The 57671-nt window shown below is 48.3% G+C and carries 47 protein-coding genes (2 of these 47 only partly in view); 19 read left to right on the plus strand and 28 right to left on the minus strand.

The annotated features are described in order from the left end of the window. The 4 genes from HHL17_RS14075 to HHL17_RS14090 form a co-directional block, all read left to right on the plus strand. Nucleotides 1-115 carry the 3' portion of a DEAD/DEAH box helicase gene (locus HHL17_RS14075; RefSeq protein ID WP_169225331.1) on the plus strand. 1658 nt of this gene lie to the left of the window's left edge, so only the last 115 of its 1773 coding nucleotides appear in the window; the start codon falls outside the window, past its left edge; its stop codon occupies nt 113-115. Nucleotides 116-341: 226 nt separating this feature from the next. Beyond that, nucleotides 342-2282: a 1,4-alpha-glucan branching protein GlgB gene (gene glgB, locus HHL17_RS14080; RefSeq protein WP_169225332.1), complete on the plus strand. Its 1941-nt coding sequence runs from the start codon at nt 342-344 to the stop codon at nt 2280-2282. 302 nt (nt 2283-2584) lie between these two features. Then, a complete protein-coding gene (locus tag HHL17_RS14085; protein WP_169225333.1) occupies nt 2585-3490 on the plus strand; it encodes a DUF4382 domain-containing protein in 906 nt (301 codons plus the stop codon). 112 nt (nt 3491-3602) lie between these two features. Then, nucleotides 3603-4226, plus strand: a complete 624-nt coding sequence (locus HHL17_RS14090) for a toxin-antitoxin system YwqK family antitoxin (RefSeq protein ID WP_169225334.1) — start codon at nt 3603-3605, stop codon at nt 4224-4226. 1197 nt (nt 4227-5423) lie between these two features. Here HHL17_RS14090 and HHL17_RS14095 read toward each other — a convergent pair. From HHL17_RS14095 to HHL17_RS14105, 3 genes are all read right to left on the minus strand, one after another. Further along, nucleotides 5424-6191, minus strand: coding sequence for a hypothetical protein (locus HHL17_RS14095; protein WP_169225335.1), 768 nt, complete (start codon nt 6189-6191; stop codon nt 5424-5426). Nucleotides 6192-6521: 330 nt separating this feature from the next. Further along, complete coding sequence (locus HHL17_RS14100) at nt 6522-8924, minus strand: glycoside hydrolase family 31 protein (protein WP_169225336.1); 2403 nt, start codon at nt 8922-8924, stop codon at nt 6522-6524. 350 nt (nt 8925-9274) lie between these two features. Beyond that, entirely contained in the window at nt 9275-10363 is a 1089-nt protein-coding gene (locus tag HHL17_RS14105; RefSeq protein ID WP_169225337.1) for a beta propeller repeat protein, read from the minus strand. 145 nt (nt 10364-10508) lie between these two features. On the opposite strand from HHL17_RS14105, the gene HHL17_RS14110 reads away from it, so the two are divergent. From HHL17_RS14110 to HHL17_RS33830, 4 genes are all read left to right on the plus strand, one after another. After that, nucleotides 10509-13625 (plus strand): ligand-binding sensor domain-containing protein, encoded by a 3117-nt coding sequence (locus HHL17_RS14110; RefSeq protein ID WP_169225338.1) that lies wholly within the window; start codon nt 10509-10511, stop codon nt 13623-13625. Between the two features lie 47 nt (nt 13626-13672). Beyond that, nucleotides 13673-14341 carry a response regulator transcription factor gene (locus HHL17_RS14115; protein WP_113614132.1) on the plus strand — a complete coding sequence of 223 codons (669 nt, stop codon included), beginning with the start codon at nt 13673-13675 and terminating at the stop codon, nt 14339-14341. 88 nt (nt 14342-14429) lie between these two features. After that, complete coding sequence (locus tag HHL17_RS14120; RefSeq protein WP_169225339.1) at nt 14430-14738, plus strand: DUF493 domain-containing protein; 309 nt, start codon at nt 14430-14432, stop codon at nt 14736-14738. Nucleotides 14739-14764: 26 nt separating this feature from the next. After that, nucleotides 14765-15937 carry a glycosyltransferase gene (locus HHL17_RS33830; RefSeq protein WP_169225340.1) on the plus strand — a complete coding sequence of 391 codons (1173 nt, stop codon included), beginning with the start codon at nt 14765-14767 and terminating at the stop codon, nt 15935-15937. On the opposite strand, the gene HHL17_RS14130 is transcribed toward HHL17_RS33830, so the two are convergent. From HHL17_RS14130 to HHL17_RS14145, 4 genes are all read right to left on the minus strand, one after another. Next, entirely contained in the window at nt 15923-16999 is a 1077-nt protein-coding gene (locus HHL17_RS14130; protein WP_169225341.1) for a glycosyltransferase family 2 protein, read from the minus strand. The genes HHL17_RS33830 and HHL17_RS14130 overlap by 15 nt on opposite strands. 11 nt (nt 17000-17010) lie before the next feature. Next, nucleotides 17011-18201, minus strand: coding sequence for a glycosyltransferase (locus HHL17_RS14135; RefSeq protein WP_169225342.1), 1191 nt, complete (start codon nt 18199-18201; stop codon nt 17011-17013). Nucleotides 18202-18221: 20 nt separating this feature from the next. Next, a complete protein-coding gene (locus tag HHL17_RS14140) occupies nt 18222-19397 on the minus strand; it encodes a glycosyltransferase (RefSeq protein ID WP_169225343.1) in 1176 nt (391 codons plus the stop codon). Nucleotides 19398-19934: 537 nt separating this feature from the next. Further along, on the minus strand, nt 19935-20084 hold the full coding sequence (locus HHL17_RS14145; protein ID WP_168868903.1) for a hypothetical protein: 150 nt from the start codon (nt 20082-20084) through the stop codon (nt 19935-19937). Nucleotides 20085-20410: 326 nt separating this feature from the next. Between HHL17_RS14145 and HHL17_RS14150 the strand changes: the two genes are divergently transcribed. From HHL17_RS14150 to HHL17_RS14165, 4 genes are read left to right on the plus strand one after another with little or no spacing between them, the layout of a single operon-like run. Next, the gene (locus HHL17_RS14150; protein WP_169225344.1) at nt 20411-22318 is read left to right on the plus strand and encodes a DNA topoisomerase IV subunit B; all 1908 of its coding nucleotides are present in this window, start codon (nt 20411-20413) and stop codon (nt 22316-22318) included. Nucleotides 22319-22328: 10 nt separating this feature from the next. After that, nucleotides 22329-23222: a DUF1835 domain-containing protein gene (locus HHL17_RS14155; protein ID WP_169225345.1), complete on the plus strand. Its 894-nt coding sequence runs from the start codon at nt 22329-22331 to the stop codon at nt 23220-23222. Then, nucleotides 23219-23620: a hypothetical protein gene (locus tag HHL17_RS14160; RefSeq protein ID WP_169225346.1), complete on the plus strand. Its 402-nt coding sequence runs from the start codon at nt 23219-23221 to the stop codon at nt 23618-23620. The genes HHL17_RS14155 and HHL17_RS14160 overlap by 4 nt, the downstream gene beginning before the upstream one ends. Before the next feature lie 20 nt (nt 23621-23640). After that, complete coding sequence (locus tag HHL17_RS14165; protein WP_240975252.1) at nt 23641-26172, plus strand: DNA gyrase/topoisomerase IV subunit A; 2532 nt, start codon at nt 23641-23643, stop codon at nt 26170-26172. A gap of 151 nt (nt 26173-26323) precedes the next feature. On the opposite strand, the gene HHL17_RS14170 is transcribed toward HHL17_RS14165, so the two are convergent. From HHL17_RS14170 to HHL17_RS14210, 9 genes are read right to left on the minus strand one after another with little or no spacing between them, the layout of a single operon-like run. Then, complete coding sequence (locus HHL17_RS14170) at nt 26324-27298, minus strand: hypothetical protein (protein WP_169225348.1); 975 nt, start codon at nt 27296-27298, stop codon at nt 26324-26326. A 26-nt stretch (nt 27299-27324) separates the two neighbouring features. Then, entirely contained in the window at nt 27325-27846 is a 522-nt protein-coding gene (locus HHL17_RS14175; protein ID WP_169225349.1) for a D-glycero-alpha-D-manno-heptose-1,7-bisphosphate 7-phosphatase, read from the minus strand. Nucleotides 27847-27848: 2 nt separating this feature from the next. Beyond that, nucleotides 27849-28547, minus strand: a complete 699-nt coding sequence (locus HHL17_RS14180) for a nucleotidyltransferase family protein (protein WP_206155987.1) — start codon at nt 28545-28547, stop codon at nt 27849-27851. After that, complete coding sequence (locus HHL17_RS14185) at nt 28544-29122, minus strand: D-sedoheptulose-7-phosphate isomerase (protein WP_169225350.1); 579 nt, start codon at nt 29120-29122, stop codon at nt 28544-28546. Before HHL17_RS14185 ends, HHL17_RS14180 begins: the two co-directional genes overlap by 4 nt. A 17-nt stretch (nt 29123-29139) precedes the next feature. Next, on the minus strand, nt 29140-30165 hold the full coding sequence (locus HHL17_RS14190) for a GHMP family kinase ATP-binding protein (protein ID WP_169225351.1): 1026 nt from the start codon (nt 30163-30165) through the stop codon (nt 29140-29142). A gap of 24 nt (nt 30166-30189) precedes the next feature. Then, nucleotides 30190-31326: a glycosyltransferase gene (locus HHL17_RS14195; RefSeq protein ID WP_169225352.1), complete on the minus strand. Its 1137-nt coding sequence runs from the start codon at nt 31324-31326 to the stop codon at nt 30190-30192. Then, entirely contained in the window at nt 31326-32276 is a 951-nt protein-coding gene (locus HHL17_RS14200) for a glycosyltransferase family 2 protein (RefSeq protein WP_169225353.1), read from the minus strand. Before HHL17_RS14200 ends, HHL17_RS14195 begins: the two co-directional genes overlap by 1 nt. 15 nt (nt 32277-32291) lie before the next feature. Further along, on the minus strand, nt 32292-32828 hold the full coding sequence (locus HHL17_RS14205) for a DUF4199 domain-containing protein (protein ID WP_169225354.1): 537 nt from the start codon (nt 32826-32828) through the stop codon (nt 32292-32294). A 6-nt stretch (nt 32829-32834) separates the two neighbouring features. Then, nucleotides 32835-34100, minus strand: coding sequence for a dihydroorotase (locus HHL17_RS14210; RefSeq protein WP_169225355.1), 1266 nt, complete (start codon nt 34098-34100; stop codon nt 32835-32837). Nucleotides 34101-34263: 163 nt separating this feature from the next. Between HHL17_RS14210 and HHL17_RS14215 the strand changes: the two genes are divergently transcribed. Together HHL17_RS14215 and HHL17_RS14220 are read left to right on the plus strand one after the other, a co-directional pair. Next, nucleotides 34264-35217, plus strand: coding sequence for a hypothetical protein (locus tag HHL17_RS14215; RefSeq protein ID WP_169225356.1), 954 nt, complete (start codon nt 34264-34266; stop codon nt 35215-35217). Between the two features lie 114 nt (nt 35218-35331). After that, nucleotides 35332-37506, plus strand: a complete 2175-nt coding sequence (locus tag HHL17_RS14220) for a S9 family peptidase (protein ID WP_169225357.1) — start codon at nt 35332-35334, stop codon at nt 37504-37506. Nucleotides 37507-37587: 81 nt separating this feature from the next. On the opposite strand, the gene HHL17_RS14225 is transcribed toward HHL17_RS14220, so the two are convergent. The 4 genes from HHL17_RS14225 to HHL17_RS14240 all read right to left on the minus strand — a co-directional run bounded on the left by HHL17_RS14225 (nt 37588) and on the right by HHL17_RS14240 (nt 41438). Next, on the minus strand, nt 37588-38256 hold the full coding sequence (locus HHL17_RS14225) for a DUF1349 domain-containing protein (RefSeq protein ID WP_169225358.1): 669 nt from the start codon (nt 38254-38256) through the stop codon (nt 37588-37590). 135 nt (nt 38257-38391) lie between these two features. Next, nucleotides 38392-38832: a hypothetical protein gene (locus tag HHL17_RS14230; RefSeq protein WP_169225359.1), complete on the minus strand. Its 441-nt coding sequence runs from the start codon at nt 38830-38832 to the stop codon at nt 38392-38394. A gap of 235 nt (nt 38833-39067) precedes the next feature. Then, on the minus strand, nt 39068-40153 hold the full coding sequence (locus HHL17_RS14235; protein ID WP_169225360.1) for an SGNH/GDSL hydrolase family protein: 1086 nt from the start codon (nt 40151-40153) through the stop codon (nt 39068-39070). 259 nt (nt 40154-40412) lie between these two features. Then, nucleotides 40413-41438, minus strand: a complete 1026-nt coding sequence (locus HHL17_RS14240) for a LacI family DNA-binding transcriptional regulator (protein WP_169225361.1) — start codon at nt 41436-41438, stop codon at nt 40413-40415. A gap of 285 nt (nt 41439-41723) precedes the next feature. Between HHL17_RS14240 and HHL17_RS14245 the strand changes: the two genes are divergently transcribed. Continuing rightward, a complete protein-coding gene (locus HHL17_RS14245; RefSeq protein WP_169225362.1) occupies nt 41724-42587 on the plus strand; it encodes an OmpA/MotB family protein in 864 nt (287 codons plus the stop codon). A gap of 93 nt (nt 42588-42680) precedes the next feature. Beyond that, nucleotides 42681-43583, plus strand: a complete 903-nt coding sequence (locus tag HHL17_RS14250; RefSeq protein WP_169225363.1) for a DsbA family protein — start codon at nt 42681-42683, stop codon at nt 43581-43583. Nucleotides 43584-43587: 4 nt separating this feature from the next. On the opposite strand, the gene HHL17_RS14255 is transcribed toward HHL17_RS14250, so the two are convergent. Further along, nucleotides 43588-46290 carry a carboxypeptidase-like regulatory domain-containing protein gene (locus HHL17_RS14255; RefSeq protein WP_169225364.1) on the minus strand — a complete coding sequence of 901 codons (2703 nt, stop codon included), beginning with the start codon at nt 46288-46290 and terminating at the stop codon, nt 43588-43590. Between the two features lie 271 nt (nt 46291-46561). On the opposite strand from HHL17_RS14255, the gene HHL17_RS14260 reads away from it, so the two are divergent. Together HHL17_RS14260 and HHL17_RS14265 are read left to right on the plus strand one after the other, a co-directional pair. Then, nucleotides 46562-46996, plus strand: a complete 435-nt coding sequence (locus HHL17_RS14260; protein ID WP_169225365.1) for a DUF2867 domain-containing protein — start codon at nt 46562-46564, stop codon at nt 46994-46996. An 11-nt stretch (nt 46997-47007) separates the two neighbouring features. Continuing rightward, nucleotides 47008-47484 carry a DinB family protein gene (locus HHL17_RS14265; RefSeq protein ID WP_169225366.1) on the plus strand — a complete coding sequence of 159 codons (477 nt, stop codon included), beginning with the start codon at nt 47008-47010 and terminating at the stop codon, nt 47482-47484. 3 nt (nt 47485-47487) lie between these two features. Here HHL17_RS14265 and HHL17_RS14270 read toward each other — a convergent pair whose 3' ends face one another. The 5 genes from HHL17_RS14270 to HHL17_RS14290 are packed head-to-tail and all read right to left on the minus strand — an operon-like array spanning nt 47488 to nt 53605. Then, nucleotides 47488-48480, minus strand: a complete 993-nt coding sequence (locus HHL17_RS14270) for an L-histidine N(alpha)-methyltransferase (protein WP_169225367.1) — start codon at nt 48478-48480, stop codon at nt 47488-47490. A 23-nt stretch (nt 48481-48503) separates the two neighbouring features. After that, a complete protein-coding gene (gene egtB / locus HHL17_RS14275; RefSeq protein WP_169225368.1) occupies nt 48504-49652 on the minus strand; it encodes an ergothioneine biosynthesis protein EgtB in 1149 nt (382 codons plus the stop codon). A gap of 12 nt (nt 49653-49664) precedes the next feature. Next, nucleotides 49665-51233, minus strand: coding sequence for an ABC transporter permease/substrate-binding protein (locus tag HHL17_RS14280; RefSeq protein WP_169225369.1), 1569 nt, complete (start codon nt 51231-51233; stop codon nt 49665-49667). Further along, nucleotides 51220-52182: an ABC transporter ATP-binding protein gene (locus HHL17_RS14285; protein WP_169225370.1), complete on the minus strand. Its 963-nt coding sequence runs from the start codon at nt 52180-52182 to the stop codon at nt 51220-51222. The genes HHL17_RS14280 and HHL17_RS14285 overlap by 14 nt, the downstream gene beginning before the upstream one ends. A gap of 43 nt (nt 52183-52225) precedes the next feature. Continuing rightward, nucleotides 52226-53605, minus strand: coding sequence for a mercuric reductase (locus HHL17_RS14290; RefSeq protein WP_169225371.1), 1380 nt, complete (start codon nt 53603-53605; stop codon nt 52226-52228). A 393-nt stretch (nt 53606-53998) separates the two neighbouring features. On the opposite strand from HHL17_RS14290, the gene dusB reads away from it, so the two are divergent. Further along, nucleotides 53999-55036 (plus strand): tRNA dihydrouridine synthase DusB, encoded by a 1038-nt coding sequence (dusB, locus tag HHL17_RS14295; protein WP_169225372.1) that lies wholly within the window; start codon nt 53999-54001, stop codon nt 55034-55036. 54 nt (nt 55037-55090) lie between these two features. On the opposite strand, the gene HHL17_RS14300 is transcribed toward dusB, so the two are convergent. Then, a complete protein-coding gene (locus tag HHL17_RS14300) occupies nt 55091-56146 on the minus strand; it encodes an SDR family oxidoreductase (RefSeq protein ID WP_169225373.1) in 1056 nt (351 codons plus the stop codon). Between the two features lie 158 nt (nt 56147-56304). Beyond that, a protein-coding gene (fusA, locus tag HHL17_RS14305; RefSeq protein WP_169225374.1) for an elongation factor G crosses the window boundary here: on the minus strand, nt 56305-57671 show its 3' portion. 682 nt of this gene lie beyond the right edge of the window; 1367 of the gene's 2049 nt are visible here — the last part of the coding sequence; the start codon falls outside the window, past its right edge; the stop codon is at nt 56305-56307.

Consider the following 57671-nt stretch of genomic DNA (forward strand, 5'->3'; position numbering starts at 1 on the left):
CAACCGTGGCGAAGGTGGTCCGCGTAAAAAGACCTGGACCTCTGGTGGTCCGCGTTCCGGCGAAAAACGTGAGTTTTCCGGCGGTGGCAAACCTCCGTTTAAACGCAAATACTAAGTCGTTTTAATATTTTGATATTTGGGTATTTTGATATTTGGGCTGCCTGGTGCACCTGAATATTGAGATACCCAAATTTTTTTTGGTGTCGCAGTGGTCCGGTCGGAAAATCTCTCAAATACCCTAATTTCGCAAATTCTTAAATCTCAAATAACCAAATACTAAACGACAAAATAGCCAAATTTAGACTATCTTGTTTATCCAGACACCCAATTCACACGTTACTATGACCGGAGTTATCAATCGCCCTTTGCAGTCAGTAGAACCATTTTCACTTTTTTCCTCCGGAGATATTGCCCTGTTTCAGGCGGGGTCACATTACCGGCTATACGAAAAATTCGGTGCACACACGCTCGAGTACGAAGGCGTAGCAGGCACCTATTTTGCCGTATGGGCTCCGGACGCCGCCTTTGTGGCCGTCATGGGTGATTTTAACAACTGGGACCATTACTGTCATACCCTTTTGCCCCGGTGGGACAGTTCCGGTATCTGGGAAGGGTTTATTCCCGGTGTGGAAGCCGGTAGCCTGTACAAATACTTTATCCGCTCCAACAGCGGGGAAGAACTTTTTAAAGGTGATCCGTATGCCACCCGTTGGGAAGTGCGCCCTAAAACAGCTTCCGTGGTGCATCCGCTGGACCATACCTGGCACGACAAAAAGTGGATGCAGGGCAGGAAGAAACACAATCAGCTGAGCAGCCCTTTTGCGGTATATGAAGTGCATTTAGGGTCCTGGCGTAAGCCCGATCCTAATGACGAAGAAAGCTTTTATTCCTATGGCGAAATTGCCGCCATACTGGTGCCCTATGTAAAAGAGATGGGCTTCACGCATGTGGAGTTGATGCCGGTGATGGAACATCCGTTTGACGGCTCGTGGGGATATCAGCAAACCGGTTATTATGCCGCCACTTCCCGGTTTGGAACTCCGCAGGATTTTATGGACATGGTAGAAGCCTTTCACCAGGAAGGTATCGGGGTGATCCTCGATTGGGTGCCTTCGCATTTTCCGCATGATGCACATGGATTGTACCGGTTTGATGGTTCCCATGTATATGAATATGCAGATATGCGCAAAGGATATCATCCTGACTGGAACAGCTATATCTTTAATTATTCCCGCAGCGAAGTGCGGTCATTTCTGCTCAGCAATGCTATTTACTGGTTGGACAAATTCCATATCGATGGCTTGCGGGTAGATGCAGTGGCCTCTATGATCCACCTGGACTATTCCCGCCAACGAGGCGGCTGGGAACCCAACGAACTGGGTGGCAATGAAAACCTGGAAGCGATCAGTTTCCTCAAAAAACTGAATGAAACTATCTATGCCCTGTTCCCCGATGTGCAGACCATTGCGGAAGATTCCACGAATCATTATGGCGTGTCAAGACCTACGTTTGTAGGTGGGCTTGGCTTTGGCATGAAGTGGATGATGGGCTGGATGAATGATACGCTGGATTATTTCAAAAAAGATCCCCTTCACCGGAAATGGTATCAGAACGATCTGACCTTTAGCCTGGTGTATGCTTTCAGCGAGAATTATATGTTGCCGCTGAGCCATGATGAAGTAGTACATGGCAAATCGCCGTTGCTGTATAAAATGCCGGGCGATGACTGGCAGAAATGCGCTAACCTGCGGTTGTTGTACGGTTATATGTATACCCATCCCGGTACTAAATTATTGTTTATGGGCGGGGAGTTTGGACAGACTTCCGAATGGAACTACAAACGGGAGCTGGACTGGCATCTGCTGAAATATGCTACACATAAGGGGATACAGGATTTTGTAAAAGATATCAACCGGCTGTACCGGGAATCCACTGCTTTGTATGAATTACAGTTTGAAGGAGACGGTTTTGAGTGGATGATAGTCAATGATTATGACAATTGTGTGCTGGCTTATATGCGCAAAGGTAAAGCAGTAGGTGATGTGATGCTGGTCGTGCTGAATATGACACCGGTGCCCCGGGAACAGTACCCGGTGGGCATCCCGCTGGGAGGTTTATGGGAAGAAGTATTAAACAGTGATCATCCCCGGTATTATGGAAGCGGGGTGATAAATACCGGTCAGCTGCAGGCAGCAAAACAATTTTATAATGGCCGCGAATACACCCTGTCCCTGCGTATTCCGCCACTGGGCGTAACCATATTGAAACCCGTTACTGCATAATTGTTTGACATACATGTTATTTGAATCCGGTATCCGGCACTGTCCGGGTACCGGATTTTTCTTTTCATGTCTTTAAACCTTTTCCTTTTTGTTCCATCTATTATCATGACGTTTGAGAGACTGCAATAAGAGGAGAGATACAAGCGTTTTTGAATAGCATATAGCAATTAGTCATCGCCTGGTTAACGAATACCGAACACGCCGAAGAAGACCACTAATCAGCCGGAGTAATACCGGTCCTATCTGCTAAGTGTTATCATGCATCAGCCATAATTTTTTTATTGTATAAAAACCTACAAAGTATGAAAAGTACTCTCCTTAAGCGGGGCTTGCTGGCATTATCTATTCCATTGCTGGCCGCCATCCTGCTGTACTCCTGTAAAAAGGACCAGTCTTCATCTACAGAGCCGATTCCCCAAAATCAGCAGAAGGTTAGTTTGTTTCTTTCAGATGATCCCGGTTTGTTCGACAAGGTATTGCTCGACATCCGTAAGGTAGAGGTATTGGTAGATACCTGCGGAAAGACAGACAACGACATCTGGAATGACAGTGACCGTTGCTGGTGGGATGAAGATCATGATCATGACCGTCAGGGCCGTGACTCCTGCCTGGTATGGGATTCGCTGAGCATTCATCCGGGCGTGTATGATCTGCTGACCCTCCGGAATGGCGCTGATACTTTGCTGGCCGGTGGCCTGGTGAAGAAAGGCGTGATGAAACAGATCCGTATTACTATTGGTAGTAACAATTCCCTTGTGAAAAACAATGTGACTTATCCGGTTACTTCTGTGTCCGGCCAGTCAAAAATTATTGTAAGGATCAGGCATAATGAATGGGACGAAGTGTCTAGCGATAATCTGCAGCTGTGGCTGGATTTCGATATACAACGCTCCATTATCCGTACCTGGAACGGTAAATTCATTCTGCGTCCATACATTAACGTATTCACTATCCTGAAAATGGGCAGTCTTTCCGGCCGCGTTACGCCCTGGGATGCCTACCCTGTGATCTCCGTTTACAACAGCAACAAGGACACACTGTATGCTTTGCCCTGGAGAAGCGGTGAGTTTAAAGTGCGCGGTTTGAAAACCGGTACCTGGAATGTTTATGTGAACACATCCAATGGGTACAAAGACACTACCATTAACAATGTGACCATTGAGCGGGGTAAGGATACCAAGCTGGGAGATATTAAACTACATAAATAGTAACGCAACTAAAAAACAGCGAAGCCGGTGCACACCCCATGATGCACCGGCTTTTTTATTGTCCGGAGAAATACATGTCAGAATTATTTAACTTGTGATAAAATAACAGCATATGCGAAAAATAATAGTGGGGACATTCATCGGGCTAATGCTGGTAACAGCAGGTTATGCGCAAGGGCAGGCCGGGCAGCCTAAACAAACCAGGAACCAGAAAGATGCCCAGCAGCGTAAGCAGGGCTATTGGATAGAACAAGTGGATGAGCTGCGTGGCGAGCCCGGGTATATCTGGGAAGGAAGTTATAAAAACGGCCGCAAGGAAGGCGTCTGGAAGAAAACGTCTCTCGGTGGTAATATCATCGCTGAAGAAACCTATAAGAACAATGTGCTCGACGGTTATTGCAAATACTTTTATCCTAATGGTAAACGTGCGGAGGAAGGAGTTTATATGGCCACAGAAATAGAAGGGCAGAAAGATACCGTGATGGTGGTAGACCCTGTAAGTCAGCAGGAAACGCCGGTGGTGATTGTGCGGCAGGGTAATTCCGTGCGCAACGGCGTATGGAAGCTGTATGACGAAGATACCGGTAAAATGGCGAAGGCTTATTACAAAAGGGGAGAGCTGGTAACGCCGGAAGATATTGGTGAAGACAGTACCACTGTCGCAACGCCCCCTGCGTCACCTGCTCCTGCGACTTTGCCCCACCAGGACGCGGGCAAGCGGAAAAAGCGGAACTAAAAGGGTTGAACAAAATGAACGGGTTTTTGCACCAAAATGAAGGATAAAAGTTGTCCATTTTAGCTTTTTATTTTGTACTTTCATAAGGGAGTAAATGACGAATAAGGCTCTGGTGGCAATGTTTGCGCTATTTTATTGTGAATCCTTTAATTTGTTCGTATGAAGAACCTGATAATCAACCACGGAGATGGACCTCATGAATTGAATGGCCTGGAATCCGCTCCTGACAGAACTGAGATTTTGTTCCGCGCAATTTTTGTGTTGTTGGTTTTTTGCGCGCTGATCTCTATTTTCTTTTTGTCGATTTTTTATTGAGCTGTATATACCCGGATATTTTGACATGCAGGTATGATTGGGAACAACCTGTCACTTTCCCGACATGGTCCGCATAACAGGATATCCGGATTTTTTTGCCGCTGTTGCTAAATGGATTTTGTTTCTGAAACGCTTTGTTGACCTATGTTTCGGAGGACTAAGATTTTAAATTGCCGGAAACCTAACCACGCTATAATGCCAATTTCTTAATTCAATGTTAACGAATTCGTTCATTTTGTTCATTCTGCCTTTCGCGGCTATCTGAATTTTGTGCATAGCATTTAAGCCATTAATTTTATGGTCTCTAAAGTTGGCATAGGTTAGGAACCCGGCGGCAGATCTCTATCTGAGAGCCTTTTTCTTTTAAAACCTTCTTTCGCCAGTTGTATTGATTTTCCTTCTTTTATTTTATGCGCCCAGATAGTTGACAGCTGAAGCTGTTGCGGATAGGCGTGAACGTTGCAGACGATGAGCGTGCACGTGTTTACTGATGAGGTAACCGTGGGCGATGAATTGCATATGGGTAACCAGTTGGGAAGACCGGTACGATGACCTGCATACATGGGATCAAGTCGAAAAGTAGGGGGATGGAATAAAAACACATTGCCTGTCGACAGCAATGAGAAAGGAGTGTTTCCCTGGATATATCGCTATGGTACATACAGCACGCCTATAGTAACCCAGGGGTAAAGGTGGACTTGATGCGGGAGTGTTCTTTGGATGTATAGTTTTAATGAAATATAAAAGGAAGGATGGAGAAGATGCAGGACATGCATGTAAAGGCAGACCGTAGGTTAAGCCTGCGGATAATAGGTTGGAGTATGTAGTTCAAAGGGAGTTCTGTTTATTCATCAGTATACAGTTGCCAGGCAGGATAACGGCTTATTCCCGCTGGATGACAGGGAGCAGGAGTTGCACTGATGCAGCGGCAGGTATTTTTTCTGATAGCAGTTTTAACCGGGGGAGTTCCGGACAGATCTGTTTGTGCAGGATCTCCGGCAGGGGTTGTGGCGGCTCTGCTGCAATAATATCAGCGGCGAAGTATTTCGTGTTGCAGGAAGGAACATGCTCCTGTATACCTCTTACCTGTAGAACAACTATCAATGTTCCTTTACCCGGTACGTCCACATTACATGCTGCTCCTTTAAAATCTTCTCCGGTTTTTACTATGAGTACAGCGCTTTCTGTACCTACTACCTGGTGTGTAGCGAAATGTATACGGGCGGCGATCACTTTTATTTCCAGGCTGTTGATGCCTTTGCATGCAGGTAATGCCTGTGGCGAAATGTACAGGATGCCATCATGGGAAAGCCTGGGTGCATGGATGAGAAACCTGTCTGTTCCCGTATGCCGGTTGAACCTGAAGCCGGTAATGCTCCTGATGTTATTACCGGTGGCGGGAATGAGTGCGCTGGTTAGCCTGTTGATATGCCCGCTATCGCAACCAGCGTCCAACCTGCCGGAGAAAGCACTGCGGATGAGCGCTCCTTTTTTGCTGGCCACGCCAAATCGTTGAGCAGCCCTGCGGGTAGCTACCGTCTGCCGGACGTATGAAGGCATGCTTCGCAGGAAGTGTTTGCCATTACGCCTGTAACCGATCAGGTTGCCGAGCCTGCCGGTGAAGGTGATGATAGAAATCTGTTTTGCCATAACGAATGATACTGATGATAGCTAAAGATAGCATTATCAGCAAAAGCCATTTGATGGCTATACTGAAGATTATCCAATAGTAGGGTCTGGCTGCAGGGAAAATATTCAGGGGGAGTGCATCAGGCATTAGATATCCGTTAAAGCCGGGTGAACCAGGTTTAGAAAATTTTGAAAATACAAAACAAGAAAACAGATACACCGTTTTTCGGTCCCCAACTTTTCAACTTGATCCAGAACCAGTTAGGAAGACCGGTGTGATCGTCCTGAAAAAGAAAAACCGGTCATGGACATCCATCGGGATTCACATGACCGGCCTTGCAACAAAATATATTATGCTTTGTGGATCGTAATATTTTCGAACCCACGGTCAGCTATAAACGAAATAGTGCCGTCGGGTAAATAATTGTTGTTCGTTAAGGTCAGTGGCGTTCCGTCTATCAGTACAGTACCTGCTTTGAAAGGCAGTCCGTGCAGTATAATACGGTGATGGGTATACGCTACTTCATAGTTGACATAATATTTTTTCTTCAGCATAAATTGTTCTGCAGAAGAAACCTGTTTGAAGTTGATCACATTATACTGGCCGTTCTTGTAGCCATAGTGATCGCCGGCATCTTCATAGAGCGTGCTCTGTGTGGTTTCTTCGCCGTAATACACATGCAGCAGCATTTCGGTAACCGGTGTTTCGTACGTATGCTGCATCACAGGATATCGGGGAACGACGGTGCCAGCTTTTACAAACAGTGGCATTTCCTCCAGTGGTGTAGGTACGGTAACCTGTTGTCCGCCGTTGTATACGGTATCATTCCAGAAGTAAAACCATTTTCCTTGTGGCAGGTACACCGCTTTCTCCTTCATTCCTTCTTCACTGACATGGCTGATCAGCAGCGCGTCGCCCATCATGAATTCGTGGGTGCAGTTGTGCGTGGCAGGGTCATGTTGTGCCACGAAAGCAAGCGGGCGCAGCATGGGGGTGCCATAGGTGGCATATTGCCAGAAAGTGGTGTATAGATAAGGCAACAGTTCGTAACGCAGGGAAATGAATTTGGCCACTATTTTTTCATAGTCCGGACCAAAGCTCCATGGTTCCTGGTTGAAGCCGGTTTCATTACTGGCCGAGTGGGTACGCATCAGCGGGTGGAAAGTGCCCAGCTGTATCCAGCGGGTATAGAGCTCACCATCCGGTTCCCCGATAAAGCCGCCGATATCGCTGCCGGCGAAAGAGAGGCCGGAAACGGCAAGGCGCTGGCATTGTATGCTGGCCAGCCAGAGGTGTTCCCAGCTGGAGACATTATCGCCGGTCCATACTGATGACCAGCGTTGTGCGCCGGCGTAGCAGGAGCGGGTGATCAGGAAAGGCCGGTTAGGCAGCAGGTATTTTTTCATACCGGCAGCTGTGGCTTTGCTCATCAGGTGGCCGTATACGTTGTGGGCTTTACGGTGGCTTACTTCTTCGCCGTCGTAGTCATGCCGTACGTCTTCCGGGAAAGTGCCCATTTCAAAGACAGCCGGTTCGTTCATATCGTTCCAAACACCGCGGACGCCGGTTTCAGCAAGGCCTTTGAAGAGGCTGCTCCACCATTCCCTGACTTCGGGATTGGTGAAGTCGGGGAATACGCATTTACCTGGCCATACATCGCCCTCCATGAGCGCGCCGTCGGCCCGCTTACAGAAGTAGTTGTTTTTCACGCCTTCCTGGTAGATGCTGTAGTCCGGGTCTACTTTGATGCCGGGATCGATGATCACCACCACTTTGAAGCCTTGTGCTGTCAGGTCTTTGATGAGGCCTACAGGATCAGGGAAATATTCTTTGTTCCAGGTAAAGCAGCGGAAGCCATCCATATAGTCGATGTCGAGGTAGATGACATCACAGGGGATGCGGCGGTTTCTGAATTCTGCGGCAATTTCGCGTACCCGTTTATCCGGGTAGTAGCTCCAGCGGCATTGGTGGTAGCCGAGTGTCCAGAGGGGCGGCAGTTCCGGGGTACCGGTAATGCGGGTGTAAGAGGAGGCAACATCCAGCAGTTCGGGACCGTAGATGAAGTAGTAGTTCATTTCCCCGCCGCGGGCCCAGAAGCTGCAGGCGTCTTCCCGTTCTTTGCCGAAGTCGAAGATGGTACGGAAAGTATTGTCGAAGAAGATACCATACCCGATACCATTATGCAGCCCATAATAGAAGGGGATGTTACGGTACAGGGGATCAGTGTCTTTCTGATAACCGTAGGCATCGGTGCCGTAGTTTTCGAGGCGTTTGCCGCGAAGGTTTAGATCTGTGGGCTTATCGCCAAGACCGTAAAAACATTCGTCTTCCTGGACGAGTTTGCTACAATAAACGATTTTACCGCCTTTTTGCAGATAGTGCTGCCAGTGAAAGCCCATTTCATCCTGGTTGATCACTTTCCCGTCTTTATCGGTGATGGTGATACGCAGGTTGTCTCTGGCAATGAATACTTTCAGGACGTCGGTATATATTTCAAAAGTTTCCTCCCATTCTTTAATGCCAAAGGAGATAGGGGATTCTTCAAGTGTATCGCTGGTAGCGTAGGAAAAATCACGCTGGAAAGTGCCGTCGGCAGCGTAACGGAAACGGATGATCTTGTCGGCGATCACCCTTACTTCCAAAATAGTTTCGCTGGTGTAAAAACAAAAATAGTTTCCTTCTTTCTTCCATTCCCGGATAGCATCAGGGTAATGTTTAATACCGTATTTACTGGACGAGGTTTCAACTTGCATAGTCTCTTTTTGTGAATCACAGACAACAGCTGATGTTATTACCAGATTAATTTTGCCGGCTGTTGCATGGTCTTAAATTACATAAAAAAATCAGAGTAGTACAGACATTCGCGTTAGATGCGGATATTCCTGCGTTTACGATTTAAATCACTCGTTTGACAAAAAAGAGTGAAAATTGACTTGATTAGTTAGTAACTTCATATTGTAAATGTACTTTTTGCTTTAACCTATTTTTCCGGTGCGCCTTTCCAGGAGCACCTTTTTCATTTGAGAATTTTGTTATTTAGATATTTGATTGGCTTTATTGGCCAGAACCCTTGCCTCCACACAATAAACAAATAACCAAATATTTAAATTTCTAAATGAGCAATGGATTTGCCCGCCAAAAATAGGCGTTTTCCGTTTCTTGATTTTGCTGCGCAGTGAAATCCTTCTCCAATTTTCGTCCAGTCTTTGCCGCCGTTCACAGAAATATCCGTGCCGGAGGTGCCGGTAGTGACCAGTATCTGCGGGGTAAGCCAGGCAACAGCTGATTTGAAACCACCTGGCGCCGTGCGGGGGCTGGTCCAGGTGCGGCCGCCATCGCTGGTAAGCAGACAGTTTTGTTGACGAATAGTGTCTTTTCTGTAGTCGCCGCCGACTACGATGCCGGTACGGTTATTCAGAAATGCCACGGAAAAGGCGCCGGTGCTGGGTTGTCCCTGAAGCAGCGGCAGCGGCGTGCTGCTCCAGCGGGAGCCGGACAGCTGATGGAGGCGCGATACGGTGCCGCCGGTAACAAAGACGGTCAGCCCCTTGCGGGCGATGAGACTGGTGCCGCTGGCAGCGAAAATAGATTCTCCGGCAACAGCTTCGGGAGATTGCGCCGGTGTATCCAATTGCCAGGTATGGCCGCCGTCGTGCGTGCGGAGCACCGTAAAATGTTGCTGCAGCGGATCGCCGATGGCAATGCCTTCCTGCTCATTATAAAAAACAACGGCATCGAAGAAAATGCCGGGCGTAGCATTGAAATATACCCGCTTCCAGGACTGGCCGCCATCTTCCGTAAGGAATACATGGGCCGGCTCTCCGGCATTGATCACCACTGCTTTTTGATCGTTAAAGGCGTAGAGGGACCGCCAGTCGCAGCTATCACATGCCTTTATCTGATGCCATTCCCAGCTGTTGCCACCGTTGATGCTGCGGCCTACCATGCCACCAGTGCCGGAAGCCCATACTACGTCGTCACTCACGGCACTGAGGCCCCGTATGCTTTTCAGAGGAGGCTGCGCCTCCAACTGGCGTATTTGATAGTGCCGGTCATTTTGTGCCGATGCCCGCAGGCATATGGTTGTCAGCATCAGCAATAACAAGCTACGGGTCAGGATTTGTTTCGCGAAAATCATCGGCCTGAAAGCACCGGAAAACGAAAGTTGCGTGTAATAGAAAAGTATGGGCATTAATTATAATATTTATTTCCAATCTGTTAAACCGCAAGAAAAATACAAAATAGCTACAAAGTGTGGCGTAGAATTATATATTTGCAAAAACAGCCTAAACCAGCTTACTATCAATAACTAAATCAGCGTGCTTTATTCCCGCCACTTGAAAAGACTTTTTCACCTGAGCCTATGCGCCCTTCTGTTGGGCACCAGCATGCTATACGCGCAAGAGAAGCCGTATATTTTTGACAGCTACAGCGTAAATGACGGGCTTTCCCAAAGTACAGTCTTCGATATCACACAGGACGATCAGGGGTTTCTCTGGATTGCCACCCGTGATGGTATCAACCGTTTCGACGGATATACTTTCAACGAATACCGTTACAAGCCCAGTTCCCAGCTAAGAGCGGGAGAGGGGAAGGGAGAACTGGTACCCCGCGGCAGCAATGGTAACCGGGCGGTGATCAACCGGTTTGACCTGAAAGGATATAAAGGATACTCTTTCTACCGCGACAGCCGTCATCAGCTGTTGCTGGCCCATAACAATGGTATCAGCCTCTACGATAAATACCGTAATAATTTCCGCAGCGTATTGGTAGACACCTCTAATGTGAATGCACAGGAACGGGATGCCAACGTCAAATTCAGGATATTGGGCGAAGACCCCGCTACCCGGAGCATTTGGGTATGGCGGCCCATGAAAGGTCTCTATGTACTGGACGACAGCACTTACGCTACCCGCCGTATTATCTTGTATCCGCCTCAGTTTCAGCGAATGGGCATTATCCCTTCTGCGCTGCTGAAAGACGGTAATACCATTTGGATGAGCGGCGACGAAGGGGAACTGCTGGCCCTTGATATTAAAACGCTGCGGCTGCAAACCTACTGTCTGCCAGGTGTGGGCAAAAGCCCTATCATGCGCAACCTGAATGCGGATTCCCTGTTGATCGTCAGCGAAGGCCACATTATCGTCTTCAACAAACGCCGGAATAAATTCAGCGATCTGAGCTATGACTACCGCAATGAATGGGGGGATGCCTTTACGCCTATTGTGATGGAGATCGATCATGAAGGCAACGCCTGGATCGGTGGAACGGACGGTATTCTGATCTATAGCATCGCACGCAATGAAATTATCCGGCATATCGTGAGCTTCAATACTTTTGAAACACGCTCCTTTAACCTCGTCAGCTATCTCTACCGTGATGGCTCCGATAATATGTGGGTCGGCACTGACGGGGACGGACTGAAAAAATATTCTCCGCATAAAAAGGTGTTCAACCTGTACCGTTCTCCCTATATCTCCCATAATATGGTACAGGCCGTGTATAAACACGACGATGGTAAGCTGTATGTGGGCCTGATGCGTGACGGACTGAACATCTACGGGGATCAGGGCAAATTCCTGGAGCGTATCAGCAATGAGTTGTATCCGCATAAGTTTCCTGGCAACGATCTGGGAGCTATCTGTCGCGAAAATTTTGAGCACCTGTGGCTGCACTTTGCCGGGATGCATATCGGGTTGTTCAATGTGCAAACCAAAGGCTTCAGGGACCTGACCGCTAAGGTGGAGGCGTTGAAACTGCCACCACAGAAAGACCCGTTCCCCTTCCTGTTCAAGCGGGCCAATGGAGAGTTGTATTTTAATTATGGCCGTTACCTGTTGCGTTTTGAAGAACATGGCGGGTTTGATTATACTGTGTCTGTAGTACATGATTTCCAGGATGAAATGCTGACCACCTACTTCGAAGACCATATGGGCAATCAGTATGTGGGTACCAAGTCGGCCTTGTATATCAGGCATTTGGCAGAATCTCAATGGCGGTATGTGAAGTTGCCGGAAGGCACCACTGTAAAGGGGATCAACAAAACACCACACAAAGAACTGCTGATAGCGACCAGTAAGGGGTTGTTTGTATATGATGCTTCAGAGCGACTGAAAACACATTATAACAGCTACGACTATCCGAAACTGATCAATGATTACATGTATGGTGTGTTGCTGGATGATAAAGACCGTATCTGGGTGAGCCATAACAAAGGTGTTACACAGATCAACCCGGTAACCCGGGAAATCACCACGTTTAATCATGAAGACGGGCTGCAGTCAAACGAGTTCAACACCGGCGCCTTTTATAAGTCTATTGACGGGGAGTTGTTTTTTGGCGGTACCCGTGGCGTAAATGGTTTTTATCCGAAAGATTTCCGGAAAAACCCGTTCAATTCCAAGGTGATCATCCGCAGGATGGAAGTGCTGGACAAGCCTTATGAGTCCGATACCGCTATCTCGTTGCTGAAGCGGGTGGAGCTGCCGTACAATCAGAATACGATTGCCATAGAGTTTGTGCCGCTGGAATATACCAATCCGTTGAAAAACAAGGTGCAGTATAAGCTGGAAGGTGCGGATGAAGACTGGGTGGAAGCTGGTACGTTCAGGATGGCGCGTTATACAAACCTGCATCCGGGCAGTTATGTGTTTAAAGTAAAGGCCTCCAATAATGATGACAGCTGGAATACCACGCCTACCATGCTGGAGATACAGATCAGGATACCGTTCTGGCAATCGTTGTGGTTTAGATTTTTATTATTGTTGTTGCTGTTAGGCATTGCATATTATTTCTCCACGTTGTATCTTGATTATAAAATAAGGCATGAGAAACTGAAACTGGAGAAAGAGCAGGCAGTAGATCAAGAGCGGGCGCGTATTTCCAGTGATATGCACGATGATTTGGGGTCTGGTTTGTCCACGATCAGGCTGCTGAGTGAAATAGCCAAAAGAAAGATACCGGATACATCACAAACGAAAGAGATTGAGCGAATCAGTGAAACCGCCGGGGAGATGATCGACAAGATGAGTGAAATCATCTGGGCGATGAATTCCTCCAATGATTCCCTGGCCAATCTGATCGCGTATATGCGCAGTTTTGCTGCCGATTTCCTGGAGCATGCGCACATCTCGCATCAGTTTTTCTTCCCTGAAGTTATTCCGGACATCAAACTTAGCGGCGGTACGCGGCGGAACATTTACCTGGCCGTAAAGGAATCGTTGCATAACGTGGTAAAACATGCCAAGGCTACCGAGGTAATTATAGAAGTGAAAATGCATAAAAACATGACGATCATGATCAAAGACAATGGCAAAGGGTTTGACCAGGAGAAAGTCCGTTTGTTTGGCAATGGCTTGAAAAATATTCAGAAGCGGATGATGGCTGTGGGTGGTAATGCAGATATTACTTCCAACAATGGAACAATAGTTTTTCTCGATATCCCACTAAATTAACATACATTTGTTTTAAGTAACATTTAAGTGTTATAATTCCTATAAACATGACGGTATACTCAAAGAAGAAGTCCCAGGATAACATGGACATCATTTCTATTGCAATAGTAGAAGATAACCATGATATCCGCACGGCTATGGAATTGCTGATTAATGGTTCTGACGGTTATGCCTGTGTTGGCACCTTCAATAATGCAGAAACCGCGCTGGAGCAAATCCCTCAATTACTGCCTAACGTAGTACTGATGGATTTTAATCTCCCAGGTGGGATGAATGGTATTGAATGTATTGCCCGGTTGAAAGCAGAGTACCAGGATATGCAGTTTATGATGCTCACTGTATATGAAGATGATGACAAAATTTTCATGGCACTGGAAGCCGGTGCAAGTGGGTACATCCTCAAAAAAACCTCTCCCGGTGAGCTGTTGGAAGCCATCAGGGACTTGCATGAAGGTGGTTCACCTATGAGCTCACAGATTGCCAGAAGGGTAGTGGCCTTTTTCCAGAAACAAGCCAAACCTAATCCGGCACTGGAAGCATTGACCACCCGCGAAAAAGAAATCCTGGACCAGTTGTCCAAAGGGTTCCTCTATAAGGAAATTGCCAGCAACCTGTTTATCAGTATAGAAACAGTGAGACGGCACGTTCATAATATTTACGAGAAACTGCACGTCCGTAGCAGGACCGATGCGGTAAATAAATACTACAACCGCTAAATGCATCAGGGCTGACCAAAAAGTTGTAAAAGGCTTTTTAGGTTGGCCTTAGTTAATTTGCAGGTTGGGTAATTAATAAATACAGAAAATGGCAATTGAAGTGAACAGGGATGCCAACTTGAGCGGAGATCCATACGAGAATTTTCGGGCGTTATTGCAGCAGTCTCTGGTCTATCCTACTACGTATACTTTTAAGTTCATCGTTAAGGCAGCAGAAGAAGAAAAAATCGCTGAGCTGGAGTCGGTATTTGCCGGTGCTTCCGCGATGATCACTGCTATCAATTCATCCAACGGGAAATACAGGTCATTTACCATAAAGACACAGGTGCAGGATGAAGAAGAGGTGATCAATTATTATAAAGAGGTGTCGAAGATCGACGCTGTAATTATGTTATAAAGACCGTACGTTTTAATATTTTATAAGTGAAGCGATTATTGTTCTACTTTCCTGTGAACCCACTGGCGAAAAATGCAGGCAATGTGACCAGGGCGTTAGGTTTCCTGGAATATTTCAAGAAAAGGAACCTGGAGGTCGATTTTGTATCTGAAAAACATTGGGGCACTTTTACCGCTGAAGGAATAGCGGGATTGAAGGAAATAGGCCTCGTAAACGAGGTATACCTGCTGGAACGGAAACCGAAGAAAAAGGATCCGGTTTCCTATTTTTTTGGATATAAACTGAAGAACAAGTCATTCATCAGGAAGACCAATCCGAAAGGGGGGATTCTTAACCGGGTAACTTTACATCTGCAGCAGCAGTTCAATGATTTGCTTTCCCAAACGCATTACGATTATATTATCATCAGCTATGCTTTCTGGGCAGACCTGATCTATAAAAATCCCCTCGCTGCCAAATCTCTGACCATCATAGATACACATGACCTGGAATCTTCACTGCTGCAGCATGAAGATGGGTTTGACGTAAGTGTGGCGCTGGGCGATGAATTAAGGCGCCTGGAACTTTATGACCAGGTATGGGCTATTTCACCTGAAGAGTCTTATTTCTTTTCACAGTTCCTGGGTGATCGCGTGAAATATATTCCCATGATGTTGCCTGATCCCATACCGGTCAGCAGCAGCTCAAATCCGGAATTTGATCTGGTGTATGTAGCCAGTGATAACGCTAAAAATGTAATGTCGGCTGCCTGGTTCTTTGATGAAGTGTATCCGTTGTTGTCTCCCGGCATCAGGCTGGCGGTGGTAGGTTCCATTACTGCGCATGTGCCAAAGGACCTGCCAAATGTAACGCAGATGCCCTATGTTGAGCATCTTGAAACCATATATGTCAATGCCCGTGTAGCATTATCGCCCATGCTGGAAGGAACAGGGGTGAAAGTAAAAGTGGTGGAGGCCTTGTCACACGGTCTGCCGGTAGTATGTACGGAAAGAGGAACGGATGGCCTGCCGTTTAAAAGCAACAACGGCTGCCTGGTAGCTGAAACGCCCGGCCAGTTTGCACAATTCGTAGATCAACTTTTACAGGATACTGACTTCTATAAAAAGCAATGCGAAATGGCAAAGAACACTTTCCAGCAATGTTTCTCCACAGCGGAAGTATCCAAGCGCCTTGATACGGCATTGTCAATTACCGGATGAGGGCCTGTCGAAGGCGTATTTTTTTTCATAAGTCCTGAAGTACCGGTTTGCCAGCCACGGACTGATCCTGCTCAGGAATAAGCCGATTTGAAGAACGGGGACCCTCTTTCTATAAGTCTTATGGAGGGATGCTTTCTGCCATCCCAGGTCTGTACTGTGTTTTTGCAACAGTTTTATAAAGGCGCGGTAAGCTTCCTTTCCTGCAGTGTTGCTATACCTGTACAATTCGAAATAACCACCGTAAATGATCACACGGGCATTGTGGTAACGCATGAAATCGTTGCGGTATTCAGACCATATGCCTTTGGAACGGAGGAATGATTTCATTAGCTGGTCGGCCTGGTAAAAGAGCGCTACTTTATCTGCCCTGAAGCCGCTGTTCATGGTAGAAGCTTCTCCTTCCGTTCCCCTTTGAAGATAGTAGTACAGAAAACCGCTGATACACGCAAGCCTGGTGGCGTAATAAACCGCTTCCAGCATAAAAGGGGAGTCTTCAAAGATGCGCTGACGGAAACGGATGTTGTGGGTTTCGATCAGTGAACGTTTGTATAGCTTGCCCAGGGTAGCAGTATTAAGTGCTTCTTTTCTTACCGTGTTTTCAGCAAGAAAACAGGAGATGAGGTCTTCATGATGAAGTACGGAAGGGGCGTGTTCGAATTTGTATAGTTCTTCCAGTTTTCCATCTTGCTTTTTAACACTCTTGTAGCCAAAACAAACTATTTCTGCATTCTCCTTCAACGCCGCTTCAACTGCCCGTTCCAGGGTTACGGGGTCCATCCAGTCGTCACCATCCAGGAAGATGACGAATTCACCTGTAGCATGATCCAGCCCCTTGTTCCTGGCTGCTCCCTGCCCGGCATTTTCCTGTTGCAAGCACCTGATGTTCGGGTATTTTTCCGCTGCCGCCTGTAAGATCTCCAACGACCTGTCTGTAGAACCGTCGTTAATAAAGATCAACTCCGTATTGGAATAAGTTTGTCCAACCAGCGATTGGATGGTATTTTCCAGATATGGAGCAAGGTTGTAGACCGGGACGATTACTGTTACTAACGGAGATGGCATCCTGAAATATTTTATGGCTGGTTTACCTTTAAAGCAGCATCAATTCGTTGGTATACTTTTTCGGCTGCAAATGTTTTCCTGAATGAAGCGGCACTAAATGCACTTTGTTCAGCAAATAATGCAGGATCAGTCAGCAGGCGGATAATGTGATCTGCAAAACCAGCAGGGCTTTCCGATACGAGGCAGCCATTGTCTGTTTTTTCCGGTAGTCCGTCCAGTCCCCGTTCGTTACAAACAACAGGCTTCCCGTAGGAGAAGGCTTCCAGTACTTTTATTTTAACGCCGGTGCCAGCCAGCATAGGACATATCACCACCTTCGACGCCAGGTAATAGTCGCTCAGGTCTTCCACAAACGGAAGGTAGGTTACATTGCTGAGGCCCTGTGGAATATGCGCATTGATCTTTCCTATTATGCAGAGATGGTACGACTGCGGCAATAACGGGTACACTTTATCAAAGAACCAGACGGCTGACTTTTTATTGTTCTCATTGTCTGATGCTACATAGATAACATCGTATTTCTTTTCTGTCCGGCCATCGTCTTGCCTTGGCTCTTCCACCATAGTAGGGATGTAGAGCGTTTCTTTCTTAATGAACTGGCTGAAAAAATAATTCTCTTCACCTGAACAGGCCCATATCTGGTCGTACAGCGAAAGTCTTCTGATCTCGTCTCCCAGTGCTGCACCCACGTTTACGTTGTTATCCAGCTGGTGTTGTGAAGCCATCAGGTCATGTGTGTCCATGATGGTGCATGCGTCGCCGATTAACGGGTTGTCTTTAATCAGGTCTGCATAGTAAGCGTAGGAGATGATAATATAGTCGTATTTATTTTGTTGGAGCAGTTTGTCGAATTCCTTACGCAGATGCAGGTTCACGAGGTTAGGCAAGCCACCTTTTATAGGGTTGAGCTTACGGTTGAACAGCATGTGCGGCAACTTGTATTGAAAAAAGTAAACAAGCGGATTTTTTTTAGGAGGCTTGCGGAACCAGAACCAGGCATTTTCTACAAACCCGCTGTTTCTCACCATTTCCATTTCTTCGGGTGTTATCTTCTCCCAGTCGCCCTGGCGGGAAACCAGGTCTACTTTCATACCCCTGCTTTTAAAGTACCGGAGAAGGGTGATAGCCCGGGTTTGGGCGCCACTTTGCCGGCCGATAGGGTTATAAGGAAAGAAGTATAAAATGCGTTGCTGTTTAGACATGCTTATGGTGATTTACAAGATTAGTGTTTGTTGGCGCCGGTATAGTTAAGTGCTTTATCCAGCTTTTTGTATACGTTGGCTGCTGCGAAATTATTGCTGAACGAAGCGGCACTCAGTTCGCTCTGCGCTGTATGAAAGGCTTTATCTTCCAGCAATTTCAATATATAACCGGCAAACTCCTGTGGGTCCTGCGTTACGAGGCATCCGCAATTGTTTTTGTCCGGTAGTCCATCCATTCCTCTTTCGTTGCATACAACAGGTAATCCATATAACATGGCTTCCACCACCTTTATTTTCACACCTGTTCCTGAGAGCATAGGACATATCACCACGTTGGATTGCAGGTAATATTCGCTGAGGTCTTCTGCAAACGGGACCAGGGTGATATTTTTGTGGCCATCCGGGATAAAACGGGAGATAGAGCCGACCACACAAAGAGTTACGTGGTCAGGGACGAACGGAAATACCTGCTTGAAGAACCAGTCGGCCGCCGCAAGATTATGCGGGTTATGTGAGGCCACATAGATCAGGTCATATTTCTTTGGAACATCCTTCTTTATATTCGCCGGTTCTTCCACCATGGTCGGAATATATTTCACCTGGTTTTTCAGGAACTGGCTGAAGAAATAATTTTCTTCAGGAGAACATAACCATACCTGGTTGAACCGGGATAACCTTTTTAATTCATCACCCAATGCTATTCCCCGCTCTACGCCTTTGTCGTGCTGGTGCTGCGCTGCCAGCAGATCGTGGGTGTCGGCAATGGTAATGGCATTTCCAATACGTGGGTTATCCTTAATGAGGTCTGCCCAATAGGCATAACTGACAATGATATAATCGTACTGCTGCTGTTCCAGTATTTTATTGAACTTTTCCTGTAAATAAGGGCTTACATGGTTAGGGATCGCACCTTTTACATTGTAAAGCAGTTTAGGCAGTTTATAGGAGAAAAGATATTGGAAAAAATTTTTCTTTGCCGGCTTCCTGGGATAAAACCATGCATTCCTCACTTGTCCGCTTTCCCTGAATGCTTTTATATTTTCGTCTGACGTTACGCCCCAATAGTCGGTCAACGAAAAGAAATCAACCTCCATGCCCCGTTCCTTAAAATACTTTAGCAACGTAATTACACGGGTTTGTGCGCCACTGGTTTTCTCTATCGGATTTAAAGGAAAAGTGAAAAGGATTTTACTCATGTCAGGCTTACGATAATAAATTCGCGCAAAGCTAGAGAAAATAATGTAAATATTCTAAATGTTTGTTTTGTAGCTTGTTAGATATGTTTATTGATTTAATAAATATACTTTTCCAGTAAGTAATATTGGAGACAGGGGGGAACCGGGAGCTAATGGGCATTCATTTCAAAAGTGATCGGGGAGGTATTATTAAAACGAGGAGGGGGCGTAGAAGTTACAGGGGTATATTATTTAACATGGACAAATATCGTTCAAATAAAATTTGGAGCTGAGCTAAAAGCCCTTTTTGACTTTTAGCTCAGCCCCTTATAGTTCTTTACTTCGTTGCGTGTTTACGCAATAAGTGAGCACAGAGTACCACTGCGGCAATAAGAAGACATGCCGTTTTGAATAACAGACCAGTTTTCATAGGATGGGATTGTATGGTTAAATAATGTTTCCCTGTGTACAAAAACATGACACTCCTCTGAAGGCGATAGCCAGACTGATGCTCTTTTGTTGATAATAATGTAGGAAGACCTTGCTGTGTGTGACGAATTACCGCATCATTTGCCAGGAATCAAATTTCCGGATGAGGCGGAGGAATTTATTACCGATATTGTTTTCCTGTTCCCGGCGGATCATGTAAGTTGCAATAACTGCCGCGACCAGGGCGATTAAAACGAGAATGATAAAAAGCGTTTTCATAAGGACATAGGTTAGGATGTTTTCAATAAATGTGTCTTTAGTAAATATAATGAATTATTTAAATAAAAAATATTTTTTATAGAAATTGGTGAATAACACAATAAAAAAATCAGATAATATATCGATGTCCCTCCATCTACCCTAAAATTTAACATGATCAATACATTGATAATTAATAATCTAGACATATTGTATAACTAATACTTGGGATGATTCAATGAATCCTTTATTTTTGCCAGCAATCGGATTTTGCTAAAAGATTTAGTATCCTTGCAGCAGCTTTTTAAACCCTAGGAAAATAAATATTTAGGAAACTTTAATATAATATGGCAAACACGGATAAGACGGATAACAAAGATCTATTTGCTTCGTATACGGAAGACTCCATACGGTCACTGGACTGGCGGGAGCACATCCGCCTTCGTCCCGGTATGTACATCGGTAAGCTGGGCGATGGTTCCAGCATGGACGACGGTATCTACATCCTGCTCAAGGAGGTGACCGACAACTGCATCGACGAACATACCATGGGCTTTGGCAAGCAGGTAGACCTGAAAGTGACTGAGCACAGTGTGACCGTGCGCGACTTTGGTCGCGGCATTCCGCTGGGCAAGGTGGTAGACGTGGTGAGCAAGATCAATACCGGCGCCAAATACGACAGCAAGGCCTTCCAGAAATCTGTAGGCCTCAACGGGGTGGGTACCAAAGCGGTGAACGCCCTTTCCAGCTATTTCCGCGTACAGTCGGTGCGTGATGGCCGCATGAAAGTGGCAGAGTTTGAACGCGGCGTACTGGTGAAAGAACACAAGGAAACCGCCACTTCCGAACCCAACGGAACGCTCGTAACCTTCACGCCGGATGATACTGTTTTTAAGAACTATCGTTACATCCCTGAATTCCTCGAAAACCAGATCTGGAACTATTGTTTCCTGAATGCTGGTCTGACAGTGAGTTTCAACGGGAAAAAATACCTCTCCAAAAACGGTCTGCTGGACCTGCTGCAGCGTAAAACCAACGAGGAAGACCTGCGGTATCCCATCATCCACCTGAAAGGAGAAGACATCGAAGTGGCCATCACCCACGAAAACCAATATGGTGAGGAATACTATTCCTTCGTAAACGGTCAGCATACTACCCAGGGCGGTACGCACCTGGCGGCTTTCCGCGAGGCTTTCGTGAAAACGGTGCGTGACTTCTACAAAAAAGATTACGAAGCCACCGACATCCGGTCTTCCATCTGCGCGGCTGTCTCCGTTCGTGTACAGGAACCGGTATTTGAATCCCAGACCAAAACCAAACTGGGCTCACAGGTGGTGTTTGAAGGCGGTCCTTCTGTAAAAGCATTTGTGCTGGACTTCCTTTCCAAACACCTCGACGATTTCCTGCATCGCAATCCTGCTGTGGCCGATGCGATGAAGAAACGCATCGAGCAGAGCGAACGTGAAAGAAAAGAGCTGGCGGGTATTAAAAAACTGGCCAACGAAAGAGCGAAAAAAGCCAATCTGCATAACCGCAAACTGCGTGACTGCCGTTTTCACCTCAACGATGAATTTACCGGCAAAGAGAAAGCTGAACTGGAAACAAAACGGTTGGAAACGACCATCTTCATTACGGAAGGTGACTCCGCCAGCGGTTCCATCACCAAGTCCCGCAATGTGGAAACACAGGCGGTGTTCAGTCTGCGTGGTAAACCGCTGAACAGTTTCGGCCTCACTAAAAAGATCGTATACGAAAACGAGGAGTTTAACCTGCTCCAGCATGCACTCAATATCGAAGAAGGGTTGGAAGCACTGCGCTACAACAACATCGTGGTAGCCACCGATGCCGACGTGGACGGTATGCACATCCGCCTGCTGATACTGACTTTCTTCCTGCAGTTTTTCCCTGACCTGGTGAAAAACGGGCACGTATATATCCTGGAGACACCGTTGTTCCGCGTGCGTAACAAACAGCAGACCATCTACTGTTATTCCGAAGAAGAGAAACAGAAAGCGGTGAAAAAGCTGGGCAACAAACCAGAGATCACCCGATTTAAAGGATTGGGAGAGATTTCTCCGGACGAATTCGGCCGTTTCATTGGTGATGATATCCGCATTGAGCCGATCATCCTGTCTAAAGACATTCACATCCAGAAATTACTGGAATACTACATGGGCAAAAACACCCAGGCCAGACAGGAATTCATTATCAATAACCTGCGGTACGAAAAGGACCTGATTGAAGACGAAATATAAATAAACGAAGATGGGGCTTTTACACATTGTGTTTGGCGAGGCATCCGTGCCGGTATTAACCGAAGCCATCAGCATGGACGAAAAAATGCAGGGCGATCTGCTTTGTTTTGAAGATGATCTGTCTGTTGGCCCGTTGTTTATTCTGGACACCAAAGAAGGACAAGCCAACCGTCGCCAGTGGTGGCAGCAGCTGGCCGCTGTACCGCTGTTGCAGCAACCGGAACAGTTACCGGAACCAACCAGCCAGGAAGCTGCTGCCACACCTGCTGTGGAAGAAGCACCTGGTGATGCGGACAGGCTGAAAGCCCTGAAAACACAGCTGAAAGAAGATCAAACCCTGGAAGTATGGATATGGGCCGGTCAGAATGCCCGCGATGTATGCGGTTATTACTGGCTGGTAAGCCAGCTGTATGATTTTTCAGGCCGCATCTATATCATCTATCTGAATAACCTGCCTTTCCTGAATGAAAAAGGCGCTGTTTTTTATCCTACGCATCTGCACCAGATACTGCCCAAAGAATTCCTGAAGGCGAAAAAACTGGCCAGAGCGGTCTCCCTCGCAGAGTTTGAACTGGATGGAGAAGAATGGCATCGCCTCATGAATGAAAACGCCGGTATCCGGATGCTGGAAGGCGGTAAAAAAATCAAGGGAGAACCCACGCTGTTTTATGACAAGGAACTGCTGGCACAAACCGGTAAAGAGTTTGTCAAAGCATGGCGTGTGGTACAGCAAGTAACCGGCAAACTGAAATATCCGGTGATGGACCAATTCCTGGGATGGCGCCTGAAAGAACTGGTGAAAGAAGGCAAGGTGGAAAGCAAAGGTGACCTGAAAACGATCCGTGACTTTGAAGTGAAGCTGCCGGGAGAAGACAATAACACCGCAAATCCTGTAACGGAATGATAAAAGTAACCACCCTGTCTCTCGCTGGAGAAGACGACCGGGGAAGCAACTACCTCTGGGACTGTACCCGCACCGGAGAATTCATGCTCTGCTACCGGCATGCCGGCAGCAGCAGCGGCCAGCATTACCATACTGGTATCAGCGACAACAAAAATCCGGAGATCATGTTCCTGCTTACCGGTAAAGCACTGATACACTGGTGCCCGGTAGAAGGGGATGAAATCCGCACAATCGAAGTAGTAGCGCCCGCCCGCGTGGAAGTGCCCATCAACATATGGCACCAACTGATCGCCGAAACGGATTGTTGCTTTATAGAACTGAACTCCATGGCCGATGTACAGAAGGACAGCGTGCGCGTTTGGAGAACAGACCTTGAAAAAATGTTTATCGAAAAATAGTAAGCGTATTATACATGGATATGGAAAATATAACATCGGACGAATCGCTGCATAATATCACCCACGTGGGTGGTATGTATGAGAGTTGGTTTCTGGACTATGCATCCTATGTAATCCTGGAGCGTGCCGTACCCAGCGTGGAAGACGGGCTGAAACCCGTACAGCGCCGTATCCTCCACGCCATGAAAGAAATGGATGACGGCCGTTTTAATAAAGTGGCCAACGTGATCGGGCAAACCATGCAGTACCATCCGCATGGTGATGCTTCCATCAGCGACGCCATCGTAAATCTCGGCCAGAAAGACCTGATGATAGATACGCAGGGTAACTGGGGCGACGTTCGCACCGGTGACGATGCGGCGGCTGCAAGGTACATCGAGGCACGCCTTTCCAAGTTCGCACTGGACGTGGCTTTTAATCCCAAAACCACCACCTGGCAGCTGAGCTACGACGGCCGTAAAAACGAACCGCTGGCCCTGCCAATGAAGTTCCCGTTGCTGCTGGCACAGGGCGCTGAAGGTATCGCGGTGGGATTGTCCACCAAAATATTACCGCACAACTTCAACGAACTGATAGACGCCTCCATCAAATATCTTAAAGGAAAGAAATTTGAACTGTTCCCCGACTTCGCTACCGGCGGTATGGTAGACGTAGCCGCCTACAATGACGGCAAACGTGGTGGTAAGGTAAGGGTGCGTGCACATATCGAGGAGAAAGATAAAAAGACGCTGCTGGTCAAAGACGTGCCTTATGGCATCACTACCACCCAGCTGATGGAGTCTATCGTAAAAGCGAACGACAGCGGTAAAATCAAAATCCGCAAAGTGGTGGACAATACCGCCGCTGAAGTGGAAATTGAAGTACAGCTCGCACCTGGTATCTCTCCGGATATTACCATCGATGCTCTCTACGCATTTACCGATTGTGAAATATCCATTTCACCAAACGCCTGCGTGATCGTTGATGATAAACCAAATTTCCTGACAGCCTCCGACCTGCTGAAAGCGTCTGCTGACTTTACAAAAGAACTGCTGAGACAGGAGCTGGAAATCAGGCTGGCAGAATTACAGGATAAATGGCACTATACCTCCCTTGAAAAAATCTTCTTTGAAAAAGGAATTTACAAGGAACTGGAACAGAAGCATAAAGACTGGGAAACGGTGCTGGGTGCGATCGACAAAGGTTTCGCTCCGTACAAAAAACAACTGAAACGCGATATCACCCGCGAAGACATTGTGAAACTCACGGAGAAGCCTGTACGCCGTATCTATCGCCTCGATATCAATGAGCTGAATGAACAGATCAAAGGCCTGGAAGCGGACATCAAACAGGTGAAAAGCGATCTGCAAAATCTCGTGGAATACGCTGTGGCTTATTACGAAGGATTGCAGAAGAAATACGGTAAAGGCCGCGAACGTAAAACAGAAATCAAAACCTTTGATACCATTCAGGTTCAACAGGTGGCCATTGCTAATACCAAGATATACGTAAACCGCGCGGACGGCTTCATCGGTACTTCCCTGAAGAAAGACGAGTTTGTGGCAGACTGCTCCGATCTCGATAATATCATCGTATTCCGTCGCGATGGTAAGATGATGGTCACCAAAGTAGCCGACAAAACCTTTGTGGGCAAGGATATTATTCACGTGGACGTGTTCCGCAAAAATGATGAGCGTACTACCTACAACATGATTTATGTAGAAGGTAAAACCGGCGTAAGCTACGCCAAACGCTTCAACGTTACCGGCGTTACCCGTGACAAGGAATATGATCTGGCGCATAAAGGAGAGAAAAATTCCAAAGTGCACTATTTCACTGCCAACCCGAACGGTGAAGCAGAAGTAGTCACCATCAAGCTGAGCCCGAACTGCTCCGCCCGTAACAAGGAGTTTGACCTGTTCTTTGAAACGATTGCCATCAAAGGCCGTAGCTCTATGGGTAACCAGGTGACCAAATACCCGATCCGTGGCGTGAAATTCAAGGAAAAAGGCGTATCCACCCTGGCCGGCCAGAAAATCTGGTATGATTCAGAAACAGGCCGCCTGAATACAGAGGAGAGAGGCGTGTACATCGGCAGCTTTGAAGGAGAGGATAAAATCTTCGCGGCATTCAAAAACGGTACTTATGAGTTGACAAACTTTGAGCTCACCAACCGTTATGAATCCAACGATGTGGTGTATATCGAGAAATTCAATCCGGAAAAGATTGTAACAGCTATCTATTTTGATTCCGATAAAAAGCAGTTCAACGTAAAACGTTTCCGTATTGAAACGCAGACACTGAACAATAAATTCCTGTTCATTAAGGAAGGCAGCGGTAACTACCTGGAAATGGTCACTACCCATACACAGCCGGTGGTGTTGCTGAAAACCGGCAAGAAACGCAGCCCGGAAGAAGAAGAGATCGATCTCTCCGAATTTGTGGAAGTAACCGGCTGGAGAACAGTAGGTACACGCATCGCAGGAGATGACCTGATCAGTGCAGAGTTGTTGTCCGAAGATGAAGATCCGGACCCGAATGACGACTCACAGGTACAGGGAGAACTGTTTTAATGTAGAGATTTTTTGATTTACGATTTTTTGATTTCGTGAATCACCAGAGCGAATAAAAAAAGAAGACCGAAGCGAATATATTTGCTTCGGTCTTCTTTTTTGTTTGATCTACAAAATCAAAAAATCGTAAATCAAAAAATCCCTAAATATTTTATTGTTTCTTTTTCGTGGGTTGTTTTTTACTGGGTTCGGTCTGAAAATCTTCTGCAGACCGCGGGTTGGTCATACTCTTCTTTTTCTGGTCCAGCGGTTGAGGAACCGGAGCCCCTTTACCTAAAGGGATGGCGTCATGGAATATTTTGTTGACGTGCACCCATTTCCCGCCTTTCCATTTAAAGCCTTCATAGTCCATGTCGGATACGTAGGTGTATTTTTTTGCCGGCTCATTGGTTTCGGAAATCAGGTGATCAAACACGATCATGTCCAGTTCTTTGTTGTAGTTGAGCGTGGCAGTGCTTTCCTTTTTGTATTCGATGATAAGGCGGTTCCGGGAAGGCTTAGGCACTGAGTCTTCTGCATAGCTGAAGAAGGGGCCGCCAAAGACCGGGGTTCCGTTTTTAAAGGTGAGCATTTCCACCAGTTTTTTCTGGCTGCGGGGATTATTGGCGTCCCAGCCGAAGAGGGTGTAATACTCCTGGTTAAAGTAGTGCCGTTGTACGATGTTGTAATACAGGCAGCCATACCAGGCTTTGTTTCCGGCGATGGTGTCTGTATTGGTGATATAGTCTGATATATCAAACAGGGGGAACAGTTTCAGCTGGCCGTCCGGCGTATTCATCTGAATGGCGCCATAGTGGCGGTAAAAGCCTGTTTCCCTTTCCAGTGCCCAGGTGAAGACGCGGAAGCTGCTGTCTTGCGGATATTGTATAGACACGGTACGCAGGGAGTCGAATGGAAACCGGAAAGACCAGGGCGTTTTAAGGGCCCGTACCAGTGCCGGGATAAACTGCTCTGTAGCGGCTTCCCGGCCGGCATCGCCTTTCCCGGCGAATATTTCCCGGCTGAGCAGCTGCAGCGTGTCCTGATCTTTCCGCAGGCGTGCATAGCCGGCGGCATCAGGTCTTTGCGCCCATATACCGGTGACAGGTACAAGGAATAGCAGTGACAGTATTATTTTTTTTATCATATCTATAATACGGTTCTGGCTTTAAATTATTGTATGTCTTGTGCAAACCGCAGCAGGTCGGGATATTTTTTATCGATCAGTGGATTGGGAAAAGGTGTGTCCGGCAAGGTAGTGGCGATGAATACGGTCTGCATACCGGCGTTACGGCCAAACTGCATGTCGCTGAGGGTGTTGCCTGCCATCATGGCTTTGTTGAAATCAATTTCCGGGAAATCGTTTTTTGCCTGCATGGCCATGCCGGCGTTGGGCTTGCGGCATGGGCTGTTGCTTTCCACGTCCGGGCAGAAATAGATCTGGTCTATCCGGCCGCCTGCCAGCTGGATAGCATCCTGCATTTGTGCATGGATTTCCAGCAGACCGTCAACGGTAAGCATTCCACGTCCGATGCAGCGCTGGTTGGTCACCACAAAAATCCGTTCAAAGCGCCGGGCCAGCAGGGGCATAGCTTCCAGCACGCCCTCGCTGAAGCGGAACATGCCGGGATGAAGTACGTACCCGTCTTTTATTTCATCGTTGATAACACCGTCCCGGTCAAGAAAAAGGTACATATTTATATTTTGGAAAAATGAGCGATTGCCTTGTTATAGTCTTCCGGTATACCGATGTCGATAAAATAGGTATCGCTGGTATAGCCGTTGAGGTTACCCTGGGCGGCCTGTGGTTCGAGCACCGTTTGTTCAAAAGAGAATTTCACCGGCAGGGACAGGCTTTGGAGGAACGATGCGCTGGTCAGGTAGATGCCGCCGTTGATCAGGCCATGGTCGCAATATTGTTTTTCCCGGAACGCTTCAATTTTATTGTCGGCGTTGAGCACAATGCTGCCATAGCGGTCAAACTGCTGCATAGGTTTCAATGCCAGTGTCAGCGGGCTTGGGTTGTTACGGTTGAACCGCACCATCTGCAGCAGGTCTATGTCAAAGAAGGTATCACCATTCACGATGAACAGCTGATCGCCTTCCAGCAGCGGGAGGGCATGCAGGATGCCGCCGCCGGTGCCGAGCGGTTCCTGTTCTACGCTGAAGGATACACGTAGCGGCAAGGGTGTTTGCCGGCACCAGGTGATTACCTGTTCAGACAGGTAGCCGAGTGACAGTACTACGTGACGGATGCCTTGCTGGTGCAGGTATTGTAACAGGAAGTACAGAAAAGGTTTGTCGCCGATGGGCGCCATGCATTTAGGTTTGTCGGCTACAGCGCTGCGCAGGCGGGTGCCCAGGCCTCCGGCCAGTACGATACACTCCATACTCATTCGCCGAAGAGGTTATTTTCCACGATTTCGCAGATGATATGACCAACAGTAATATGTGCTTCCTGGATACGTGGCGTATCGGTAGAAGGGATATTGATCAGGTAGTCGCTGCCATCTTTCATTTTGCCGCCGGTGGCGCCTGTGAGGCTAACGATGGTCATGCCTTTTTCCCGCGCCACTTTCATGGCTTCGAGGATATTGGCGGAGTTGCCGGAAGTGGAAAGTCCTACCAGCACATCGCCGGCCTGTCCCATGCCGCGCAACATGCGGGCATACACGTGTTCATAGCCATAGTCGTTACCTACGGCGGTCATATATGACGTATTGCAATGCAGGGCTTCTGCATAAAGTGGTTCACGATCTTTATAGAAACGGCCGGAGAATTCAGCGGCCAGGTGTTGTGCATCAGCAGCACTGCCGCCGTTGCCGCAGAACAGTACTTTATGCCCTTGTTTCAGGCTGAGGCCGATCACCTCGGCTACCTGCTGGATAGTATGTAACAGCCTTTCATCCTGACAAATAGCTTCTTTCACAGCAATGCTTTCACGGATAGTCTGGGCGATTTTTGTTTTCATGTCGGATTGTTTTAAGATTAGATACTCCAGGTTTGAATACCATGGTGTGTGAAGGTATAACGTTTTACATCGCCACCAAAGCTGTTGAGTGCGTCTACTACTTTAAAACGGGTGTTTTTCGGGCAGTAGAAGATCATAAAGCCACCACCTCCGGCGCCGGAGATTTTGCCGCCACTGGCGCCAGCTTTACGGGCCGCTTCATAGATCTCGTCAAGCTGTGGGTTGGTGATCCCTTTCGCCATCTGTTTTTTGTATTCAAAACCGTAGTTGAGGATTTCTCCTATTTTATCGATGGAGCCGCGTAACAGGGCTTCTTTCATCATCACGGCCTGTTCCTTCAGGTGGTGCATGGCTGCGATGGAATCGTCCTTTTTGTCGGTCACGTTTTTCTGTTGTTCGGAGATGATCGTGGAGGACAGCCTGCTGGTAGATGTATAAAACAATACGAGATTGTTTTCCAGCTCATGCAGATGTACTTCCTTGATACGCAGTGGGTTAACGATCACTTTGTCATCGCCATAGAATTCCATGAAGTTGACGCCGCCGAAGGTGGCAGCATACTGGTCCTGTTTGCCACCGGCCTGCTGCAGGTCTTCCCGTTCGATGGAATAGGCGAGGTGCGCCATGTCGTATTCTCCGAGCGGCAGTTTGAGCCATTCGGCGAAGGCGCCGAGTACCGCTACCACCAGGGTGGAGGAGGTGCCGAGACCGGAGCCGGGAGGAGCGTCCACATAGGTGGTGAGCCGGAAGCCGGAAGAAGGCAGGCCACCATAGTCTTTTTGTACCCTGTTAATAACGCCTTTAAGGATATCCAGTTTGCCATCTAACGGCAATGGGTATACGGCATCGTAACTCAGTTGTTCTCTTCTGTCGGCTGATTCAAAAATAACTTTTCCTTCAGACAATGGTTCTATGGACGCGCGGGCATACAACGAGATGGTAGCGTTGAGAATGGCGCCGCCATACAGGTCGGAATACGGGCTTACATCGGTGCCGCCACCGGCCAGGCCTATACGTAATGGTGCTTTACTTCTGTATATCAATTTTTTACTTTTTTAAGCTGATGATCAGGATGCTGCTAATGTATGAATTTCCCGGGCCAGGCGCGACCAGGAATATTGTTGTTTTTCCTGTTGCAGGGCAGCGGTCATATCTGCTTCCCGGTTGTCTGTGAAATATTTTTCGATGGCAGTAGCGATGGAAGCTGGTTCAGGATCGCACTGGAAGCCTACCACACCATCGGGTACCATTTCCACGAGGCCGCCTACGCGGGTGACCACCATTGGTTTGTCAAAATGGTAAGCGATCTGTGAGATGCCACTCTGGGTGGCGCTTTTATACGGTTGTACCACCAGGTCGGCCGCACAGAAATAGTTTTTCACTGCTTCCGTAGGGATGAAGTCGGTGTGCATCAGCACCCGGTCACCCAGTTGAAGTTCCTGTAGCAGTTGCTGGTAGGGGGCGGCATCTTCATAATACTCACCGGCCACGATAGCGTGGATATCCAGCTTTTTCATGCGTTCGTCGGCCATGGCTTTCAGCAGCAGGTCGAGGCCTTTGTACTGACGGATAAAGCCGAAGAACAGGATATACCGTTTGCCTGGTTGCAGCTGTAGCCGTTGGCGGGCCTCCGCTTTGGAAACAGGTGTGCCGTAGTTGTCGTAGATCGGGTGGGGGATGAGCGAAGCTTTTTTAGTAGGCTCAAATACCCGCAAATCATCGAGCACGGACTGGCTCATAGCGATAAAAGCATCTACCGGTTTCAGGAAATATTTGGTGAATGCCACATCGCCGGGGCGTTTTTCGTGCGGTACCACATTATCCAGTACCGCGATTACTTTGGTATTGCGCCGTTTGCCCAGCCGGAGCAGTGTGCCCAGCGCCGGACCCATAACGGGCAACCAGTATTTGGTGATGATAATATCGGGTTTCATTTTCCGGATCTTACGCCCAACGATAAGCCAGTTGAGCGGATTCACGGAATTGATCAGCCGTTTTATCTTCAGGTGTTGTGGTGGAGGGTCGGTAGAGTACTGGCTTTTGCCGGGAAAGAGGAAGCCGGGGTATTGCACCGTGAACGTGAATATTTCCACATCGTCTGTCAGCTGCAGCTCTTCCGCCAGTCTTTCATTATAAGCAGCCAGCCCACCCCGGAAGGGATAGGCTGTGCCGAGTATGAGTATTTTCTTTTTAGTGTTGGCCATTAGTTGATTGATTTGTCCATTCTTGCCTCCACGAGGTAACTGTTCCTTTCGGGAGCATTACGGGTAACCAGTTCACCAATAAACCCGGTCAGGAACAACTGGGAACCGATGATCATAAAGAGCAGTGCCAGAAAGAAGATGGGTCTGTCTGTCATGTTATACTGATCATGGAAAATTTTAGCGAAGGCGAGGTAGAAGGCAATGATGAAACCAAAGAAAAAGAACAGGGTGCCTAATGCGCCGAAGAGGTGCATGGGGCGCTTGCCGAACTTACCGATGAACATGATGGAGGCCAGGTCGAGGAAACCGTTGATAAAGCGTTCCAGCCCGAATTTGCTGACGCCGTATTTACGGGCGCGGTGTTCCACCACTTTTTCACCGATGTTGCGGAAGCCGTTCCATTTTGCGATGACCGGGATGTAGCGGTGCATTTCGCCATATACTTCGATAGACTTCACCACTTTTTTGCGATATGATTTGAGGCCGCAGTTCATATCATGCAGCCTGACGCCGCTCATGCGGGTGGTGGTGTAGTTGTATAGTTTAGACGGCAGATTTTTCGTGAAAGCATTATCGTAACGTTTCTTTTTCCAGCCGCTGACCAGGTCGTATCCATCCTCCACGATCATGCGGTACAGTTCCGGGATTTCATCCGGGCTGTCCTGGAGATCGGCGTCCATGGTGATCACCACGTCGCCCTGGGCGGCATTAAAGCCTTCGTTGAGGGCGGCCGATTTTCCATAGTTGCGCTGGAACTTGATGCCTTTGATACAAGGGTTTGTCGTAGCCAGTTGCTGGATCACTTCCCAGGAGCCATCAGTGCTGCCATCGTCCACCATCCATACTTCGTAGGTGAAACGGTGTTCCTGCATCACCCGGTCAATCCAGGCGGCCAGTTCAGGAAGTGATTCTTCTTCGTTTTTTAAAGGAACGATTACGGATATGTTCATTTTAATAGAATAGTATTATGAGTGTTGTTGGTCCGGCGCTTTTTTACGCAGGATAAGCGATACTACAACGGCAACGCCAAAGAAAAATATGATATGTTTCAGGTAAAGCAAAAAGGACTTTGTAAAATTCACAGAAAAATCAGTGGTCTTGATACTGTCAATCTGCTTGGTAATTTCGTCCTGTGGTGCTTTTCCCCAACGCATGAAATGCTCGGTGTTGGCCAGTGTATAAGCTTTAAGTGCTTCCGGCAATCCTGGTTCCAGGTATTTGTACAGTACAAACTGGAATATGGCAGACAGCAGCCAGCCAATAACGAAGGTGGTGAATACTGGTTTGAGCACTGCTTTAAATCCGATATATCCTCCGTAACTTTTTTTAAGTTCTCTTCCTGCCAATGCTCCCAGAATAATAAAGAGCAGCAGCTGAGTCAGGTTATTCCACATCGAAAACAGGACGTCGTTTCCTGCTTTCCAGGCCACCACATTCAGCAAAATAAGAACAATACCGGAGATGAAACCCCATTTCACCCCGGGATTAGATGATTGTTGCATAGTGGTTTATTTGTTGATATGAAAAATAGGACCATTCACAGTAGCAATAACCCTGCCTTTCAGTGAGCTGCCAATATAAGCCGAATTTTTTGATCTGGAGGCGATATGGGCGGTAGTGAATTCCCAATCGGCTGCCGGGTCAAAGATGGTGAGGTTGGCGGCGGCGCCTTCCTGGATCACAGGTTGCGGCTGTTTGAAGATGGCGCGCGGTTTTTCCGTCAGCATAGCAATATGTTGTTCCAGCGGTAGTTGCGGCAGGTAGTGGCGGATGACGCCGAAGCTGCTTTCCAGGCCGATCATACCGTTTTTCGCATATTCAAACTCGACTGTTTTAGCGTCCCACTCCTGTGGCACGTGGTGGGTGGCAAAGCAGTCCACCGTGCCGTGTACGATAGCATCCTGAATAGCTTTTACGTCATCTGCGGTGCGCAGCGGCGGATTTACCTTCAGGTTGGAATCATAGTTTACCAGTTGCGCATCGGTGAGCGACAGGTGGTAGGGAGTAACCGAGCAGGTTACCTTGATGCCGTCGGCCTTGGCGGCGGCTATCAGTTCTATGGATTTGCGGGTGCTTACGCCGGTGATATGAATACGGGAGTCGGTGTATTTGGTCAGTTCAAGGTCACGTTGTATGATCAGCTCCTCTGCCAGTGCCGGTTTACCGGGCATGCCCAGCTGGGTGGAGTAGATGCCTTCGTGCATGAGGCCATGAGCGGAGATGCTCTGGTCGTCTGGCAACTGGATCAGCGTACCATCAAAAGCTTTGATGTATTGTAATGCTTTGAGCAGCAGGCCGGGGGATTGTACCGGTTTGAGGCCGTCAGAGAAAGCCACGGCGCCGGTTTGCTGCATCTCATACATTTCGGCGAGGCTGGAGCCTTCGAGGTTTTTGGTAACAGCGCCGATGGGCAGCACAGTGGCAGCGGCATGGCGGGTTTTGCTAAGTACGTACTCGATCTGCGGTTTGGTATGCAGGGCCGGTTGGGTGTTGGGTACTACCATCACGGTGGTGTAACCGCCTGTGGCAGCAGCTTTTACCCCGGTAGACAGGTCTTCCTTGTGTTCCAGTCCCGGATCGCAGAAATGGGCGAAAATGTCCATCCAGCCCGCAGACACGTGCAGGTTCTCCCCGGAGATAACCGTTGCCCGCGCATCTTCCAGATGGTCGCCCACCTGTTGGATGATCCCGTTCTGTATGGAAATGTCTTTTTGCTGCCCGTGAAAGGGTGAGGAAGGCGCTATCACCTTTACGTTTTTGAGTAGTATGTGCATGCTTTACGTTCTATTCAATATCAAAACCTGTCCAAAAAATACAGGGGCAAATGTAACATAAAACTATTAATTGATAAAGCCCTCCCGTAGCCCTTTTCGAGCTTTTTGTTCAGGTTGGTATGATAATTGAAAATAGAGGGTAGCAGATCAAAATAACTCTAGGATGAATGATTATCTCATTAACCTTGTCACACGTATATGCGACCGCTCGGAACAGTTAAATAACTCCCAAACGATTAGCTGGCAGGCGCTCCGGGAGGCCGAACAGCTGGCCAACCACGCGTATGTGCCGATTCTGTACCAGTACATCGCAAACGAACCTGATAAGGAAAGACGCCGCGCCGCCGGCTTTATTATTATTCAGCTCTCCAGAAACACCAATGACCCGGAAGTGATCCGGTTTATGCTGGACCGCCTCCGGATAGAACAGGAGCCTGATATCATCACCGCTATCCAGCAAGACCTGGAACGCGGCCTGCCTATCCCCGGGTATATGAACCTGGACCCGTTGCTGAACAATGCCCTGTCGCTCAATAATAATGTGCGCCGCTCTGCGCTGTTTGCCCTCCGTGGTACCAATAACCCGCAGGTAGAAGAATTTGCACTGAATTTGCTCAAAAGAACTGTAAATGAATATGATATATATTATATAGTCCTTCTGATGCATAAGGTGGCCACCAAAAAAAGCCTGCCGGCGCTCAAACGCCTGCTGGAACACCCGCGCCAGGATATAAAAGGGCTGGCATTCGCTACGATCGCGGATATTGAAAAAGAGAAAGAAGCGCTGTTCTACGCCCGCTGCCTGCTCCGTGGCCAGCTGAAATCAGAAGCCATGGAGGCGATTTATAAATATGCGGACGAAAGTGCCATACAGGCTGTCATCACCCGTATTACCGAGATGCTCACCAAAAGACGCAGCAATGGCCGGCTTTCGCTGGAGACTTTCAAAAATGGCTTCACTGACCTGATGCTGGGCATGGAATTCCTTTTCCGCTTCCGTACCGCCAAAAGTGAAGTGAAAAAGACTTTCTCCTGGATCACCGAAAAAAGAGCTGAATACCTGCTGCCCGAAGAGCGCGAATGGATACATCGTAACCTTGTCATGAACAAAGGCTGATACCCCGTCTGCCCCGCATCTCTCCTCCTTTTATCCTGATATTTATCCGCATAGCTCCCCTAACGGTGGTGCTTACCTCGTAATTCTTTACATTTGGAACCTTAAAATGTAAGGATGAAAAGAGGACTGATATTGCTTTTGACTGGTTGTATGGCCGTCGGGGTACAACACGCCGATGCCCAACAACAGCTGTATACCATGGCACAGGCCACCAACGGCCTTCGTGCGGACCTGGCGCCGGAACGACTGAAACAATTTGAATGGGTGCCCGGCGAAAATGCCTACACCAGAGCAGTGATAGCCGGCGGCCAGCAGGTTTGGGTGAAGTACACAGTGCTGGGAGGCAAAGCCCTGCCTAAAACAGATACCCTGTTAACATTGAATACCCTCAACCAGCAGCTTTCTTCCAAAACACCTTTACGTGGCCTGCCCCCGCTGCACTGGATAGACAATACCCACGCCTGGTTTAGCATCGGCAATGACCTCTACAACGGTACTGTTCAAAACGGGACTGTCCAATTCAGCAAATGGTGTTCCCTGCCTCACGACGCAGAGAATGTAACGGTCAATCCGAAAAGCCGCTACATTGCCTATACAGTGAAAAATAATCTTTTCGTGCGTGCGGCCGATGGTCAGGAACAACCCATCACACAGGATGCCGACATCAATATCGTGAACGGTAAAAGCGTACACAGAGAAGAATTTGGTATCGACAGAGGAATATTCTTTTCTCCCAACGGCGACCTGGTCGCTTTCTACCGCATGGACCAGCGGATGGTGAATGACTATCCGGTCATCGATTGGTCTGTAGTGCCTGCTCACGCCAATATCATCAAATATCCCATGGCCGGTGGTAAATCCCACGAAGTAACACTGGGCGTTTACCAGCCATCTACCCGTAAAACCGTCTTCCTGAAAACAACGGGTGAAGCAGATCATTATCTGACCTGTGTTACCTGGGCACCTGACCAGCAGTCTGTTTACGTGGCACTGCTCAACAGGGACCAGAACCACCTGTGGCTGAATCAGTATAGCGCCACTACGGGAGAACTGATCAAAACACTTTTTGAAGAAACAGATCCCAAATATGTGCATCCGTCGCATCCGCTGACTTTTGTGTCCGGCAAACCCGATCAGTTCATCTGGTGGAGTGACCGTGACGGCTATACGCACCTGTACCTGTACAACACTGGCGGACAGCTGCTAAAACAACTCACCAAAGGAGATTGGGTAGTGAATGAATTGCAGGGTTTTCATGCTGCCGGCAATGAAGTGATCATCACCGCAGCCAAAGAAAGCCCGATGGAAAAACATGCTTATGCCGTAAACCTGAAGAGCGCCGCGCTGCGTCGCCTGGACCAGGCTGCCGGCTGGCATGATATTCAGGTGAGCAGCCATGGCGATTATATATTGGACAGCTACAGTTCCGGAGAGGTGCCATCCTCGGCTGTTATCACAGGACTGAATGGTAAATACACCGGGACGGTCTTGCAGGCAGCAGATCCCCTGAAAAATTTCAAACGGCCGGAAATCAGGCAGGTAACGCTGAAAGCAGATAATGGTACGCCGCTTTACGGTAAACTCATCTTGCCGGTGGACTTTGACAGTACCCGTCAATATCCAGTGATTGTATACCTGTACAACGGGCCTAACGTGCAACTGATCAAAAATACTTTCCCATACAGTGGCAACCTCTGGTACGAGTATATGGCACAACGCGGATACATTGTATTTACCATGGATGGCCGCGGCAGTGCCAACAGGGGTATGGCCTTCGAGCAGGCCACCTTCCGTCAGCTGGGCACTGTGGAAATGAATGATCAGCTGCAAGGCGTGGCTTATCTGAAATCACTGCCTTATGTGAATCAGCAGAAAATGGGTGTACATGGTTGGAGCTTCGGTGGCTTTATGACCACATCGCTGATGTTGCGTCACCCGGACGTGTTTAAGGCAGCAGTGGCCGGCGGCCCGGTGATTGACTGGAGCATGTATGAAGTGATGTATACCGAACGTTACATGGACACCCCGCAGCAGAACCCGGAAGGTTATGCCAATTCCAACCTGCTTACCAAAACAAAAAACCTGAAAGGACATCTGATGCTGATACATGGCACCAATGATGACGTGGTGGTATGGCAGCATTCTATTAATTTTCTGAGAGCCTGTGTAGATAATGGCGTACAGCTAGATTATTTTGTGTACCCCGGTCACCTGCATAATGTACTCGGCAAAGACAGAGTACATCTGATGCAGAAAATCACCGATTATTTCGATGCACAGCTGAAATAAACCAATATCAGTGTTATAAAAAGAAAGCAGCGAAGGAGATCTCCTTCGCTGCTTTCTTTTTATAACGTAGTACTACATGTTTTACATGCCTCCTGTTTTGGCGTCTTTAAATACGCCTGGCGTATAGACAATTTCTGAGAACGTGCTGGTGCAGTTTTCTCCCAGTGGTGACTGGGACGAAAAGCCAACCCTGATGGGAGCTTTAGGCACAAAGTTTACCAGCCGTACCGCTTCCCAGGTTTTCCCTTCAAGCGAATAAAAGAGCCCAAACATATTACCTGATTTCGCCAGCCGGAAATACACTTCGTTTTTGCTGGTAACAGCATTGTTGCTGTCGTCAGTATACGTGTTGGTGACGCCGGAGCAGACCGCGAGTTTGCCGTAATGGCTGTTTTCAAAGAGGAATTTGATGTATTGGGTGGAGTCTGCCATTACATAGATGGCGCCACCGTCATACGTTTTTTTGAAGTCCACTTTGATTTTAGCGGTGAGCACGAAGTTTTCATCCGGTTTAAAAACCAGGATGGGAGCAGTGGCAATGTTGTAGTTGCCACCGGGATAATTGTAAAAATCAGAGCCTTGTGCAGCGGTGATAGAGAGGCTGTCGGCCGCCACATTAAAGCTTTGCGGTGTGTTGATCCAGCTACAGGGATAGGGTATGCCTTTGATCCGGACGCTGTCTGCCGGAGTGGCTACAGCGCTGAAAAATGCCAGGACCAGGGTACCGAGTACAAAAAGTTTCTTTTTCACTATCGTGGTTTTAAAATAAATACTGGCGCCCAATATATAAACTAAAAATCAAGGAAACGATAAAACTACAGGGAGGACAAAAAACAACAACCTGACCGGTGATGATCAGGTTGTTGAGCAGGAGATGACAAACTGTTATTGTACAACAGTGTTACCATCAGCATTTACTACGAAAGTTTGTACAACGCCGTTTTTAATAACGCGTACAGTATAACAATCACCACCATTGTTGCACTTCATGGAAGTAACATCATACAGATCGGAGCCGTAGGTTGTTTTCAGATTAGACAGGATTTCGGCAGGAATATAATCCACCATTACCGGCAATGCTGTCTGCGGATACATCATGGTATTGTAGTAGGTAGTACCAGGCATGGGGTTGGTAGTATTCATCATGGTCATACCTGTTCTTTTTGCTTCTCTTCTTTCAGCTCTGGCTTCTTTCTTTTCGGCTCTGGCTTCTCGTTTTTCCTCTTTGGTCCTGTGCCGGTGACGGCTAGCGTCGTTGGCATGAGCAGGAACCGCTGCAAATACGCTGATTCCTGTGGCTAACAGATAAATCATCATCTTTTTCATAATCTTAAGATTTACAGATGAATAGATTTTTTGCGATATAAAGTTCGGCCATTTGGCTGGAAAACAGCTCAGCGCGGGGAAATGGAGGCTTTTACACAAAAATGGCATGACCACGGAATAAGGCGAGAACGCCGCGCTACCAAGGAAGAGAGAGCTAGTGCCGGATGATAATTTTAACATTCATTAAATAGGGAAATTAACATATGTAAGGCTTATCATCCGGCATGAGTAGTGTTTATTGATCTTTGGTCAGTTTGCGCAGGGTAGGGAGAATATGTGCTGCAAAGCGTTCCATGCCAACATCGGTGGGATGTACGCCGTCTACCGTACCTTCATGGTCTTCACCGAGGAAGCCGTCGCCGCCCAGGTAATAGAGGTTTTTAACACCGGCTTTCAGCAGATCGTTATAAGCCTTTTTCAGTTCCGCTCTTTTGCGGAATACAATATCACGTACATCTTTTTCGAAATAGCCATGTTCATACATGTAGTTCTCCACCAGCAATATCTTTGTTTGGGGTTTACAGGCGCGTAGTTGCGTTACCAGTTTCACCGCGCGTTCATGTATCAGTTCAGGGGAAGTATTCGGATTACAATCGATGACAATAAGCGATGGGTCTGTTTCACAGATGGCTTCGCCTACAGCAGTTTCAAACATGCCGTTGCCACTGAAGCCGAAGTTGACAATGGGGCGTTGCAGCAGGCGGACAAGTATGTTGGTATATGCCATGCCGGGCCTGGTAGCGCATCCGCCCTGGGCGATGCTGCTGCCGTAGTATACGATGGGTTTTTTGTCCAGCAACAGGGGCTGCTGTGGTTTTTCGATGAGGGCGCCTGCATTGACACCGATGGAGAGGGAATCTACACCGTCATACAATGGGAGGAAGAGCACATATTCGCGCCAGGTGCTGTCGCCTTTTTTGAGTATGGCACGTTCAGAATTAAAACCATTTTCAGGGATGGCACTGTTAACGAACTGCCATGTATTGTTGACCAGCGCGTAGAGATCGAGGCCTCTGATACCGGTGGCTGTCATATGGTTCATGGAAGTGTTGTTGAGCACTTTCCAGCGGGCGCCGATGGTGGTGGCATTGGTGCGGAAGCGGATGGCGATGCCGGCGGAATTGCGGCTTAGCGCCCATACGGCTGGCCTTACTGTTTTTTCGTATTTAGCCGGAAGCCGGTTGTAATTGGTTTCCTGATGATATTGGCCAATTACGGGGAACTCCCTGGCATCGTGGTAAACAAGGGTGGGTGTTTGTGCAAAGAGGCTGTTGCAGCACATGAGCACTGCTATCAGGGATAGCATCGTTTTGTTCATCATACGTGATTATTGGTTAGCACCGGACAAGATACAGGAAAAGAGAGATAAAAGTACGTTTTAGGGGCTTTACGCAAACGCTTGCGCGGATAACGCAAGCGTTTGCGTACACGGAATGTCGAAAGAATTCTCTAAAATAGTGGAGCAATTACAGAAAATAGATTCAGCTCTAAGCAGCAATTACAGAACAGCGAACAATGAGGTCGATTGCCTGTGCCACGGTATCTTACTGTGGCAAGGTTATCGCCAAGTCTCCTTTTTTTTACCGGTCGTGTATCACCAGCCGTGACTCCATAATGGTATTGGTATAGTCGTTGAGCGGATGTTCTCCATTCAGCAGCGACAGCAGCATATTGGTGGCTGCCTGCCCTTGTTCATAAGGAAACTGTTCCACCGAGGCAGCCGGCGGAAAAGCTGTATACCCGCTAACCGGCGTGTTGGCGTAAGATACAAAAGTAATGTCCTTATTTATTTCCAGTTTTCTTTTAAGTGCGTATTGAACAGCATCCATGGCCACATAGTCATTGAAGGTGACTACAGCGGTTACTTTTCTTTTCAGTGACAACAGGTATTCCATGGCGGCGTCTGTGCCGGCGGCGGTGAGATCGGCATTGACAATCAGTTCAGGGTCGTATTTGAGACGGTGTTTACGCAGTGCCTTGATGTATCCGGTAGCTCTTTCTTTGCTGGCTACCAGTTGTTCTGGGCCGTTGATCATACCAATTACCCGGTGCCCTTTTTTCAGCAGAAAATCCACTGCCTGTATGGTACCGGATTCCAGGTTACAGGATACGGCATGGATATCGTGGAGGTCGGGCACACGGTCGAAGAATACTACAGGAATACGTGCCTGGCGCAACATTTCAAAGTGATCGTAGTTGCGGGTGTTTTTACCGATAGACACGATACAGCCATCAACCCGGTGTTGTTTCATGCTCTGAATGATCTGCTTTTCCCGGGCTTCATCGTCATGCGATTGCCCCAGCAGCACAGTGTAGTTGTTACTGTAGGCGGTATCTTCTATACCGCTGATGGCACTGGAGAAGAAAGCTTCCGATAGTTCGGGCAACAGGATGCCTATGGTAAAGGTTTTACCCTGCTGAAAATAAACCGCCGTTTGGTTGCGCTCGTAGTTCAGTTCCTCTGCCAGCGCTTTCACCCGGGCTTTGGTCCTCAAACCGATACTGTGATGGTCATGTAAGGCCCTTGATACAGTAGATACAGAGATATTCAGCCTTTTTGCAATTTCCTTTATTGTTGGCTGACCCGAAGAAACCACCTTTCTCATACATTTTACAGCAATTAATGGAAAATAGATTCAGCAATACGCCCAGGTTGCCAAGTTACTTAGTTCTTGAATAACATTAACTTTTTTTTATGGGTTCGTTTAACGAATTGACTTTACATGGATTAACTGAAGATATAAAAAAGTAGTTTAATGTAAATGGATTAGAATTCTCTAATGCTTGTACTCTTCGGCTTGTTATTTGCTATTTTCGTGCATCCTCCATTGTACCTCTGCCATTTTTTATATATTTTATTTGTTAGATTAGTTTTATTTAAAATCTATTGTATGAGGATAGAACACTTAGCCTTGCCTGTGGCACTTATCACCATTATGGCCTCCTGCTCCGCTCCCAGGAAACTGAGAGAGTCTGAAGCAAGGTATGCGCGACTGGATAGTATGTACAGGGCTACTGAGAACCAGCGAAAAAAATGTGAAGAAGAAGCCGCAAGGGCAGCAGCTGCCTACAAAGACAAGATGGATAACCTGCAGGAACAACAGACCCAGCTGAAAACCAACAACTCACAGATGCTGGACCACCTGAAAGAGCTGTCTGTTATATCCAATTCCCAGGCGGAAAGCATTAAGAAGTCACTGGACAACATCGGTGCGAAAGATGCCTACATCAAAGACCTGCAATCTGCTATTGCACGTAAAGACTCCCTGAACATGCAACTGGTGATGAACCTGAAAGGAGCCGTTGGCAATATGGATGACAAGGACATCAACATCAAAGTAGAAAAAGGAGTAGTGTATATCGACATTTCCGATAAACTGCTGTTTAAGAGCGGTAGCTATGATGTGACCGAACGCGCTAAAGAAGTATTGGGCAAAGTAGCCAAAGTGCTCATCAATCAGCCTGATATCGAGTTTATGGTGGAAGGTCATACCGACAACGTACCTTACCGTCCGAACGTACTGCTTGACAACTGGGACCTGAGCGTGAAGAGAGCTACTTCTGTAGTACGTATTCTGCAGAACCAGTACCAGATACCGGCAGCACGTATGACAGCAGCCGGCCGCAGCGAATTCCAACCGGTAGCCTCCAACGATACACCGGAAGGACGCGGCGCTAACCGCAGAACACGAATCGTGATCCTGCCGCAACTGGACCAGTTCTTCAAATTACTGGAAAAACCAGCCGGCAACTAATCATATCCTGTTACAATAAAAAAAGAAGGTCTGCATGCTGTTATGCAGACCTTCTTTTTTTATTGTACCTTCCAGCCTTTACGTTTTTATATCATGCGAGAACCTTTATTCTGTGATCCGGCGACCGGCGTTTGTGAGATTCCCGGCGCCGCAGCAGCAGCCGGCGGAGAGCATACGACCTTGCCAACTGACAAGCCGCTGCAGCTCATTTATTTTACTGACCCTATCTGTTCCACCTGTTGGGGCATTGAACCGCAATGGCGCCGCTTAAAGCTGGAATACGGCCATTTGCTCGATATCCGTTATCATATGGGAGGGCTGCTGCCTTCCTGGGATGTGTACAATTCCGGTGGTATCAGCGGTCCTTCTGATGTGGCCCATCACTGGGAAGAAGTGAGTGGTCATTACCAGATGCCGATAGATGGCAACGTATGGCTGGAAGATCCTTTACCGTCTTCTTATCCGCCTTCTATATGGTTTAAAGCAGCGCAACTGCAGGATGAACATAAAAGCGTGATTTTCCTGCGCCGCCTGCGTGAAATGCTGTTCCTGCAAAAAAAGAATATTTGCCGCCCTGGACCAGTGCTGGCAGCTGCTACCTATGCGCAGCTGGACATTACACAGCTGCAACGTGATTTTGACAATACCGCTCCTGCGCTGTTTGAGCAGGACCTGCAACTGCGCGCGCAAATGGGCGTACGCGGATTTCCTTCCGTATTTATGATTAACACCGGTGGAAATAAAGAGCTGGTATATGGCGCTAAACCTTATTCGGTATTTATCACCACGCTGCATAAACTGTTCCCCGAAGCACAAGCGCGCACGTATCTCCGCGGACTGGATACTTTTTCCTATTTCCCGACACTGACCACCAAAGAATATGCGGTGCTGAACGACCTGACGATAGAAACGGCCTATACGCAACTGGATGCATTTCACCGGCACGGGCACCTACAGGTGACCATCGCCGGCGGTGGAGCATTGTGGACGCATTGATATATCAGGGCATTTTGGGAATTGGTGGTTTGGTGCCTTTACGGCCATATGCATAGGTGAGACTAAACATAAAATACTGGGCGAGGTTGGTGGTTTCCAGCCTTTCCCGGTAAGTAGAACCGTAGTAAGCTACCACACTTTTATTTTGCCGCAGCAGGTCGAATGCATAGAACTTGGCAGACAATGATCTGTTGGGGAGGAATGTTTTGCCGAACCATCCATTGAGCAGTGTAAAGTGTGTGGCGGCATCCGTATTGTTGGTGTACTGAATGTTGGAGCCAACATTAAAGTCCAGTGGCAGCCAGGCGCTTACATTGAGCGCAAGGGTATACTGAACAAAATCGGTGTAATGATCATTTTGCAGCGAAAGCATATTGCCCCTGTAATCTATGCCGATCCTCGTTGTGAACTCCATCCTTTTTCTCCAGTTGAAGGAAGCCGCCAGGAGCTGGAGCAGCGAGTATCTTTTTACAATGTTATCGAGGTGATTGATTTGTGAAATAGTTCTGTTGTATTCAAATGCGTTGCTGTAATTGACCGTAATACCGGGATTCTTGATCTTGAAGCCCAGCATGGTGTTGTCGTTAATGCCCCAGTTGCCGGACACGTTAATCGGCATGCTCACCTGTCTGCCGAGGGTATCCGTGAATACAGCCGTGGAAAATGAATGTTGGATGTATCTTCCTTCGAGGCTGTGCGCAAAGGCCATGCCTTTAATACTGTTGGAAAAATAACTGAACGAAAGGGAATTGGCGAAGGCATTGATCAGCCCCGGGTTGCCCAGCTGTATATACAACGGATTACTGTTGTTGTTGATAGGCCATAACAATTGGGCATCCAGCGGGAGCGTGATCCCGTTGAGTGTAATATTGATGGTTTTAAAAGGATCTATTTTGATGATGGCGCTGAGCGCGCGGTCCACATAGGTGGTGTGCCGCACGGCTTTATTGCGTGTGGTGTAGTTGTCGCTGGTGAGCGTACTGAGTGAAAGCCCGGCAGAACCGATGAGCATCAATTTTCCCCTGTTATAAGTCAGGGACGGTTTCGCAGTATGATTGATGATCCTGCTGTCAAACCGGTACGTCAATGAGTCATTCGGTATATAGTCGTGTTTCAGTATATTGAAATCGTAGGTGTTTTGCCGGTTCTTGGTGATGGCGTTCTGAATTGAATAGTAGAGTGCCAGTGACCAGTATTTTCCGATTGGCTCGCTGTATGTTGCGGATATGGAGCCACTGTACACCTCGTTTTTCGGTGATACATGCTGATTGATGGTATCTGCACTGTACAACGGGCGGAAAACATTGTTCTGGCTGATGTTGAACTGATAACTGTATTGCCAGGTTTTTCTCAGTGATGTTTGCAGAGATAGTATCCTTCCTGATTTACCGAATTTATGGGAATAGCTGGTAGTAACGTCCAGCGTTTTATTGACAGCGCTGTCGTTGTTGTTGAGCATGCCGGTGTTGAGCGTGTCCATACGGCTGGTGGTGGTGTTGTACAGGCGGTTGTTATGTACTTCTTTACTCTCCCTCTCCACCATTGCTGCCACAATAATTTTATTATTGATATTGGGCTGCATATCCATAAAGAGAATGCCGCCGTTTCGTTTGCTGATCTGGTGTTTTTGGGTATTGGTATGGTAGAATGTACTGCTGTCAGCAAAGATGTTTTCCCGCTCCTGTAGTTCACTGCTGGTCATATCCTGTTCCTGGTGTCTCAGGTTTACACTGAGCTTGATTTTCTTCCTGATTTCCATGGTGGAATAGGTGCCGACATTGAATATTTTATTGGTCCCCTGCTGACTGTTGCCCATGAAGCTGCCCTGATAGTTGGTACTGGCATCGCTTTGGGTGTTGTTATTATTGGCGAGTATGTCGCCCAGCATCGTGAATTTTTTTCGGAACATATTGAAGGTAGTGCCGGCGTTGTATCGGTCCTCTGTGCCGCATCCTCCGGTAACGGTGCCACGGACACCCTTTTTCATGGCATCTTTCACGACGATGTTGAGCACTTTTTCATTTTTACCGGGTTCGGTGATACCGGAAATATTTTTCTTGTCGGAGATCTGAATTTTTTCAGCGAGATCGGCTTTCAGTATTTCCATGACCCGTTTAACATTGCCCATGTTCTGTAGCAGCGAGCGTCCATCAATAAACAGTTCTTTGATGGGGGAGCCCAGGTAATAAAGGTTACCGTTGTCGTCCATAGTGAGCCCGGGTATTTTTTCGATGAGTTCATGCATGTTGGCATTGGGCAGGGTAGGCAGTTCGCCTGCGTTAAACTCGATGGTATCCTTTCGGATAGACATGAGTGGCCGGTCTGCTTTTACTTCCACTCTGCTGAGGCTGATGCTGGGTGACAGCTGTATATAGTTGAAAGTAACTGTTTTTACTCTGGGATTGACTTCCACGGGAATCATTTCAGTGCGGTTGCCCATAAAGCTGACCAGTAGCCGGTAGAAGCCGATCTGTACATTTTCAATCGTAAAATTACCATGTTCATCGGACTGTGTCTGGGCTTTTATACGTGCCTTTTCATCGTAGAGCAATACTGCTGCGCCGGGAAGCGTTTTTCTTGTGTCTTTCTGGTAGACGGTCCCTTTGATGGTATGTTGTGCGTACAATGTTGCGGAGGCACAACAACCCAGCAAAAGGAGGACCAGTTGCCGTTTGATTTGGTTGAATCCAGTTGTAGTGGCCTGCATTAGTTTTTCCTGTGCATGAGGGTATGAATATATTAGCGGGTTCTTCGAATTGTTTTGGTTATTCACCGCACGTGCCGACGGTATGATTCATTGGTGATTCGGGTCTAAGTTCGCACTTGTGGAGGGGATTGCGGAAATTCAATTTCGTAAACAGTTGTTAAGCGATTGTTATCGACCAACGATTAACAAAGTGAAATTTTAGAGTTTACAAGGCGTTGTGCTGTAAATTTGCGGGCTGTAGCAAAGCAAAGGTGATAAAATATTTTAAAAAATGATAAAATATTTTGAAGACAAAAGAACGGAGAAAATAACAGACAGGAAAACTACGCTGGAGCGGATATGGGCCATAGGAGGACAACGCGGGTGGTATTACGGCAACTGGATGTGGCAGTTGCGTGGTTATATGGACGAACTGGCGGGAGGCCCGGGCTTAAGGCGGGGCCGCAGGCATCCGTCCGATTTACAGGTGGGGGATTACCTGGATGTGTGGCGTGTACACATAGCAGACCGCAAAGCGGGCCGGTTATTATTATATGCGGAAATGAAGGTGCCGGGTGAAGCCTGGCTGGAGTTTAGGATAGTTGATGGCTATTTGGTGCAGACGGCCTCTTTCAACGCGAAAGGTTTAGCAGGAAAATTGTATTGGTATAGTATGTTGCCCTTTCACGGGTTTATATTTCCGGGAATGATCCGTAAACTCATTTAAACTGTGTTGCCATGGAGATCAAAAAGGAGATCATTAAGACACTGAAAGACCTGTTATTGAAAGCCCACGCACATGTAAGTTTCGCTGAGGCGGTTAAGGGCCTGCCGGCAGCACTGAGGGGTGTAGTGCCCGATCAGCTGCCTTACAGCATCTGGCAGCTGGTAGAACACATCCGGATAACGCAGGCCGATATTCTCGAATTCAGCCGCGATGCCGATTACAAATCACCACGCTGGCCAGAAGGTTACTGGCCCAAAACACCGTTGCCGGCCAATGATCATGTATGGCAGAAGAGCCTTGACCAGATCAAGGCCGACACGCATGCTTTTGTGGAATTGCTGGAGGCGCCGGATGCCGATCTGTTCCAGCCCTTCCCCTATGGCGATGGGCAACATCTGTTCCGCGAAGCGGTGCTGATAGCAGACCATACCAGTTATCATACCGGTGAGATTATTGCCATACGCCGGTTATTGAACGCCTGGAAGTAACCTCTACACTCTTTTCCAGAGGGTGTCCACAAACCACTTTTTGTTGTCGAAGAAGCGGGCAACGGGCTGAAATCCTGTTGCCAGTGCCAGTTGATCCGTTTCTTCGAGTGAGTATTTCTGTGATATTTCCATGTACAATGGTTCATCGGCTTCAAAGTTGATGCATACATCATCAATTTGCACCTGCTGTTTTTCCAGGCTGATCAAATAACTTTTGCAGGCGCCGGTACCTGGATCGTAAGTGGGATAGTGTTCAAATTTTTTGATATCAAAGTTAGCGCCCAGCTCAAGATTGATACGGGTGAGCAGGTTGAAGTTAAACGCGCGGGTGATGCCGGCGTTATCGTTGTAGGCGCGTAAGATCACCTGGGGATTTTTTTTCAGGTCGAAGCCTGTCAGCAACAGGTCACCGGGCAGCAGATAATCGCTGAGCTCCACGCAGAAATCATGTGCTGCAGTGCTGTTGAAATTGCCGATGTTGGCGCCCATAAACAGCACAACTTTCTTTTTATGGCTGTAGGTGTTTGCCTGTTGCAGCATATCGAAGTATTCACCGTTTAGCCCTTTCATCCGCAGATTGGGGAGTGTGACTGGCAGTTGTTGTTCCAGTTGCCCGATCACGTTGGCCGAAATATCGATGGGGAAATAGGTGAAGTCAGTTCCGTTGGAGAGCAGTTGCCGCAGCAGATGGATGGACTTGGTAGCGTCGCCGGCGCCCAGTTCCACCACGTCGAAGGTGCTGGCATGTTGTGCCAGGGCAGCCGCTATTTCGGCGGAACGGGAGGTCAGTATTTCCATTTCACAGCCGGTCAGGTAGTACTCTTCGCACTGCATGATCTGTTGAAACAGCCGGTCACCTTCTGCATCATAAAAATATTTGGAGTCCAGATATTTCTGCGGCGCGCTGAGTCCTTTTACTACTTCCTGATAAAAAGTGCTGGTCGCCGGTTTTCTTTTGCAGAGGACCGTACGGCCTGGAATTACAGTGGTTTGCATACGCAGTCTTTTTAGATGAAAGCCTATTTTGCCAGCCTGATACCGGTAAACTGCCATCGCAGGGAGGGATGGAAGAAGTTGCGGTAGGTAATGCGGCTATGATGAGGGGGCGTAACTTCTGAGGCGCCCCTGAGTACCATCTGGTTTATCATGAATTTGCCGTTGTATTCGCCGATGGCGCCGGGTGCTTTGGTGAAGCCCGGATAGGGGAGATAGGCGCTTTCCGTCCATTCCCAGCGTGTTCCCCACGACAATTGGGGGGCAGCAGCTTCCCATTCAAATTCTGTGGGCAGGCGCATCTCTTTCCAGGCTGCAAAGGCGGCGGCCTCATAGTAGCTGATATGGCAGAGGGAAGCATCCGGAAGAAGGGGTTGCAGTCCCTGCCAGTTGTAATGCATCCATTGGCCGTTGATATTGTACCAGTACATCGGCATTTCCACCTGGTTCTTCTTTACCCAGTCCCATCCTTCCGCGTGCCAGTAGCGGAAATCGCGATAGCCGCCGGCCTGTATAAAGTCGAGGTATTCCGCATTGGTGACCAGCGCTTCACGGAGGCTATAGTCACCCAGGTATACCTTATGCCGGTCCAGTTCATTATCAAAGCAGAACCCGTTACCGGAAAACCCGATGTCGTATACGCCTGCCTTCATCTCTAACCAAGAACCAGCCGCTTTTGTTGTGGCAGGCGATGTTTTAGCCGGGTTGTAGACCGGGAACAGCGGGTTATGCCCGAGTATGTATTTGATATCAGTATACAGCAGTTCCTGATGTTGTTCTTCATGATTGAGCCCTAGTGTGATGAGTGCCTGTAGCTCGGGTGTGTGCTCCTTGTCCAGAAATGTTTCCATGGCATCATCCACATGCCGGCGGTACCGCATGATGTCTTCTACCGCGGGCCGGCTCAGATTGCCGCGGTCCGTGCGGATCACGCGGGCGCCTACTGATTCGTAGTAACTGTTAAAGACAAAATTGTATTGCGGATCGAACTCCGTATAACCTTTAACGTTAGGTATCAGGATAAAAGTCTCGAAAAACCAGGTGGTATGCCCGAGGTGCCACTTGGGCGGACTAACGTCCACTACAGGCTGTACTACATAATCTTCCGTTTTGAGCGGCGCGCAAATATCTTCTGTCCGGTTACGTACGGTGAAATAATCTTTTTTCAGTTGCATGACTACTGGTGGTTAGTGATGATGTACGTATGTTGCTAAGTCGGATATACTGCTGATATGTAGCCTGGAAGCCTGTTCCCGGCGCATCATCAGCGCGTAGGTATTGTTAAAGCCGATGGGTTGCAGCCACCGGACCTGGTATTGTTCTGCAAATCCTTTCTTTACATAATCATATACTTTTTTACTGTCTCCGATGATGCTGTCTACTGTTTGCTGCGGCGCCTGCAGGATGACCAGCAAACCGGTGCCGGTATATTCCGGGTACATGTCTATCTGGTCGTTGACCAATGCATCGAAGACGATTTTGGTGCCACCGAGCCCCGTTTTGGTAGTGGCGTTCAGATCGGTATGGCCTTCGATCAGCATTTTGTACATGTTGGCCAGAATGTAGCCGTCGCCGAAAATTTTGGCGCCAATGCGGATGGTGCCTTTGGTGCCGTTCCTGGCTGGTTTCCAGAGCCGGGCCGACACGAGGAAATCTTTCGCTACCTGTTGCGGGTTCTGTTTGAGATAATCCACCCGGTAGTTGAGCTCCGTCATGATGCTATCATTAATTGTACCAGAGAGCTGGTCTAGTGCCGGCGCCAGCTCGGGATATTTTTCCAGCAGAGCCTGGCGGACAACGGGGGCTGCATAATAAGGCGGAAAAATATGTTTGTCATCTTTTAACACCACCAGGTCAAATGCTTTCACACGACCATCTGTACTGCTGCCGCTGATGACATCCAGTTTTTTTTCATAGGCTGCTTTATACATGATCATGTCACTGATCACCAGCGTACGCAGATGAAGGCCATAGACATTGCCCAGTCCTATGGCGCCATCTTTCCGGCCCATGAACTCAGGGGTGAAGCCTGCTTTAAGGCGGGTGCTGTAAGTGTCGGGCAGCAGGTAAAAAGAAGACAGCAGGAGCAGTACTGCGGGCAGCACCAGTACTGTTTTCCGTGCTTTGCGCATATTGAGCCGCTGCAAGCGCGACAGTCCCCAGTCGAACAGAATGGCGAGCAAAGCCGCGGGAATAGCACCGGCGAGCATCATATGGGTATTGTTGAGCGCGATACCGCCGAAAATAAATTCACCCAGTCCGCCGGCAGCAATATACGCCGCCAGCGTGGCCACGCCCACATTGATGACGGTGGCGGTACGGATACCAGCCAGTATGACGGGCATCGCCAGTGGCAATTGCACTTTCAATAACAGTTGCCGGGGGCTCATGCCCATGCCGGTGGCGGCTTCGGTAATGTTAGGGTCTACGCCCAGTATGCCAGTGTAGGTGTTGCGTACCACCGGTAACAGGGCATACAGGAACAACGCTACGATCGCTGGTTTGGGACCGATGCCCAGCAACGGTATCATAAATCCCAGCAACGCGATACTGGGAATGGTTTGCAGAATGCCGGTAATGCCGAGCACAGGGCCGGCCAGTTTTTTACGGCGGGAGATCAGGATACCCGCAGGCACACCAATGCATACGGCTATCAGTACAGAGATAAACGTAAGCCCGGTATGGGTGAGGGTTTGTTCCAGCAGCTTACCGGACTGCTGCCGCACAAAATCAAAAAACGTTTCAGGCGTGTCCATGCTGGCTGACAGTTTTTTTATAAGCGGTAATAGCGTTCATCAGGATGTTTCCGTCGAGGTGCTTGCCTTCTCCCCTGAAACTACTGCTGGCTTTGTCCCGGGTAAGGTTTTCCAGCGTGTCCCAGCAGTTGGTGTCAGCAGATAGAATGGTACCAGCCATGCCGCCGGCGCCATCCAGGTATGGCCATATATCGCGGAGCCGGAGTGATTTTAACTCCAGTTCCAGCCGCTGTTTGTCCAGAAAATGCCGCACAAAATCATTGGCCGGGTTAAACAGCAGTTCGGTAGCGGTGCCCATTTGCTGGATACGTCCTTCATTCATGATACAGATACGGCTGCCCAGTTCAAATGCTTCTTCCACATCATGCGTAACAAGAATAATGGTCTTGCTGTTCAATTCATCGAGCAGTTTAAATTCTTTCCGCACGCTGATACGGGTGAGCGGATCGAGCGCACCGAATGGTTCGTCCATCAACAGGATAGGCGGATCGGCGGCGAGTGCGCGTGCCAGTCCTACCCGTTGCTGCTGACCGCCGCTGAGCTGTTGCGGATATACGTAGGCGTAAGACGCGGGTGGTAACCGCAGCTTTTCCATCAGCGACAGCGCCCGGGAACGGATACGTGTTTTGTCCCATTGCAGCAGCTGCGGCACTACACTGATATTTTCAAGAACAGTATAATGCGGAAACAGGCCGGTGTTCTGTAACACATAGCCGATATTACGGCGTAGCGTTTCCGGTGTTTCGGTACTGATGGATTTGCCCTGAATAAAGATTTCTCCCTGGTCTGGTATCAGCAACCGGTTGATCATGCGGAGCGTGGTGGTTTTGCCGCAACCACTGGTGCCCAGCAGTACGAGTGTTTCGCCGGGCTGTACTTCAAAGGACAGATCGTTCACTGCATTTTTACCGTGACTAAAACTTTTTGAAACATGCGATACTTTGATCATAACAGATAGACGGTGTTGGGGAAAATAATACTCAGATTGACCTTTATTTTTCCAGTGTCATAAACAGGTTGTTAAGTGATTCCGCATAGAGGGGATGGGCGAAGATCATATCCCGTAGCTGCGTTGCCGTTATACCTCCAAGCATCGCCATTTGCAGGACAGACATGATTTCGCCTCCTTCCGTACCGATGACGGCCGCACCCAGCAGTTGCCCGGTATGCTCATGCACAATCGCTTTCATAAATCCGGCTGTTTCACCGGTTTCGATAGCCCTGGCTACTTTGTCCATGCCGAGGTGCGCCACTTTTACAGGATATCCGTCCTGACGGGCGCGTGTTTCGGACAGGCCGATACGGCCGAGTTGCGGATCGGTGAACATGCAGTAGGGCAGTTGCCTCGTTTTGATGCTGAGCTCAGCGTCTTCGAACAGGTTTTTATAGAGTAGGAGGTGATCGTTGTAAGAGATATGGGTGAAGGCGGGGCCGGGTTTTACGTCCCCCAAAGCATAGATGCCCGGGCAGCTGGTTTCCAGCTGGTCATTGACCTGGACGTATCCTTTTTCATCGAGGGTGACGTTGGTTTTGCGCAGTTGGAGCGCGGCTGTTTGTGGCAAACGTCCCGTGGCCACCAGCAGGTGTGTACCGGTGATGGTTTGGGATTTACCACCTGTTTGCACTTGTACCTGGATGTGGTCCTGGCTGCCGCTTATTTTCTCCGTAGTGGTAGCGGTGAATACCTGTATATCTTCCGCTTCAAGGATTTTTTTCATCACTGCCGCCACATCGGGATCTTCTTTAGACATCAGTTGCGGGCTTTTCTCTACCACGGTAACGGTGCTGCCCAAACGACGGTACAGTTGTCCCATTTCCAGTGCAATGTAGCTGCCTCCGAGGATGATGAGTTCCGGCGGTACTTTCACTTCGTCCAGCAAGGTGGTGGAAGTAAAATAGGGCACGTCGCGGAGACCCGGAATATCCGGAATATAAGGCGCAGCGCCGGTATTGAGGAAAATATGTTCTGCCGTGAGTTCCTGGTTGCCGTCATCATTCGTGGCCACAGAGATGGTTTTTATACCAGAGAATGACGCGGTGCCGTAAAAGATGGTGACACCTGCTTTTTCAAGGCTTTTGGCGGTACCATTCCTGAATTGTTCCACGACTTTGTTTTTCCGGCCTACAATGGCCGGCAGATCGATCGTGTACCCCATGTTGTTGATGCCCCAGGTTTCGCTGTGAGATAGCAGGTGGGCTATCCGTGCGCTGGCAATCATGGTTTTGGTGGGCGTGCAGCCGTCGTTAATACAGGTGCCGCCGAGCTGCCGCTGTTCTATCAGGGCTGTTTTCCAGCCTTTCTCCGCCATTTTCTTCGCCAGGGGATTGCCGCCCTGTCCTGAACCGATTACAATTGCGTCGAATTTCTGCATGACATTTATTTTTTCGTTTCGCGCCCCAGGGCTAAAGCCCTGGGCTACGATGTTGTTCAGGTTATTTAATGGAAAGATGTGATATGTAGGATTTATCTGTTTTCATGGATTATGCTTATGTCGAGGTGATTGTAAATGATTCATTCTTTTTGATTCCTGATTCTTTTGATGATGTTGTAGCTACCATGGTCTTAGTGAGGATAATAAGCTATTTTCATTCACAGGACCCGAAAAACATCGTAGCCCAGGGCTTTAGCCCTGGGGAACCGGAAATCCGAATCAATATTCATTCCCAAACGGGGTGACAAAACGTGTTTTTGACAAACATTTGAATCCGCGGCTTTCCGTGCCCGGTGCAAATGCCGTATCTTTGCGCTCCTGAAAATACAGATTTTGGTTAAGATTGACAACATAACACTTCCCGATTTTCCGCTGTTGCTCGCTCCTATGGAGGATGTAAGCGACCCGCCTTTCCGTGCCATCTGTAAAGATACAGGGGCAGACCTAATGTATACTGAATTTATATCAAGTGAAGGCCTGATCCGTGATGCGATCCAGTGCCGTCGTAAACTGGATATTTTTGAGTATGAAAGGCCGGTAGGCATCCAGATTTTCGGGGGTGATGAGGATAGCCTGGCTTTGGCCGCTAAAATCGTGGATGTAACCAATCCCGACCTGCTGGACATCAATTTTGGCTGTCCGGTGAAAAAAGTGGCAGGCCGCGGCGCAGGGGCAGGCGTGTTAAAAGACCTGGACCTGATGGTGCGTCTCACGGACGCAGTCGTAAAGGCCACTAAGCTGCCCGTAACCGTCAAAACACGCCTCGGCTGGGACGATGATACCAAAAACATAGAAGAGGTGGCCGAAAGGCTGCAGGATGTGGGCATTAAGGCGCTGGCCATCCACGGCCGCACCCGCTGTCAGATGTACAAAGGAGAAGCTGACTGGACCCTTATTGGGAAAGTGAAGAACAATCCCCGCATTCATATTCCCATTTTCGGTAATGGCGATATCAATTCGCCCCAGAAAGCGGTTGAATATAAAAACCGCTACGGAGTGGACGGCATCATGATCGGAAGGGCCGTTATCGGTTATCCGTGGCTGTTCCGCGAAATCAAACATTACGTGAAAACGGGTGAATTACTTCCCGGGCCCACACTGGAAGAACGTATTGCTGTGAGCAAAAAACACCTGCGCCTCTCGGTGGAATGGAAAGGTCCTGTGGTAGGCATCAATGAAATGCGTGGCTGTTATGCCAACTATCTCAAAGGGCTGCCAAATATCAAAGAATTCCGCAGCCGGCTGGTGACGCTCAAAACTGTGGAAGAAGTAGAAACAGTGCTGGATGAAATAGAAGCGTATTACAAAGGGATCGAGATTGAAAAGGCGCCCATAGAAATGATCGATTATCATCAGAAGTGCCCCTTGTAGGCATTAAACTATATAGAAAGCCCCGACGGAATGCTGCCGCCGGGGCTTTTGTGTTTAAGGAATGATGCGCCTGTCTTTCAGTAGCCTGAAAGCATCCAGTAATACCTGTGTACTGTTTCCATTCATCTCCTGAAAGCCATATCTTCTGGCTTTGTTCACATCAAAGAATGCATCATCTTCCACATTAAAAATAGCATCTCCAAATCCCCATTGTACCAGTTGTTCCAGCGTATAGGCGGAGAGGTTATACTTTTTTACGATCTCCGCCCAAAGATCTTTTTTCCCTGGCATATATTCCTGTAAGGAAAAGGTTTGGGGCTCTGCTACCGGCACGCCAAAGTATTCACCTATCTGTGGCCATAACTGTGACCAACGGAAGATGTCGCCGTTGGTGATGTTGAAGATTTCATTTTCTGCGTGTTCGTTGAGAGCAGCCCACTCCAGTGATTTAGACAGGATGCTGTCGCCCGTAATGTTGACAAGCGCGTTGTAGGCTTTGTATGAACCGGGGAACCGCATGGGGATACCTTCTTCCTTGCAAAGGGTGGCGTATACCGCAATCAGGTTGGCCAGGTTCATAGGAGTGCCAACTGTGAAGCCAATGACAATATCAGGGCGAATGGCGGTCCATGACCAATTTTTACCGGCTGATTGTTTTCTCAGGTAATCTTCCTGGTCATAGTAAAAATTGGGAGTGATGCTTCGCAGGTCTGTTTCCAGCGCTGGTGTTTTGTACCTGCCCAGGTGGGCGCCGTATGCTTTTCCTCCCTGTATGAACAGGATACGTTTAAGGGCGGGCGCCACCTTTTCCAGCACCGGCACCAGGTTGCTCAGTAATTTGACATTGGCTTCGGATTGCTCGTATGGTGTGAGGCGTTCTGTGTAGGCGTTAAAGAAAACATGGGTTACTGTTTTCAGCTGGTCGCCAGCTGCCGCCACCGCCTGTGCATCGTTAAGGTCGAGGGGTATAAAGGTGGCCGTGGTTTTATCATGTAATGCCGAGCGTGCGGACGCCAGTACATTCCACTTGCCGGTGGCGATCAGGTGTTCTGTTAAATGCCTGCCTATGATACCATTGGCGCCCAGGACCAATGCCGTGTTTGTATTCATCTGATTTGTCATTTTAAAGTGAGGTATCAAATTTCGGGAATGGCCGGCGATGCATGTTATATCAATAGTTATCGGTCATTATCAGCATTCTGATAGTTGTATATAACAGGAAGCCCTGGTACTTCACTGTACCAGGGCTTTGTTGTATGGAATGAGGATCATCGGCTGACCGGCTGATATTCCTCAAAAGTAACCGAAGCGTTGGCCCTTCCGGAAGAGAGTGTACGCAACGTTGTTACATACCCGAAAAGGTCGGCCAGCGGTACGCTGGCGGTGATGTCCTGCACATTGTTTTTGATTTCCATGTGCCTGATCACGCCGCGGCGCCTGTTGAGATCGCCGGTGAGTGCGCCGGTATATTCTTCCGGTGTGGTGACTTCCACAGACATCACAGGTTCCAGCATCAGTGGGCCGGCCTTCGCTGCAATATTTCGGAAAGCGATCATCGCCACCTGTTCAAAGTCCTGCGCGTGGGAGTCGTTGGAGTGTATTTTACCATCGAGCAGCCGGATGCGCATGGCGTGAACGGGGTATCCTTTGAGCGGACCGGTCCTCATGGCTGCTTCAAAGCCTTTGCTGATAGAAGGAATGAACTCCTTCGGTATGGCGCCGCCTTTGATATCGTTGATGAATTCCAGTCCGGGTTTACCGTCTTCCCGCGGCGACAGCTCAAACGTAATGTCTGCGAAGTTGCCGGAGCCGCCTGTTTGTTTTTTTAACACTTCATGATGGGTGACCGGTTGCGTGAATATCTCTTTATACGCAATTTGCGGCGCACCTTTATTGACCTGCAGCTGGTATTCTATCGCCAGTTTTTCCAGTACCACTTCCAGGTGCAGTTCTCCCATGCCTTTGAGGATGGTTTGGCCGGAGGCTTTATCCACTTCCACAGACAGGGTGGGATCTTCATCCAGCAGCCCTGCCAGCGCTTCGCCGAGGCGGTCTGCATCTTTAGAGGCTTTCGCTTCCACGGCGTAACCGATCATTGGCTCAGGGAAGCTGATGCGTTCCAGCAGCACCTGATGGTCGGGATGGGCGAGCGTATCGCCGGTTTTAACGTCTTTCATGCCTACCACAGCGCCGATGTCGCCGGCGCCTATTTCCGTGACCGGTTCAAACTTGTCGGACATGATACGCAGCAGGCGGCTGATGCGGACAGTACGGCCGGTGCGGCTGTTCCAGAGCATGTCGCCGGTACGTAATACGCCAGCGTATACACGTACTAACGTCAATCTGCCTACGTAGTCATCTACCATGATCTTGAAGACCAGCGCAGCCACGTTGGCTTCGGTGTTGGCCAGTATGGTGATGGCTTCTCCCGAATCCGGATCGGCAGCATGCACCATGGGTATGTCTTCCGGAGAAGGCAGATAGGCGGCTACCGCGTTCAGCAGGGGCTGTATACCTTTGTTTTTATAGGCAGCACCTGCCAGGGCGGGCACGGCCAGCATGTTGAGCGTAGCGTAGCGCATCGCTTCCACGATCAGGTTTTCGCTGACGTTGTCCGGCGAACCGGTGTATTGTT

It is taken from the genome of Chitinophaga fulva, from assembly GCF_012927205.1.
Taxonomy (GTDB): domain Bacteria; phylum Bacteroidota; class Bacteroidia; order Chitinophagales; family Chitinophagaceae; genus Chitinophaga; species Chitinophaga fulva.

Coding starts and splice junctions, on each gene's coding strand:
- HHL17_RS14155 (WP_169225345.1), top strand. CDS start 22,329: ATGGGGCTTTTACACATTGTGTTTGGCGAGGCATCCGTGCCGGTATTA.
- HHL17_RS14250 (WP_169225363.1), top strand. CDS start 42,681: ATGCGAGAACCTTTATTCTGTGATCCGGCGACCGGCGTTTGTGAGATT.
- HHL17_RS14100 (WP_169225336.1), bottom strand. CDS start 8,924: ATGCAAGTTGAAACCTCGTCCAGTAAATACGGTATTAAACATTACCCT.
- HHL17_RS14290 (WP_169225371.1), bottom strand. CDS start 53,605: ATGCAGAAATTCGACGCAATTGTAATCGGTTCAGGACAGGGCGGCAAT.
- HHL17_RS14160 (WP_169225346.1), top strand. CDS start 23,219: ATGATAAAAGTAACCACCCTGTCTCTCGCTGGAGAAGACGACCGGGGA.
- HHL17_RS14175 (WP_169225349.1), bottom strand. CDS start 27,846: ATGTACCTTTTTCTTGACCGGGACGGTGTTATCAACGATGAAATAAAA.
- HHL17_RS14195 (WP_169225352.1), bottom strand. CDS start 31,326: ATGGCCAACACTAAAAAGAAAATACTCATACTCGGCACAGCCTATCCC.
- HHL17_RS14265 (WP_169225366.1), top strand. CDS start 47,008: ATGGAGATCAAAAAGGAGATCATTAAGACACTGAAAGACCTGTTATTG.
- HHL17_RS14180 (WP_206155987.1), bottom strand. CDS start 28,547: ATGAGTATGGAGTGTATCGTACTGGCCGGAGGCCTGGGCACCCGCCTG.
- HHL17_RS14135 (WP_169225342.1), bottom strand. CDS start 18,201: ATGTCTAAACAGCAACGCATTTTATACTTCTTTCCTTATAACCCTATC.
- HHL17_RS14215 (WP_169225356.1), top strand. CDS start 34,264: ATGAATGATTATCTCATTAACCTTGTCACACGTATATGCGACCGCTCG.
- HHL17_RS14140 (WP_169225343.1), bottom strand. CDS start 19,397: ATGAGTAAAATCCTTTTCACTTTTCCTTTAAATCCGATAGAGAAAACC.
- HHL17_RS14205 (WP_169225354.1), bottom strand. CDS start 32,828: ATGCAACAATCATCTAATCCCGGGGTGAAATGGGGTTTCATCTCCGGT.
- HHL17_RS14200 (WP_169225353.1), bottom strand. CDS start 32,276: ATGAACATATCCGTAATCGTTCCTTTAAAAAACGAAGAAGAATCACTT.
- HHL17_RS14270 (WP_169225367.1), bottom strand. CDS start 48,480: ATGCAAACCACTGTAATTCCAGGCCGTACGGTCCTCTGCAAAAGAAAA.
- HHL17_RS14300 (WP_169225373.1), bottom strand. CDS start 56,146: ATGAATACAAACACGGCATTGGTCCTGGGCGCCAATGGTATCATAGGC.
- HHL17_RS14165 (WP_240975252.1), top strand. CDS start 23,641: ATGGAAAATATAACATCGGACGAATCGCTGCATAATATCACCCACGTG.
- HHL17_RS14280 (WP_169225369.1), bottom strand. CDS start 51,233: ATGGACACGCCTGAAACGTTTTTTGATTTTGTGCGGCAGCAGTCCGGT.
- HHL17_RS14260 (WP_169225365.1), top strand. CDS start 46,562: ATGATAAAATATTTTGAAGACAAAAGAACGGAGAAAATAACAGACAGG.
- HHL17_RS14105 (WP_169225337.1), bottom strand. CDS start 10,363: ATGCCCATACTTTTCTATTACACGCAACTTTCGTTTTCCGGTGCTTTC.
- HHL17_RS14145 (WP_168868903.1), bottom strand. CDS start 20,084: ATGAAAACGCTTTTTATCATTCTCGTTTTAATCGCCCTGGTCGCGGCA.
- HHL17_RS14210 (WP_169225355.1), bottom strand. CDS start 34,100: ATGCACATACTACTCAAAAACGTAAAGGTGATAGCGCCTTCCTCACCC.
- HHL17_RS14130 (WP_169225341.1), bottom strand. CDS start 16,999: ATGCCATCTCCGTTAGTAACAGTAATCGTCCCGGTCTACAACCTTGCT.
- HHL17_RS14085 (WP_169225333.1), top strand. CDS start 2,585: ATGAAAAGTACTCTCCTTAAGCGGGGCTTGCTGGCATTATCTATTCCA.
- HHL17_RS14115 (WP_113614132.1), top strand. CDS start 13,673: ATGACGGTATACTCAAAGAAGAAGTCCCAGGATAACATGGACATCATT.
- HHL17_RS14240 (WP_169225361.1), bottom strand. CDS start 41,438: ATGAGAAAGGTGGTTTCTTCGGGTCAGCCAACAATAAAGGAAATTGCA.
- HHL17_RS14095 (WP_169225335.1), bottom strand. CDS start 6,191: ATGGCAAAACAGATTTCTATCATCACCTTCACCGGCAGGCTCGGCAAC.
- egtB (WP_169225368.1), bottom strand. CDS start 49,652: ATGCAACTGAAAAAAGATTATTTCACCGTACGTAACCGGACAGAAGAT.
- HHL17_RS14220 (WP_169225357.1), top strand. CDS start 35,332: ATGAAAAGAGGACTGATATTGCTTTTGACTGGTTGTATGGCCGTCGGG.
- HHL17_RS14255 (WP_169225364.1), bottom strand. CDS start 46,290: ATGCAGGCCACTACAACTGGATTCAACCAAATCAAACGGCAACTGGTC.
- HHL17_RS14285 (WP_169225370.1), bottom strand. CDS start 52,182: ATGATCAAAGTATCGCATGTTTCAAAAAGTTTTAGTCACGGTAAAAAT.
- HHL17_RS14090 (WP_169225334.1), top strand. CDS start 3,603: ATGCGAAAAATAATAGTGGGGACATTCATCGGGCTAATGCTGGTAACA.
- HHL17_RS14230 (WP_169225359.1), bottom strand. CDS start 38,832: ATGAAAAAGATGATGATTTATCTGTTAGCCACAGGAATCAGCGTATTT.
- HHL17_RS14235 (WP_169225360.1), bottom strand. CDS start 40,153: ATGATGAACAAAACGATGCTATCCCTGATAGCAGTGCTCATGTGCTGC.
- glgB (WP_169225332.1), top strand. CDS start 342: ATGACCGGAGTTATCAATCGCCCTTTGCAGTCAGTAGAACCATTTTCA.
- HHL17_RS14245 (WP_169225362.1), top strand. CDS start 41,724: ATGAGGATAGAACACTTAGCCTTGCCTGTGGCACTTATCACCATTATG.
- HHL17_RS14120 (WP_169225339.1), top strand. CDS start 14,430: ATGGCAATTGAAGTGAACAGGGATGCCAACTTGAGCGGAGATCCATAC.
- HHL17_RS14185 (WP_169225350.1), bottom strand. CDS start 29,122: ATGAAAACAAAAATCGCCCAGACTATCCGTGAAAGCATTGCTGTGAAA.
- HHL17_RS14150 (WP_169225344.1), top strand. CDS start 20,411: ATGGCAAACACGGATAAGACGGATAACAAAGATCTATTTGCTTCGTAT.
- HHL17_RS14170 (WP_169225348.1), bottom strand. CDS start 27,298: ATGATAAAAAAAATAATACTGTCACTGCTATTCCTTGTACCTGTCACC.